Source organism: Ruminococcus albus 7 = DSM 20455 (genome assembly GCF_000179635.2).
Taxonomy (GTDB): Bacteria; Bacillota; Clostridia; order Oscillospirales; family Ruminococcaceae; genus Hominimerdicola; species Hominimerdicola alba.
The window spans coordinates 766,029-823,699 of record NC_014833.1; the positions used below are offsets into that span (position 1 = coordinate 766,029).

Consider the following 57,671-nt stretch of genomic DNA (forward strand, 5'->3'; position numbering starts at 1 on the left):
CGTTTGTGGCGGATATATCTGCTTTACAGAACTTGCATCGCAGCAGATGGCGTGACCTTATCCTGCGGTACTCAGAGCCACCGCAAAACGGGCAGGCAAAACCCTTTTCAAAGCGGATATCAAGCAGAAAATCCTTGCAAAAGCTTTCATCTGCGAACTTTGAGTATATCCCATCAAGTGTGATCTCAGGTTTCGGAAATCTTTTTGACATAGCGACAGCTCCCTTCGGTTTCTGTCACTATTATACTATATTTTCTGAGTTTTGAGGTCTGTTTATTTGGACAGCATTGTAAATTATCTGTGGTGTGTTAAAGGGATAACCATGATATAAAAAAGTATAGGACGATTGCAGGACTAACACAAGTTCAGTTGTGTGAGAAAACTGGAATCAGTTTAAGCTATCTTACGAAACTGGAATCTGCTAAGTGTGATAAGAGTGTTTCTCTTTCTTTTCTTAACTTGTTAGCTAATACGCTGAATGTTGATATTACTGTATTTTTCAAGGAGAGTGATTAACTATGCCAAGAACCCCGAATACACACGGCGGTGGAGCATTAACAAATGCAAATGGGTTGCATTTTGAACAGACTACTGACTTAGATGATGCTTTAATTAGAAAAGGATATAGCATTTCAAAAATAGGTGAAGTGTATGGTAATGGTATACATATAGGATTCAGCAAAAGAAAAAAAGATTTTAGACGATTTTTACAAGCAAACGGAGTGAATTTAAGTGTTAATTCAGATGCTTTAGAACCAGATGATGCTTTCATAAACGTCAGAAATCAAACCGTATATATAATTGAAAAGAAATTCCAAAGTGTATCAGGTTCTGTCGATGAAAAACTTCAAACATGCTTATATAAAAAAACATGGTTATCCCTTTAACACACCACAGATAATTTACAATGCTGTCCAAATAAACAGACCTCAAAACTCAGAAAATATAGTATAATAGTGACAGAAACCGAAGGGAGCTGTCGCTATGTCAAAAAGATTTCCGAAACCTGAGATCACACTTGATGGGATATACTCAAAGTTCGCAGATGAAAGCTTTTGCAAGGATTTTCTGCTTGATATCCGCTTTGAAAAGGGTTTTGCCTGCCCGTTTTGCGGTGGCTCTGAGTACCGCAGGATAAGGTCACGCCATCTGCTGCGATGCAAGTTCTGTAAAGCAGATATATCCGCCACAAACGGAACTTTTATGCACAGAACACATATTCCGCTCAGACTGTGGATAGTCACCGCATTCCTCATTATGAGCAACAAATGCAGCGTTTCTGCTGTTACGCTGATGAGGTCTTTGGGGGTGACCTACAAGACTGCATGGTACATCCTTCATCGCATCAGAAAAGCTATGAAATGCCGTGAAGAACGCTATTTGCTTGACGGGATCGTTGAACTTGATGACACGTATCTCGGTGCTCCGACTCACGGTAAAAAGCGTGGCAGAGGAACTGAAAAAGTCAAGATGATAGTAGCTTTGTCAAAGAACGCAGCAGGAAATCCCGAGTACGTTAAAATGAGCGATGTGCCGAATTTAAAGGGTATAACTGTTGGTAGATTTGCCAGGGATAATATCCGCGCAGGCTCGAAGATCGAGAGTGATAATGCTCGAAGTTACAAGAAACCGTTGGCACAGAAATACTTCCATGTTTTTGAAACATATGATCCGACAAGCGGTCAGCTGAACTGGATGCATAAAGTTATATCAAACTTCAAAGCAATGATCATGGGAACTTACCACGGAAACGAAAAGATCCACACAGCGTTATATGCTGCCGAATACTGCTACAAATTCAACCGTCGTAAGCTGGGAAACAGTGCGTATTTAAGGCTTTTGGCTGCTTTGGTGCAGTGATCTTACTTGTGGTGTGTTAAAGGGATAACCATATAAAAAAATGCAGTATGAAAAACTTGTATCACAAATTGGATGTGATATTGTGTATACATATGTGTTAAGCGATTGGTTCAAGCAGGATAAGTATCGTGATGTATTAAACTATATACAGTATGTAGGTTGTTACTATTTTTTTAATGAACTACCATTAGATTTTTTAGGACTTTAAAAGGAGTATTATTATGGCAGAACATCAAATCAACTTCAATTTTGATGCAGTTGGGGATAGGAATAAAGTCAGAATGGAAGTTGTTAATGAACTTTCAAAAGAAGAACCTGGTCAAGGTAAGAAAGATTTAGCAAGCAGATATACCTATTACGTCGAAACTCTTAATGACGGAAATAGGATATACCTTAGAAGACCTGCTAATCTTCATAATGGATTTGATTTTGTAGTTGGAGTTGAAAACATTAATTTCAATCCAAACGGGAGAAGACGCAGTTATCCAAAACATGATGACATTATTATTGATCTAACAGAAAAGAAGAAGGAAAGTTCTAAGAAATATAGACAACTCTATTCGGTATTGGAGAAGGTATATAAATGTGAGTCAATAAGCGCAGATGAAATGTTTCTGACATTCAAAACCGGATTTACAACAGAATTGATCATTAAAACGTTAAAATGGTTGTTTATCGAGCAGGATATACGATATTGGAATTATTCCGGCAGAGATATGCTTTGGAACGCAATAAAAAACGTATAGGAATATTAACAACGGCTGCACCCGAAGGTACAGCCGTCTGCTCTCAAATATAAACCATACACTCAAACATCGCTTCTCTCGCCATGTAGACAAAGCAGTTCTCCAGACCGAGCATCTTCTCAGCATCACCACTGAGGACAGCTTTCTGATAGCAACTATCGGTCTGCTTCCAAAGCTCTACCTGACGGGAGATAGCTTCACCGACTTTCCGTTCCATATCATCAAGATACTGAATGATCCTGCCTTCATTGATGAGTTTGCGAAGCCTGTCGGGACAATGGCTGTCAGAGAAATGAAGATGATACCTGATGAAATCGGTGGTGTACGTCTTGCTCTCCTCGGTCTGTGTATCTGGATTGAAGTGGGTGACAGTCACGGTGTTGGTGTCCAGTTTCCACAGCGGAATTGATTTCTTTTTCAGAGTGCTGTACGCAGTCTGTTCGCTCTTATATCTGCTCATACCGTCCACCTCACTTAATGGGCTTTATCATTTCAATGACGAGTTGTGCGCCGACCTTAAAGCCTTTGCGGAACTCATTGCGGTTGGAGAGATTGTGCAGTTCAATGTCCGCTGTCTGATATTCGTCAAGAATTTCAGTGCTGTCGGGATAGGCTTTTTTCAGTTCGGCTTCTGCCTTGACGAGCCTGTCGAGGGCTTTCTTGTATGAACCGTCCATATCCTCAATTTCGGTCAGGTGGAACAGGTCATAATCGTAAAGTTCGTCGAGAATATTTCTACTCATTGTAAAACCTCCAGTTTGACTTTCATTTCATCTGAAATGAAAAAAATCCGATCAACAATAGATTTGAAAAGATACGCCGTGATGTGATTCTTGTTCTTTATTTGTTCTTTATCATCACAAAAAGTTGGCATAAAACAGAGTAAGTGAGCTTTTGCAACTTGCTCTGAAATGCCGTATTTTTCCGCATTTTTTCAAACTTACTGAAAATCAGATAAATGGGTGGGGGATTTTCAATTCCCGTACGGGTCACCAATCAATGTTCTCGGAAACAGCGTAATATCGCCGTTTCCGAGTTTTTCTTTTATACTGAAAAATGGGTTTGTCCGCTACTTGTCCGCTACTGCGATTTTGTAGCGGACAGCTTTGTTTTAACTTGTGCTATCCTGCGGAAGAAAGCTGAACGCTCCGTCCATTGCCTGAGCCACTCTCGCCTGTGCAGTCTGGAACATATGAGCATAGACGTTCAAAGTCGTTCCCGAATTGCAATGTCCTAACGCACCCGATACTGTTACCACATCAAGCCCCGATGAGATCAAGGCAGAAGCTGCGAAATGACGGAAGCTGTGAATACCGTAGAAAGGCATATCGTTCTTCTCGCAGAACTCTTTCAGCCAGCCGTAAGGTGTCTGGTTGTTCATGGGTTCGCCGTTCCACTTGACGAACAGCCTGTCGCTCTCTACCCACTTGTCACCAAGCCTGAGTGCTTCCTCGTCCTGCTCATCTTTCAGCTCTTTGAGGATATTCATAATGTACGGACTGATCTTCAGCACACGCTTTGAGCGTTTGGTCTTGGTGGTGTCGGTGTAGATGCCACGCTCTGCCGTGTAATTGCTCGTTCTCTTGATGCTGATAATATTGTTCTCGAAGTCGATGTCCTTCCATTCAAGACCGAGCATTTCGCTCCTGCGGAAACCGCTGTACGCTATCAGATAGAAGAAAGCTCTGTACTTCGTGTCCTCGCCGTTGATAGCCGTCAGAAGCTGTGCGATCTCTTCCTGAGAGTAGATAGGCTTCTCCTTGACCTCGCCTTTCGGGATAGTCACTTTCCTGCACGGATTATCAGATACCAAGTCCATACGAACAGCGTAGCTGAACACGTCCGATATAAAGCTCAGGTTGTGACGAATCGTCTTCGGTGCGAGGGGCTTGCCTGTCTTTTCGTTCGCTCCCTCTTTGGCGAGAGAGTTCACGAAGCCCTGCAAGTGCCTTGCGGTTATCTTGTCGATACGCAGATGACCGATAGCAGGATAGACACGGTGCGTGAGCTGGAGCATACGCTCGTATGTAGTGCTTCTGAGAGCATTCTTGGCGTAGTTCTCGAACCATTCCTCCGCAAGCTCCTGAAACTTCATAGCAGAAGTCTTGTAGCCGTGGTTGACAGCTTCCTCGAACATGACTGCCTGTCTGTTCAGTTCCTTTTCGATCTGCTTCTTGCTCATACCCTCTTCGGGTCGCCAAGTCATGGACTGCTCCATGTGTTTACCGTTTACATCATAGCCACAGCTTACTCTGATAAGGTAGCTGTCGCCACGTTTCTTTATGGTTGCCATAAATTACCTCCTAAAAATCTATGACATACCCTTGTACATCTATAATCTTAGCGCAATATTCCGCTGTTGTCAAGAGATTTGACGTATCTTTTCAGGGTATGTCATAATGTTATTCTTTTGTCCTGATCTGTTATTCTAATTCTGTACTTCTCGACCTGTTATATCGGTACTTTGCGAAGTCCTCCGTCAGTCCACAGGCAGATATGAAAGCCCTTGCCTTTTGCAGGTCACGGGATAGCTGATCTTCACGTTTGATACGCTTAGCTTCGGCGTTCTGCTTTTCACGGGAGAAGAAACGCTTGTCCTCCTCTTTCTTTTTGTAGGCAGAAAGCTCCGAGGAAACGGCTTCAAACTGCTGTTTCATAGCACCAAGTTCCTGCACGGCAGCATCACGTTCTTTTTTCAGCTTTTTGATGTTCTTTTCCATAGCGACATACTTCTTTGCGGTGTCGCTGAGTTTATCATAGTCCTCCTTAGTGAGAGTGACCTTTTTGCCGAACATAGACTCCTTAGCTTCGATGCTCTCTATCTCGGTGATATTCACTTTCTTCTTGGAGAGCTTCTCAAACTCTGCAACAGTCTCGTCACGCTCTGCGGTAAGCCTTTCGATCTCAGCGTTAAGGGCGTTTATCTTGTCCTGATGCTCGCCGTATTCCTCGACCGTGTAGCTGTAACCCCTGGACTTCTTAGGCTCGCTGATCTCGATACCGTGAGCATTACAGATATTCTTCAAAATATCCCACTCGGCAAGTCTCCAACGGTTGTTCGCCTTTGCGTCCTTTCCGAAGTTCATTTCTTCGAGAGCTTTGTTCTTGGCGTTGCGAACTTCAAGACCGTTTTTGAAATGTCCTATGGGGATATAGTCGATGTGCAGATGCGGTGTCGATTCATCAAGGTGCATAACAGCGTTGAACACATAGAAATTCGGGTTTCTCTCCTGAAAGCCCTCCATGTATTCACGCAGGCACTCTTTCGTTATCTCTGCATCGGGAGTACCTATGCCTGAATCCTTTTTCGTTCCGATGTAAACGAGATGTTCATAGAAGCATTTCTGCTTGTTGGCGTTGACAATAAAACTCTTGCTGGGCGGACGATTGAACAGGTGTTCAAAGTAGTCACCGATCTTGCGATCCTTTCTTTTCTGACGGGCGTTATACTTCTCGACTGCTTCATCAAAAAGCTGGTGATAGGCTTCTCCCAATTCCTGCTGAACGAACACGATGTTGTTCGGCGTTCTGGAGCTGTCGATATTCTTGGCAGTGAACTCTCTGTTGTTATGTGAAAGGCTGCCTTTACCCTCACACATAGAGATTGATTTTTCACTCATAAAAATGTCTCCTTTTTATATTTTTATTGAACCCTCTGACGAGGGAAAACAGGTACGCAAAAGGCTTGATGCCTTTGCTATGCGAGCGCCCTTGATGGGCTTTGATTGGCTTGCAACGATACAGTGGTGATCGGCAAACCAAACGGTGCGAAGCACCGGATTTACTTGCGGAGTGCCGCCAGTAACCCCAAAGCACTTTTGACAGCCGCATACACGACTATCAAAAATGCCGGGGCTCTGCGAGGCTCCTATCGGCTGACGGAGCAGCCGAAAATGTGGGTGCATTTATTCAAAAATCCGCATTACAAAATTTCAGAAATGCGATTCTGAAAATTGTAAAATCAGAACGGAAGCTCTACCTCAACTTCGTACTGTTCAAGGAGCTGATTAATCTCTTTTTCGTAGAGCCTGATCTCCTCATTCGACAGGTACTCATAGTAGCGAGCGAGAGCATCACGGAGATGCAGACCGCTTCTTTTCCAGAGGAAGAATTTCAGCGTTTCGAGTTTGTTCATGTCTCACACCTCCTTCCCGTTGAAATACTCCACAAGGTCAGCCTTGTTCACGAGTATTTTTCCGTTCCTGCCTGCACCTGTTCTTACGGACTTGACCTTGCCCTGTCTCACAAGCTGGCGTACTGTGTGTTCGGAAAGTCCGCTGATGAGTTCGGCGCTCTCCTTGATAGTCAGCATCTCGACCTTGTTGGAAGTCGGTGCTTTGACGGTCTGCGGAACGGAGTATTCTTCGTCCTCAGTGAGCTTAATCAGAAGCTCAAGAATGTTGTCTACGATTGCTTTCTTTTCTGTTGTATTCATAGTAATAAACCTCTCTCTTTCTACGGTTTTTATGTTGTGAACTTTAAACATTTTAAGCACAATAGCTCCTATAATGTCTAAAATGTTTATTGTGTATGGATACGGGGATTGATATAGACCATTATCCCCGAACGATTACAGCCGTTTGCTGCCGGTATGGTATCACGACGGAGATAGCCGTATTCTTCCAGCATCTCCATTGTCTCACCGAAGTCGGCGGCATTCTTGAACAGCGTACAACGGCAGAGTTTGTATAAATCATTCTGCCTGATGTTGTTTATGTGCTTGGAGCGTATCTTGTTGAGTACCCTCTCAGCTTTAATCGTGCCGAGATCAACGTCACCGAGACTGTAAGCGTAGATAGCCTGTTCACGGAAATACTCGCCTATCTCAATGGCATTGCAGAATGTATCTAACGTGACACGGTTCTCTACGGGGTTCCTGTCATTCAATGCACACTTGATGCAGTGAATGATACCGCACAGTCTGAGCAGTTCACCGTGATACTTGCCGCCCCAGTCTTTGCAGAAAGCCATATCAGTAACGAGATGCGGTTCGATGAAGTTGTTGTAGTAGTCAACGAACTCGCTGTATGCCTTTGCATCGAAATGCAGATACAGCTCCTTTTCATCGTGGTATGTGAACTTCGCACCGAGGAGCTTGTACACAAGGTTCTTGTAGTTTTCTGCGACCTGCTCAGGCACAGCCTGCGTATCATACTTGCGTGAACCGATATTGCTCACAGGAAAACAATACATGAACCTCGCTATCAGTCCGCTGCCCCTGAAAACGGGATTGTTTATCATACCGTCGAACACATAAGGCTGACAGGCAAGGCAGATGCTCATGTACGGCTTTTTCAGCACGATGCTTGCCCTGGTCGCTCTGTCGCTGATGTAGGTCTCGCCATTCCACGATTTCAGCAGAAGGTCGAGATTCGGCACGTTGTTGCTGTAACGTCCGCTGAAATTACCAAGCATTCCGGCTTCGTCCGAGATCATAAGCAGAGTACCGTTTTCTTCGAGTAGGTTCACAAGGGATTCGGGAGTAACATCATCCACGGCTATCCTGCGGAAGTTGCTGGGCGGGATATTGCTCAGTTCTGTTTGCAGTTTTGCTATCTCCTCAGCGGTAACGTCTTTCTTCTTTTCAAGTGCTTCGAGCTTGCCTTGTAGGAGCTTGCGTTCCGCCTGAGATGTGAATATGTCCTGCTTGTTGTTCTCGTTCCAGTCATGGGCGAACTGAATGTACGGACGCTTTATCAGCGACATAACAGGTGACTTCTTGAAGCTCGGCTCGGCTATGGTCAGGGTGTCAAGCACAAGCGGCTCCGTATGGTCACGCTTGGCGGACATTCGGTATACTCCCGAAAAGCAGTAGCTCACTGCTGAGAGTATAGATGTGCCTGCCATTGCAACGTCCGTTGATGTGGTTGTTGCTATTGCGTCAGCCATATCACCTATAATAGGTGGGAGCGCGTTCACAGGGAACGGCAGGAGATTCGTCCCGTCGGGACGTAGTGGTATGGGCTTTGCCCACTGTGTTACATTGTCCAATGAATTATCATCGTCCTTTCTGATTTGATCTATAAAAGCACTTTTATATGTATAGCGGTCAACATCGTCATGTTGCTCCGCTGTCAGAAGTCTTTCGCAACTGACATGAACATTGTAACATTTCTTTCGGAGGGCTTGTGCGTGTATTGCGTATTTACGCAAAATAATACGCAAGATATTTTTAAATACGAATATAATCACGCAATAATACGCATTATAATTGACAGTTTGCGTGTTATATGCTATAATGGAAAAAGATACTGAAAGCGAGGAGAGCGTATGGGAACTACGACAATTTACCGTATAAACGAAACAGACCGCACGATAAATATCGCACAGTCTGTTAATGATACCGATGAAAGTGTTCATGGCGCTGTTCTGAATACAAGAACGTTCGACTTTGATGAGCTGATGAATCAGCATAAAGTGTTCTGCGAGCATACCGAGCCTTACGATGCGTTCAGGGACAGGCTCAACAGCGCCTTGCGTATTGACAGGAGCATTGATGTCAGCACCGATGATATGATTGCAAGGTTCGTTGCCGAGTATGGGGAAAACATATTCTTCCGTGGCTATGTCTGCTCAGTTATTGAGTTCTATGACAAGGAGAGATATGTCCTGCTGAAACCGAATGACGTAGTTATCGCCAAGCTCAACAGAAGAAAGATACAGGACGAAGTGTCAAAAAAGCTCATGGACTACATGGATACGCAATTTACGCTTATGAGAAGTGATGCGTATTTCAGCCATAAGGCAAATATGGAGCATTTTATGATACAGCCTGGGCGGACGATCATTGCTGCCGACGAATACACTTATAATGTATTCCGTGAAAGCGATAACTGCCTGCTGACTATCCTTGCGGAGATCGGGCAGCTCGTTCATCAAAACAAGTGGACAGTCTGCGAGTGTGGTTTCTGCCATAAGCTGTTCCTCGGAACGGAAGGCGAGGTCTGCTGTCGCTCTGCTGAGTGCATCGAAGCACAGAAACAGCAGAAAGAGGCTATTTACAAGGAGAATACCAAGGAATACTCTGCCGTCAAGCGTGATTATGATGCCTACGTCCGCAGATATAAGAAGATACTTGTAGAAGCAGGCATTGAGAAATATCATCCTGCCGAGTTTGACGAGTTTATGCAGGCAAAACAGGAGCGTATGGACGATATGGACAAGCTCAAAAAACGCCTGATACGGAACGGTTTACCGACCAAGGAGCTTTTTGAGCTTGGGGCTAAGTATAAGGCTGAGATAAAGGCGTTGGCTGATGAGCTGGTTGAGAGGTTCGGAAAGAAAGTCTGAACTTTGAATCCAGTGGGTTCAAAGTTATATGGTATCGAATTTTAGGCAATTTACGGGTTTTCAGGTTGCTTTTTCAGCAAATTTGTGTTATAATGTAATTTGGATATTTGTTTTTAACATATAAAGCATCATAAGGAGAATAGTTATGGGCATTTCAAGCAAAGAAACAGCAAAATCGAAGCTCTCTGAGCTGATTGAACGATATAATAATACGCTCAAAGGTAAAGACCATAAAGACATCAGTGAAGAAACTATCCGTACCTGGCTTAATGAATTGCTTGCTATTTTCGGTTGGGATGTTCAAAATACTGCTCAGGTACTTCAGGAACGTGTGCTGAACAATCAGCAGGTGAAAAAGCTCAAAGAAATCAGTTCAACCCATAAAAAGCCTGATTACACATTGATGAACGGCACTAATATCAAATCATTCTTAGATGCTAAATCTCTTGATGTAAATATATTCACCAGTAAAGAAACTGCCTTCCAAATTCGTTCATACGGTTGGTCTGCACAGTCCCCATGTGCATTTGTATCAAACTTTGAGCAGTTCGTAATCTATGATACCCGATTTGTCCCATCGCCTGATCAGAGTGCTGCTATGGGAACAAAGCAGTATTCAATAGATGAGTATATTGAATATTTTGATACCCTGTACGAGCATTTATGGCATGATAATATCTGTTCCAACCATCTTGAACAGCTTTATAAGACAAAAGCCATTGAAGGCAATAACCAGCTCGACAGCAACTTTATGCTCATGCTGTCTGATTTCAGAATTAAGCTTGCAAGAAGATTGGTAGAGCTTAATCCCAATGTAATAAACAACGATTCGCTGCTCAATTACTATGTTCAGGTGATTCTTGACCGTATCATCTTCATCAGAGTATGCGAATCGAAAGAAATAGAAAAACACGAAAAGTTAAAGCATTTTCTTTCTGACGAAAACGGATTCTGGAATTCATTCAAGAACAGCTGCTATATGGAGTTCTATGACCATTATGACGGAGCTATGTTCAAGCGTGACGAACTATTCCAGAGCCTTAATATCGACAACGATGTTTTTGCAGAGTTTGTTAACGGCTTGTATTACCCATTTCCATACCGTTTTGACGTAATTCCTGTTAAGGTTATTGCTAACATCTATGAAGAATTCCTTGGTAAACAGCTTGTTATTAACAATGGCAGGATAGAGGAAGTCACAAAATCCGAATATGTTAAAACAAACGGAGCTGTCTGCACTCCAGAGCATATTGTGGATATGATTTGTAAGCAGACTGTTGACCTTTCAGCTGTAAAAACAATAGATGACATCTTCAATATCAAAGTGCTTGATCCTTGTTGCGGTTCAGGTGTTTTTGCTGTGTCCGTTTATGAACTGCTTACAAAGAAAATGATTGCAATCCTCAGCTCCGATGAAAATGAACGTAGCAAATACAGCGATTATTTCTATGTTCAAGACGATATCTTTATGCTCACGATAGCAGGCAGACGAGCTATTGTAACAAACTGCATTCATGGGATAGACTGCGATGAAGCTGCCATAGAAGTAACGAAGATGTCATTAGCCATGAAAATCGTTGACGGCAACAATACATTGGCTTGGAATGGTATAGGTGCATTTGGTGAGAAGATACTCCGTGATATAGACGGCAATATAAAGCTCGGAAACACGTTGGTAAGCACAGATAATCATATTCCGGCAAAGTATATTGCAGAAATCAAGCCTTTTGACATTAAGATCGCTTTTGCTGATGTTTTCAGTAAAAACAAAGGCTTTTCCTATGTAATAGGCAATCCTCCTTATGTTGAAACAAAGCATTTCAAGGCAGCACAGCCATTGATGCACGATTATTTAAGCACAAAGTATAGCTCATTTGAGGGTAAAGCTGACCTTTCGGTATTATTTATCGAGAAATGTATCAGCATACTTGCACCGAACGGAAAACTCGGATTTATAATTCAGAGACGTTGGTTCAAAACTGATTACGGACGTTCGATCCGTACTCTGATCAATGAAGGAAAGTACCTTGAAAAGCTGATCGACTTTAAGTCAACAGATATTTTCAAAGGCAGAATCACCTATGTTTCGATCATGGTTCTCTCCAAAAAGAAAAATGATAGCGTTCAATACTTCTTTATGCCTTCGGAAGCCGAGGACATTAAGACTATATTTGAAAACAGCGAAGATAACGGCGATTTTGCAAGTTGCGACTTCGCTTCATTACCAATAAAAACAGGCACAGAGAGCTGGTCTTATGACAACTATCAGATTGAAGAAATCAAAAAGAGACTCGCCGAAACCTGCGGTGTCCTGGGAGATTATCCGAAGTTGGATGTAAAGGACGGTATTCAGGCTCTTTGGAAGAAGATGTATCATCTTACTAATTGTCATATAGATGGAAAATATATCATCGGTAAGAACGGATTTAAGGAAACTGTAAAAGTCGAAAAGGATGCTGTAAAGGCAGTAATCTATAACCGAGAATTCTATCCCTTTAAGGCAACACCGCACAACTTGCGCAGCAGCCCAAAAAATGATATAATAAAAGTATGAAAAGCAATCTTCAAACCTCACTCTTCGGCGATGCCTTCCAGAGTGCAAAGACCAACAAAAAACAGTTCCTTGAGAAAATGGATTCTCTGATCCCTTGGCAAGACTGGGTTTCTATAATATCTCCGATTTATTATGAAGGGAAAGTCGGACAGAAGCCATACCCAATCGAGCTGATGCTCAGGATCCATATTCTCCAGAATTTCTATGACCTCGCAGATATGGCCGTTATGTATGAGATACTCGACAGCCGCTCTTTCTCTGATTTCTGCGGCGTATCATCTCCCGATGATGTTCCCAACGGCGATACTATCGGCCGATTCAGACAGCTGCTTATCGACAACAATATCCAAGAGCAGATATTCGCGCAGGTCATCAGCATCCTGGATAAGAATCATCTCATCCTGAAGAAAGGTACTATCGTCGATTCGACACTTATTGCCGCGCCCTCCTCCACAAAAAATGCTGACAGGCAGCGCGACCCCGATGCGCATTCTGTCAAGAAAGGCAATCAATGGTATTTCGGATACAAGGCGCATATCGGTGTCGATAAGGACACCGGCCTTGTTCACCACGTCAAGGCGACCGCTGCAAATGTACACGATACGGAAGCCGTCGATGACGTGATCGATGGCGATGAAGATGAAATATACGGAGATTCGGGATATCTGAATGTTGAGGAGCATATATCGGAGGAAAAGCAAAAAGAGGGGCGGGAGTATCACATCAACCGCCGGCGCGGTGCAAAGAAGAAACTGGAGCCTAATGATCAGTTGGTTTTTGAGATAGAAGAGTTTGCGAAGTCCACAGTACGTTCAAAGGTCGAGCACGTTTTCGGAGTTGTGAAGCGACTGTTCCGATTCCGACGAACGCGGTACCGTGGCTTGCGAAAACAACAAGCCAAATTTAATATGATATTCGCGCTGGCGAATCTTTATCTGGCTGACAAGAAAAACTTGCTGGCTTGATAAAGTGCGCCCTGCGAACAGGATCTTGGGCAGGCATATCTGTTTGGGGTATGTCTTGCTTTAGAGGTCATTTGTGCGGTGTTGCCTTAAAAAAGTTGAGCCCGATGCTTACTGCGTATTCCCTTATGAAGGGGCAAACAATGACATTATTCCTTTTCCGGAGCTTAAAGAGAAATATCCTTTATTAGCTGAATACCTGTCAGCAAATAAACAGCGGATCACCGAGCAGGTTGAGTGCTATGAAGGTGATTTGTGGCATAGATTTACCCGTGAACACAACCACACACTATATAATGTGGATAAGATCATTATTCCGATGACTGCAAGAGATACGATCGCAACATTCATCAACGACAAAGGTCTGTATATGGATAATGCGAATGTGTGGTTCATCACTATTAAGGGAGCATCCGCCAATCTTATGAAAGCTATCACTTGCATCATCAATTCAACAATATTCACGGTTCTTGGCAAATCGGGAGCTAATCCTCAGAGTGGTGGATACTACAAGTTTAATAAGCAATTCCTGATGCCTATTCCTTTTCCTATTAATGCAATCAATGAGAAAGCTAAATGTGTAGCAACACTCGCCAACTATTATGATGTGATTTCTGAGTTACAGGAACAGTATTTATCAGCGACTTTCAATACCAAAGAAATCATTGCAGGACAACTCAGACAGCTATGGTTTGAACTTGATGATATTTGCTGTGAACTATACAAAGTAACTGCTCAGGATAGACAGCAGATTATTAATATGGGACGAACGGTAAGCCGTATCGACCTTCTGAATGGAGTTAAGTGATATGAACATAAAACAGCTTGTAAATAAGTTGCTGAAAATATCAGGTGATGTTACAAGCATCGAGAAGGCATTGGTTTACTCTTTTGCTGATAAAATCGCTGTTGATACTAATAAGAGTCAGTGGTTGAAGAACTACTTATCAGATATTGATTATTCTATTGTAGATAAGGTCAATCAGATCACAGAGAGTAAGCTGACATTAAATGAACTTATCGCTATTTTTGAGATGCTCGTTCCTCAAAGCGAAAAGAAGGAAAAAGGCGTAGTGTACACTCCTGAGATCATAACAAAATATATCGTCAGTCACACGCTTAACTGTAACAATATACCTACCGTACTTGATCCTTCATGTGGCTGTGGTGCTTTTCTTGTTACAGCTGCCGAATATATACACGAAAGATATAGTATTTCGTATTCTGATATAATCTCATCTTATCTTTATGGTGTTGATATAGACAGCAATGCAATAGACAGGATCAAGTCTTTGCTATCATTAATTGTTCTCATGAATGGCGAAGAAGAAAAATGCAGCTTTAATTTTATATGTTCAGATACGCTTGATAAGAAAACGTATGATAAACTTCAGAAAATGCATAAGAACGGCTTCGATTGCGTAGTGGGCAATCCTCCGTATGTTCGTAATAAAAACATGAGTGAAGACACAAAACGTCATTTGACTAATTGGGTATCATCATCAATTGGTAATGTTGATCTGTACATTCCTTTCTTTGAGATAGGTATTAACCTGCTCTCTGATAACGGCAGGCTTGGTTATATCTCACCAAACAGTTATCTGCAAGGCGTAAACGGAAGAAGTCTCAGGAAGTATTTTGCTGCTGAACAGCATCAGCTTGAAATTATTGATTTCAGGGATAGTCAGGTTTTTGAAAATGTTACAAGCTATACTTGCATAACTCTTATAGACAAGTCTGTTAAAACAGATGCTATCAAGTATTTCAGGTTAAATGAATCCAATACATTGGAAAAGCATACTTTCTCTGAGTATCATTTTACTGACTTCCCTGATGGCAAACCGTGGAGAATGAGAGAGAGCAGTATTGATGAGGTGATCCATAAGCTTGAATCATCAGGCACTCCGTTATCAAACTGGAAAATCCGTAATGGTCTTGCCACCTTGAAGAATGATATTTACTTCTTTGCCCCGATAAAAGAAGACAATACATATTATTATAGAGAATATGACGGTAAGACATATAAAATAGAAAAGAAGCTCTGTATTAAAGTTGCTAAACCGAACATCATCAAAAATGAAGCAGAGCTGGAAAAGAAAATGGAAATCGCTATTTTTCCATACACGCATACGGATAATGCTTATCAGCTTATTGATGAGGAATTGTTTAAATCTTCTTTTCCCGAAGCATATAATTTTCTTACCGAATACAAATCCATATTGCTTAACAGAGATAAGGGACACGGAAACTATCCTGCCTGGTATGCGTATGGAAGAACTCAGGGCATGAATAACTTTGGCAAGAAACTTCTAATTCCATATATAAGCGGAAGTCCTGTCGCTGTTATGTCCTTAGATCCCGATGTGTTATTCTACTGCGGATATGCTTTGCTCTCCGAGGATATTGAGGAACTGAAAATACTTAAAGTTTTTCTTGAATCAGAAGCGTTCTGGTATTATATCTTCCACACAAGCAAGCCATACTCTAAGGGATATATGGCTTTTGCGAAGAATTACATAGTGAATTTTACAATACCTGAGCTTTCTGAAGAAGAAAAGACATATTTGTTGGAATCACACACTAGTGAAGAACTGAATGAATTTGTATGGGGAAAATACCATTGTAAACAGATGATTGTCTAAATTGGTGAGAATTATGATTAAGAAAATAAAAATGCGTAATTGTGCCACATACGATGAAAGTGGCATAGAATTATCTGAGTGTTCAAAGGTTAATTTTGTTTACGGACCTAACGGAAGCGGAAAATCAACCATTAGCAACTATTTTCAAGATATAACAGAACCCAAATATGCAGATTGTAATGTGGAATGGGAATTCAATCAACCGTTAGAGGTGTTGGTTTATAACAGACATTTCAAGGAGACAAATTTCTCTGGTGATATAGACGGTATTTTCACACTTGGCAAAGATGTAATTGATGATATGACAGCTATAGATGCTTTGAAAGCGAGAAAAAAGGGATTATCAGATGAAGTAATAAAGAAAAAGACTATATTACAACAAAAGAAGGAAGAATTAGAGAAACATACACAGGATTTTCAAGATACGATCTGGAATGTCATATTAAAACAAAACGAAGCAGATTTTCAGGAAGCATTTGCAGGTTATAGAGGAAGTAAGAAAACCTTTTTCAATCAGGTGATTAAGCGTTACAAAGACGGACATTCTTCTCCACATTCACGAGAGGAGCTTCTGAAAAAAGCGTCAACCCTATTTGCTGAAAAGCCAGAAAAGCACGATCTGTTAAAATTAGAATATAAAGATATTCTCGAAGAATTACATTCTGTGGAAACATCTGATCTTTGGGCTAAGCATATTGTTGGAAATCAAGATGTTCCGATAGCAGCATTGATTTCTCATTTGGGCAACTCAGACTGGGTGCAAAATGGTATGAAATATTTAGGCGATGATTGTAAATGTCCTTTCTGTCAGCAAGACACAATAACTGATGCATTAAAATCACAATTAGAACAATTCTTCAACAGAGAATATGAAACATATTTGCAAACATTATCTATTTTTCAAACCAGTTATGAAGAGTGCAGTCAGAGAATTTTCAAACTACTGACAGATATACTCACAAACGATTCATTCTTTTCAGTATCACAGGTTGATATTGGAAGAATAAAGACACTTATTGATGCTTTGCAAGCAAATATCAACGCTAATAAGAGTGAAATAGAGAAAAAAATTAAAGAACCCAGCCGTAGTGTGACGCTAAATCGTACCGATATTGAGTCCATTCTAAAACTGATTAGTGCAGGAAACGAAACAATTCAGAATCATAACACTATGGTTGATAACTTTGCGACTGAAAAGAATAACCTTATAGCAGAAATATGGACTTTTCTCCTTGATGAGCAAGAAGCACTAATTTCAGGATACTTAAAAGACTATAAAAACTATGATAAAGCAATAACAGGGATTAGTAGTTCCATCGACAGTTATGAGAAAGAAATCGATGAAAAAGAAAAACAAATAATAGAAAAAAACAAAAACATATCAAGTGTCCAACCCACAGTTGATGAGATAAACAGATTGCTTAATGCGTATGGCTTTAATAATTTCAAGATTGTTCCTTCGCCTACAAAAGATAATTGTTATCAGATTCAACGTCCTGACGGATCATTGGCAAGTAACACACTGAGTGAAGGCGAAGAAACATTCATATCCTTTTTGTATTTTTTACAACTTACTAAAGGTGCTACAGACATATCAAGAGTTTCTACTGAAAAAATATTGATAATAGACGATCCTATTTGTAGCTTGGATAGTACAATTCTATATATTGTCAGTTGCTTGGTGAAATCATTAGTATGTGATGTCAAAAAAGGCGACTCAAATATAAAACAGATATTCATTTTTACGCATAATGTGTTCTTTCATAAAGAAGCTTCTTTTGTTGACGGTAAAATTGATAACTCAAACGATGTAAGTTATTGGATATTGCATAAAGACGAGTCCGTTTCAAGAATAATTACGTATAAGCATAACAATCCCATTCACACTTCGTATGAACTTCTTTGGCGTGAATTAAGAGATACTAACACTTCATCTTTTATTACAATTCAAAATACAATGCGGCGTATTATTGAAAACTATTTTGGTATGCTTGGAAATCGGAAATACGACCATATAAAAAAGAAGTTTCAGACTATTGAAGAACAGCAGATCTGTGAATCATTGTTCTATTGGATAAACGATGGTTCACATTCAATTCCTGATGATTTGTACATTGATAGTTATTCAGATTCAATTGAAAAATACAAAACAGTTTTCAAAGAAGTGTTTGATATTTCAGGGCATATTGCCCAATATAATATGATGATGGGTATTGATGATAAAGCATAATCAAAAAGGTGAGGTGTTTAACCATGTCAGAAGAAAAACGAGTATGGGGAATCCATACCCTTGATGATAATCTGTTCTTGAAAGAAAACGTTGTAGCTATCGGTTGGAATGAAATTGGTGACCTTAGCAAGATCGCTCCGGACCGTGACGCATTCAAGAAAAAATACACTGAGACATATCCTGATGCTAAGAAAATGGGAATTGCAACCAGTGCAGGTATGCTATACCGATTTGCCCATGAAGTTCAGATTGGTGACTACATTGTATTCCCGTCAAAGATCAACAGAGAGATCAATATCGGAACTGTTGAGAGCAACTACATATACGAACCTGATACGGAAAGTTACGTTCAGCAGCGTAAAGTAAAATGGTTGAAGCACTTACCGAGGACTGCTTTTTCACAAGGAGCGTTGTATGAGATTGGTTCGGCATTATCTTTCTTTTCAGTCAAGAATTATGCTGACGAATTCCTTGCAGCTTTAGACAAGAACTTCAAGGGTACTGTTTCAGCAGATACCGCCGATGATGAAACTGTTGCTGCAACGGCAGACGAGATCATCGAAAACACAAGAGACTACATTCTTAAAGAACTGAGCCGAAATCTTAAAGGCTATGACCTTGAAGAATTTGTGGCTGATCTTTTGAGTGCTATGGGATATAGGACAACCATTTCCCCACACGGCGGTGACAGCGGTATTGATATTACAGCCTATAAAGACGAGCTTCCGCCGAGGATACTTGTTCAGGTCAAGAGCCAGGACGGTGATATTAAGGAGACAACTATACAGTCACTGAAAGGTGCTATGCGTGAGGGTGATTATGGTCTGTTTGTGACGCTCTCAAACTACACTAAAAAGGCACAGAAATACCTCGACAATACACCGATTATCCGTGGTATTAACGGTAAAGAGTTGGTCGATCTGATATTGAAATATTATGACAGCCTTAGCGAGAAATACAGGAAGATGATACCGTTGAAGATGGTTTATATACCGGTAATAAATGCAATCGAATAACTATGGAGGAAATATGTTTCCAGAATATGAAGTATTAAAATTCAAGAATTACAAGTCATTTGAAGATTACTCATATATCTCCAGTCTCAAAAACATAAATGTATTCATTGGAAAAAACAATTGTGGAAAATCAAGTTGCATCGACGTGTTGCAATCTTTAGTTGATAATAAAATCAGTATTGGTAATGCCAAAGTTCAAATAGATTATCGAATGAAAGACAAAGATTACGATTTGATGATGAGCAAATCCAATTATAGTAAAACCTCAATGATACGTCCAGACAAGGGTCAATTTATAGGTAAGATAATTAGTCTTAATATGAAGTCAGGATTCGCTGATAATTCTAAAAATAGAGAGTTTTATTATGATGGAAATAAAACTATTTTCTTTCAGAATGAATTAAGCGTTGATACAATTGTTGATGATTTTAATAGAAAAGTATGTGAAATAAAGCATTATAGATTAAATGCAGAAAGAAACATCTTACCAGAACAAGAAGATAAAAAAATATTTCTGTTAGAAAACGGTTCAGGTGCCACAAATGTGATTCTCCATGTTTTAAACTATGCAAATTGTGATGAAAGACTTGTCCGTGTAGACGTTTTGAATGCCCTTAATCAGATTATGTATCCTGATTCAAAATATGATAATATTTCAATTCAAAAAGAAAAGAATGAAGAATGGGAAGTTTTTCTTTATGAAAATGACAACAGATTTCCATTATCCCAAATGGGAAGTGGATTAAAAACCATTATACTCGTTTTATTGAATATTTTAGTTATGCCTTGCATAATAGGCAGTACAGCTAATTCTCAGAACATAAACTATAAAAACATCGTTTTTTCTTTTGAGGAACTTGAAAACAATCTTCACCCAGCTTTGCAACGAAGGTTATTTGAATACCTATATCATTTCAGTATTGAAAATGATACTACCATATTATTAACGACACATTCCCATGTTGCAATTAATATGTTTTCTGATAAGAAAGAAGCTCAGTTATATCATGTTATTAAAGAAAAAGGTAAGTCTTCAATTAACAAAGTTGAAGATTATATCACAAAGTGCGAAATACTGCAAGACCTTGATGTGAGGGCAAGTGATCTATTCCAGGCTAACGGTATAATATGGGTCGAAGGACCATCTGATAAAGTTTATATTAAGCATTGGCTTGAATTATGGGGTGATAGTGAACTTGTTGAAGGTATAGATTATCAATTTCTATACTATGGCGGTCGCATCTTATCACATTTCACTGCAAATCCGGATAGCCAAGATGATAATCTTATCAATATTCTTTCTACGAACAGAAATTCTGCCATTGTGATTGACAGTGATGTATGTGGTAAAAGAAAAGGTATCAATGTGACTAAGCAAAGAATTAAAGATGAATTCAAGTCAGTTGGTATGTTTTGTTGGATAACACAAGGAAAAGAAATAGAGAATTATATTCCCTATCAGGCAATAAACGCTGCTTATAATAGTAACCTCTCAAAACAATGTGGCAGAAATGAGTTGTTCCCGGACTACATAAAAAAAGTTATCGGTAAATCAAAGTTTGATAAAGTTAATTTTGCTCACAAAGTAATAGGTTCAATAACTGCAGATGATACAAATAATATTCTTGATTTAAAAAGTAAGATTATTGAATTGAGCAATATGATCAAACATTGGAATTCAAAAGAATAATCGTATATTTTCAAAATAAAAACAACGGCTGCACCCGAAGGCACAGCCGATAATTCTCAGGTATAAAGCATACACTCAAACACCGCCTCTCTCGCCATACTGATGAAGCAGTTTTCGAGACCAAGCATCTTCTCGGCATCACCGCTGAGGGCAGCTTTCTGATAACAACTGTCAGTCTGCTTCCAAAGCTCCACCTGGCGGGAGATAGCTTCACTGACTTTCAGTTCCATATCATCAAGGTACTGTATGATTTTCCCCTCATTAACGAGCCTGCTAAGCCTGTCAGGGCATTTGCTGTCGGAATAGTGAAGATGATACCTGATGAAGTCGGTGTTGTAGGTCTTGCTCTCCTCGGACTGCGTATCGGCATTGAAGTGTGTGACGGTCACGGTATTGGTGTCCAGTCTCCACAGTGGAACGTATTTCTTTTTCAGTGGGTTGTATGCGGTCTGCTCACTTGTGTATCGTAAGCGTATAACCCCCAGCACCTACCCCACCGAAGTCTAATAAAGTATAATAAACTCCAAGGAACACCATGAAGTAAATTGAATAATCCAAATTGATCCATGGAGTTCATTGGAGACGATTAGACAAGGAGGTAACAGGTATGGACAAAACAACATCCATCACAACAATCAAAAAAGAAATGCAGCTTCAGGAATGGTCTGCGCAGATCAAAGCACAGCAGGCAAGCGGTCTGACGATCCGGGAATGGTGCAAAGAAAAAGGGATCAAGCCAAACACGTATTACAACCGCCTAAGAAAAGTTCGTGAAAAGTATATCGAAAATTCTCCGACCATCGTTCCTGTATCAGTTCCTTGCTCAAACGAAAATATCCGCATTGAGAAAAACGGACTTCAAATATCTCTTCCGGCAGATATATCTGCGGACACTCTGACCGCTTTGGTGCATGAGCTATGCTGAATGATCTGGCAGCGGACGCACAGGTCTATCTTGTTACGGGATACACCGACCTTCGACGCGGGATAGACGGACTTGCGACTATCGTTCAGGCTCAGCTTCGACTTGACCCGTTCTCGAAAGCATTGTTTTTGTTCTGCGGCAGACGTTGTGACCGCATCAAAGGTCTGCTGTGGGAGGGCGATGGTTTTCTGCTGTTGTACAAGCGCCTTGACAACGGAAGATTCCAGTGGCCGCGCAGTGAGACCGAAGCAGTAATGCTCACATCTCAGCAAATTCGCTGGCTTCTGGAAGGCTTGAAAATAGAGCAGCCGAAGGCTATCCGTGAGGGAAAGCCGGGGGCGCTGTATTAAGGCAATACTTACCGAATATTCAGAATATGTGCTTGAAAAGCCCCTCTTTTCGTGGTATCATTAAAGTATCATCACGAACGGAGGGGTGCTTTATGTCCGAACCAAATATGACATCGGAAATTGTATCGCTCCGTAATGAAAACGCTGTTCTCAAGGAAGAACTAGCACTTGCCAATCAGCAGTTAGCGTGGTTCAGAAAGCAGATATTCGGAAGAAAAACAGAGCAGACATCTGTTGTTATGGAAAAGGAGTTCGGTGTTCAGCTTTCCATGTTCGGAAACAATGAAGAAAAATCCGCAGCTAAAATCTGCCGAAACAATTACTGTTCCCGAACACAAGCGCAAGAAAAAACGCACTCACGATGAATGGATGAACAATCTGCCTGTAAAAGAAGAACATCACAAAATTGACAACCCGGTATGCGAAATATGCGGCGCCGAAATGGAAGAACTGACTCCCGAAAAAGGCTTACGATGAACTTATATTTACGCCGCCAAAATATCATATCCGCAGGCATATAGTACATAAGTACAAGTGTCCCGAGTGCGGAGAAAAGCCCGAAGAAAGGGACGAACCTTGTCATATCATCCGTGCGCCATATCCTCACGCTATGATCCCGGGAAGCTATTGCTCTCCCGAACTTCTGGCTCATATCATCTACGAAAAATATGCAAAGTCAGTACCTCTGCACCGTCAGGAAAAGGACTTTAATTCCAAAAACATACCTCTGCTCAAAGCGACTATGTCTAATTGGGTAGGCACTGCTGCCGAAAAATGGTGTTTGCCGATTGTGGAGAAAATGCATGAGATGCTTATCGCAGGGCAGATGATCCATGCCGATGAAACGACCGTTCAGGTGCTTCGCGAGGAAGGCCGAAAGCCTACCACGACATCAAGAATGTGGGTCTACTGCAACGGCAAAATGAATGACAGGAGCATCATCATTTTCGATTATCAGCCGACACGAAAGGGTGAGCACGCCTCGAATTTCCTGAAAGGATTTATCGGCTATCTTATCTGTGACGGATACGATGCCTACAATGCAGTCGAGGGTGCTAAGCGATGCGGCTGTATGACTCATGCAAGGCGTGGTTTTATTCAGGCTCTTCCGAACGACCAAAAGCTGCACAGCACTTCTGTTGCGGCAAAGGCAGTAGAATATTTCAACAAGATATATCACGAAGAAAATCTGCTTGCCGACAGCTCCACAGAATACAGATATAAACAGCGCCTTGTGAAGGTAAAGCCTTTGCTTGACGAGTTTTTTGCGTGGCTTGAAAATGTTCAGGTCAGTGGTAAGGGCAAGCTGACAGATGCAGTAAGATATGCGTTGAATGAACGGAAATATCTTTACACGTTTCTTGAAAACGGAGACGTGCCTATCGACAACAACAGAGCCGAAAACGCAATAAGACCGTTTGCGTTAGGCCGAAAAAATTGGCTGTTTTCAAATACAGCAAACGGAGCCAGATCAAGTGCAACGCTGTATTCGATCATTTCAACTGCACAGGCGAACGGTGTTGATGCTGAGAAATACCTGACCGAGCTGTTTTCACAGCCTGCGGGGACGATATTATTACCATGGAGGGAAGAAAATGAAACTTAGTAATGAAGATGCAAAGCTGTTTTATGAACTGTTTTTTCCACTGCTTGACTATGTGAACAGAGAATATCATATACTTCCTGAGGAAGATTATTTCGGGCAAGGAATGATCGACCCACAGGACGCTGCGGAGGTTGCCCACTTTTTATGGGAACGGACATGGATCATTGATGATTATCTTGAGCGATCGGATCTGCCCGAAGAACACATGGAGATACTTAAAAGCTGGAAAGGGTGCATCACCGGCAGATTTATCATTGAGCGACATTGGAAAAAGGGATCGGTATTTATATCGATCGATGACAATTCTGTTTTTCTTGTAAACGGCATTGTCAGCAGTTGGGAGGAAATGCTGAGAAATGCACCGATGCCAACTTTGCTTGATGCAGCGCTTCTGCCATTTAAAAATGCGATCATTTCCGATGGCCTGGTATCTGTTATGCCGATCATATTCGGTCCGAACAGCAAAGCTGATTTCAAAGAAATATACATGGACGCAAAGAGAAATGGAGAAATCAAAGCCAGAATATGATGTTACGGCCGGGTGTTATCTGCCCGGCTGTTTGCTTTTATGATGCGGGGGGTTATACGCTTACTGTGTATCTGCTCATAAAAAATCCTCCTACTTATCGTTCAGATGTATCAGCGAGCGGTCATAAAAATATGCTCATTTTGTCCGCTGATATGATCTGCACATCGGTTAAAAACGAATAAGTACAAGGGTATGTCGAATGGTTTTTGTCCGCTATTTGTCCGCTAAGGGTGCAAAAACTTAGCGAAAAACAGGATAAACGGACTTTTGTGATTTGTTCTAAAATGCCGTATTTTCGGGATTTTCTGCATATCTCGACAAGTCACGAAAAGTGCGCCGAGACTTTCAATTCCCGTACGGGTCATACTTTTGAGTGCTCGGAAACAGCGTAAATACGCGGTTTCCGAGCTTTGCTTTTTATGTGAAATTGCCATTTGTTCTTTGTTTGTTCTTTATAGAGAAAAATACAATTTTTGAGCCTTGGGGTCAGGCACCTCTCGGCTCTTTTTTACTGCATGAAAAATCAAGCGCTGCACTGACTGCTTCGGAGACTTTTGCCCTTGCTTCGTCGAGCATATGACAGTAAATATTACTCGTTGTTGAGACCGTCGAGTGTCCTAACGCTCCCGAGACTGTCACGATGTCAACGCCCTGGTTGACGAGAAGCGATGCGAACAAGTGCCTGAAGCTGTGCAATCCATAGAACGGAAGGTCGTGTTTCTCACAGAACTCTCCCAGCCAGAAGTAAGGTGTGCCGTTCTGCATGGGCAGTCCGTTCCACTTGGTGTATAGCCTGTCGGTCTCAACCCACTTGTCACCGCATTTGAGAGCCTGCATATCCTGTTCGTCCTTGTACTCACGGAGCATATCCATTATCTCCTGCGGAAATTTCAGCGTCCTCTGGGATTTCTTTGTCTTGGTGGTATCGGTGTACGTTCCCTTTCTGCCTGTGTAGTTGCTTGTTCTGCGGATGCTGATGATATTATGCTCGAAGTCCACATCTTTCCATTCAAGACCCAGCATCTCACCACGGCGGAAACCGCTGAATATCATCAGGTTGAAGAATGTGCGGTACTTCAGAGGCTCATCGTTCAGCAGTGTGAGGAATCTCTGCACCTGTTCGGGCGTGTAGATCTTCTTTTCTGCCTGATTGTTCTTCGGCAGTGTGACCTTTGAGCATGGATTGTCGTTCACCACGCCCATTTTTACGGCGTAGCTGAATACATCGGATACGAAGCTCAGGTTGTGCCTTATGGTCTTGGGTGCGAGAGGTTTTCCCGTGCGCTCATTGGCTCCCTCTCTTGAAAGAGAATTTACGAATGCCTGTATCTGCCTCGGGGTTATCTTGTCCATTCTCATGTGACCAAGTGCAGGGTATATCCTTCCCCTGAGCTGGAGCATACGCTCGTATGTGGTGTTTCTGAGGTTCGGCTTTGCGTATTCCTCAAACCACTGCTCGGCGAAAACCTCGAACTTTATCGCCTTGCTCTGATAGCCCTTGTTGCAGGCTTCCTCGAACATGACAGCCTGCCTGTTTACCTCCTTCTCGATCTGCTTCCTGGTCATGCCCGTTTCGGGCTTCCAGGTCATAGACTGTATCATCTGTTTGCCTTTGCTGTTATAGCCGCAGCTCACCCTTATGGAGTAGCTGTCGCCGCGTTTTTTTATAGTAGCCATAAAATTTCCTCCCTGGAAATATCACAGCGTACCTTTCCGATATCAATTGTAGCGCAATATACCGGCTTTGTCAAGGCACGCTGTCCGAACTTGTTAAGACCGGCGGCTATCCTCCCTTCTTTTCCATAAATCTTTCTATATCCTTCACGACCCCTTTCATTGAGAACCTGCCTGCTTTATTGTAATCTATGAACTCACGGCACAGGTATTCCGCCCATTCCAGGTGATGCAGGCTGTATACGAAACGCTCATCGGGCTTTTCGGCAGGGGAGCGCGGTGCATATTCCTGCCAGTCACGCATAAGCCACAGGTAATCATTGAGTGTTCGCCACGCCTGTTTCTCCCACTGTTCGTAAGCCCTGCGTTCTTCTGCTCGCTTCACGTATTCGCTCGCTTCTTTCGCAGTCGGGGCTTGTCCGATGCTTATGTTAAGACCGAAGTCGCTGTTCAGCTTCTTCACCGCATCTATGGGCTTTGCCAGCCCGAACATCTTCTGCGTGAAGCTTATCACATCGGCGGACTCGCCGCAGCCGAAGCAGTGGAGCCTTTGGGGGTAGACCTTAGCCGAGGGCGTTTTCTCCGCATGGAACGGACACAGGCACATACCCGACCTGTTAATGTGCAGTCCGTACCCGAGGGCAACTGTCTTCATATCCACGGCCTGCCTGGCTTCTTCAAAAACAGTTATTTTCGGAAATATGCCATAAGATCAGCTTTGTTTACCAGTATCTTTCCCCGCTTGCCTGCACCGGTGCGGACTGACTTTACTTTTTCCTGCGCCACCAGCTGTCTCACAGTATGCTCTGAGAGTCCCTGTATGACCTCGGTGCATTCCCTGATGGTGAGCATCTCCACAGGCTGTGAGGCGGTCTCACGGCTTTCAGGCTGCGTCTCGGCACCATCGTTTACGAGCCGTATCAGCAGCTCGTAGATATTGTCAACTATGATCTTCTTTTCAATACTGCTCATCATATATGCTACCTCCATCATTACTGTTCTGCTTTTGGCAGCGACCAGTACCACTGACCGCTGCGTTTGACCGACTTCACACCAAGGACTTTCTTTGCTTCGTCCAGTGTTCGCTTCGAGATATTTGAGAATTTCGCTTTGGCGGTTATTATCTGCTGTGAGATCTCGCCGTTTTTCAGCTCCTCCTGCAGAAGCTCCATAGCCTGTCTGCCCTTGGACTTTGTACCTACGCCCATAAGTATCTCATCGATATTGCACTCATACTCGCCCCTGAAATAAAAACCCCTGTCAGGGTCAAGCTCAAAGGCTACTGTTTTTCCCTCGGGGGCGAGACTGCTTTTCGTGTGGGCGATCATTCTGAAATTCGGGTTTTCCTTGTCCCTTGCCACTATCAGTACGCTTCGTGCGGCGGCTGTTATATCGATGGAGCCAAGCCCGCGGTATGTTGACTTCATTCCCATTGCCTTGTTCATGTGACCGATAAGCACTATGGCACAGCCGTACTTCTCTGCGATCGCTCCCAGGTGACTCATAACGGGGCGTATCTCATTGGCTCTGTGCATATCAACTTCCGCCCCGATATATGCCTGCAAAGGGTCGAGGATAACGAGCTTCGCTCCGGTATGTGCGATGGCTGCTTCAAGACGTTTGTCCGACATGGTGACGTTCCTTTCGCTCTCGTTTATCACGATGATATGAGAGCAGTCTGCACCTGCACTGAGAAGTCTCGGTTTGACTGTGTCGGAAAGTTCGTCCTCAGCCGTCTGGTAGATTACGTTCATGGGCTCGCATTTCTCCTGCGACTGCGGAAACATACCCTGTGTAAGCAGGGCGGCGACATTCAGTATCAGTGTCGTCTTGCCCTCACCCGGGTCACCCTGTATGACCGTTATCTTCCCGAAGGGTATGTAGGGATACCACAGCCACTTGGTTTCCGTAGCCTGTACTCTGTCCATGTAGATGAGTTCGTTGGATATCATTTCATTGTGCAATATAAAACTCCCTTTCCTGTTGTATTTCTGACCGCTTGAAAACCTCCCTCCGTATACAATCTTTTTACCCCCGAAAGTTGCACGAAAACGTACAACAAATAATAAAATATGTCCAAGGTAAATATAAAAACATATGTTTGCATAAACCGCAGCGTGTTTTTTTGTGCGGTATGCACTGCAGGATATCAGAACCTGACCACTTCCTTTTCCGCAGAATTAAAAAGCGCTTTTATTATTGCAGCCGATTAAAAATCTTCAGCGCTGTATTACCTATTATAGCGAACCCGAAGCCGCTTGTCTACTCGTTTTATCCCTAAAGATTCCGGGCATTTTTTCTCTTGGTAGACAGAAATCTGGTACCCTGTTTCACGCCAAATCACTTCAAATAACTTCACTTAACTTTGAGTCACGATTTTTTCTTAAAAATCAAGTTTCAGAGCTTTCGTCATAATGACATGGCGGTAGACATTTTTTTCAAAAAAATTTTTTCTGTTTGCTCGTGAAAGATCTTAACGGCTGCATCGACCATTTTATATCAACCGAAAAGAAAAATCAATTCGTATTCTGAATAAACTTTTTCGGGCAAAAACCGAAAGTCCCTTGTGTCATGTGGTAATATAAAGTATTCTGAAAACTTCTGCGGCAGTCTGTTCCCGAAAAGGCTGATTTTGCTGTCGGCATAATGACGAAAGAGCTGAAAATGTTAGATATAATTTTTTTGCTAAAGGAAGGTTGCAAGGTTGCAGGTTTTTATAATGTTTGCAACCTTGCAATGTTGAACTGAAATTTTTTTATGATATTCTGTAAATATTTTCGGAAATCAACAACAAATCTGCGAATTTTCTACCTATATATATGAGGGGGAAAATAATCAGCATTCTTAGACGGCGTCCGTGACTGATGCCGGGATGAATTATTTTTCAAAAAAATAAGAGCCGAAAGGCTCATTACGAATATGCTCCCGAAGGGTGCAGATCACACCTAGCAAGCACGGTATGGTGTGGGTACAAATTTGAAAAACACACCATACAAAGCTTGTGAGAGGGACACCCCTCAGACCCCGATGATCAACATAAGAAAGAGAGGTATTTTTAATGAGAAGAAGGACGAATAAAATGCAGAAAAGCAAGCGTGATATTTTCCTGAAGATCAGAGTTACTGAAGAAGAACTTGAAGCGTTCAGACGCAAGTTCAATAACAGCGGAATGAAGACATTTTCCGGCTTCCTGAGAGCGATGATACTGGAGGGATATATCGTTCGTTTCAACGAAGATGAGCTTCGTGAAATTTATCGCCTGGCGACGAACATTAACGGCAATATAAATCAGATATTGCGTCACGTTGACCGTGATGATAATTCTTTTGACAGCGACATCGCAGAGATCAAAGAAAAGATGTATCAGATCTGGCAGGCGATGATCTATTTTCAGGGGAAGAATTTACAGTTGAAACACTGAGAAAAACAATGCGCATTGCACTGGTATTATTTCTCTTTTTGCTGCGCCTTTCACAAGAATTATTACAATCATTCTGATATTCTGGACTCCGGTAGTTTTATCGGATATAATGGATTCACAATAAAACTTATGGAGGCGATTTTTATGTATACTATCCCCGAGTTGGCAATGCCGAAATCACGCAGGGTAACTACTGTCTGCAACGGAAGAAAAGAGGTCTGGGAAGACCGTGAAGAAGCACAGGACTTCTTTCTCAGACAGATGATGACTATCGAAGGCGAGGAACGTGAACGGGCGGAGTGTGTTTACATCCAGCTTATACATGGGTTGGAGGAGTGCAGTGATGAGGACTGAAAGGAGATTAATATGCTGAACAAAGTTATGATGTCAGGCAGACTTCTGACCGAGCTTGCGGTTACTATAAAAGATGACCTCAAATATTGTATATTCAGTATTGCTGTTGAGCAGACTAAGCGAAAAGGTGTTGATGCCGTCAAGACAGATACATTTACCTGCATCGCTTTTGATGACAATGCAAGTGCAGTGAGCTTTCTTTATTTCAAAGGCGGTACTATTACATTTGTTGGTTCGCTCAGGAATGCTTACGATAACACCGCTGTTCTCATAGTTGAGGAGCTGCACTTCAAAAATAAGTTTGATGTTAAGGTGGATGTTAATTCGGATCAGATTTTCTGACAGTGCAGTTAATATGCTCTCAGGCGAACGGAAAAGGTCTGTAATGGCTTTCGGATATGGTTTCCGTTCTGTTATCCATTAATATGAAACGAGGCTCTCAGAGTTTATTCTGGGAGCCTTGTTGTATATGAAATAGTTATTGCAATAACATAGATTTTGCTTTTCACTGTAAATCATAATTGTGTGTCTAATGAGTTGATGTAAATGCTTTGTTCAGAATGGATAAATGATTTGTCTGTTTTAACCAAAAAGGCAGCGCGATATTGATTTCTATGTAGTTATGTGTTATAATATTAAAAAATCATTAAGGTGGGATAATATGGCTCGAATGGATATTGAACACATTAGTTTTTTAAATAAAGAACGTAATACAGTTCACGAAAAAGTATCGACAACATATACTTCTTTTACTCATAATGGCAGAAAATATGTTCAATTTGATACTTATGGTCGTTCTGATCGAGAAAATCCTGGTAAGATAAGTCAATCCTTTCAAATTGATAAAGAAACAGCAGAATACTTATTAAAAATATTAAAAAAGGAATTTGATTTGTAATTATGGAGGGTTATTATGAAATATGAAAATATGCCCCCTTATGCTCCAGTTTTAATGGAATCAACTAGAGCCATTGGTTATAATCTTGAAGCGGCTGTTGCAGATATTGTTGATAATAGCATAGCAGCTATGGCATCTGAAGTAAATATTTTTTTCTCACCATATGACGCTGTTCCTTATGTTACATTTTTAGATGACGGTGTTGGAATGAATGAGACGGAGATAAATAATGCAATGCGTTATGGAAGCAAGAGTTCTCTTGATGAACGTGATAGAACTGATCTGGGCAGATTTGGTTTGGGATTAAAAACAGCTTCACTTTCACAGTGCCGGTCGTTAACGGTTATTTCAAAGCAGAATACAAGAGTTGAAGGCAGAAAATGGGATCTTGACAGCGTTTATACCAGCGGTGAATGGTCACTTATTGTTTTAGATGAATCTGATATTAAATCTATTCCACAGTATAAACAACTGGAATCTTTTTCGCATGGTACTCTTATAATATGGGAAAAACTAGATAGAATGCTTGAAGGGGCTGCATCTCCCGAAAAGCTGATGAATAAAAAAATAGATGATGTCAGAGAGCATCTTGCCCTTGTTTTTCATCGATATATATCCGGAGAATCTGGTATTCAGAAGTTAAAAATTTCGATTAATAATTTTGAGATCAAAGCTAAAGATCCGTTTCTAATAGGCAGAAGTACTGTGTTTCAGCATGATGAAAAGCTTTCAATTGAAGGTGAACAGGTGCTGGTGTCGGCATATATGCTGCCGCATATCAGCAAAATGACCCGAGCGGAAAAAGAAGCTTTAGGTGGCAGTGAAGGGTTGACTAAGAACCAGGGTTTCTATGTTTATCGAAATAAACGCTTATTGGTATGGGGAACATGGTTTAGAATGCACAGAAAAGATGAGCTTTCTAAACTAGCGAGAATAAGAGTTGATATCCCTAATTCTCTTGATCACCTCTGGACCTTGGATATCAGGAAATCAACTGCAGTTCCACCCGATGTAATAAAACGTAATCTGGAAAGAATAGTGGAGAGAATTTCCAATGGAAGCAAACGTGCATGGACTTTTAGAGGCAAACGGGAAATAAGTGATCAGGGGTGTCATCTTTGGAATAAGGAACAAGCCCGAGAAGGTGTACAATATGTTCTCAACAGAGATCATGTTTTTTTGAAAATGCTTTCTGAGTCTTTGGATTCCGATCAGAAACACATTTTATTCAGTTACTTAAAGCTGGTTGAGGGAAACCTTCCTTTGAATCAGCTATATGTTGATCTCAACAATGAAGAAAGAGTCAATGTTCGCAAAGAAAAAGATGCAGAAGCTGAGGCAATGGATTTTGCAAAAATAATTCTTGAAAACATAAAAGACAGTTCGTCAAGAAAAGAGCAGATCCAACTTATGCTTCAAACTGATCCGTTCTGCAATTATAAAAGTATAGTCGAGATGCTTACTATGGAGTATGAATTATGAATGATTTTGAAATGTTTGAAAAAATGGTCAGAGTAAAAATACAGGATTTAGCGCCTAACCGTACACCTATGGAAGAGGAGCTGAAAGAAGCCTGTGAATTCGTAAAGCCTATGTTCCCAAAAATTTCAGAACAGGAAATTGATAATCTGATTAAAAAGCTGCAGTCAGTTCTTGATGTTGATATGGATATTGGAGTGTACATTGAAAGCGAGTATGAACCGTGGCTTAAGGATCTGAAAAGAAAACAAAGCTCAAATCCAGATTATTGGTTTTATTGGAATAGATATGTTAAGTATCTGGAAGAAGATATGCAGCGCCCGTCAACTATTATTGCGTCAATTGATGATGTTTCAGACCGAATAGTTGACTTGGCAGGTAATCCGAAGGCGGAAGGAGCACTTCATAGGCGCGGTCTCATAATAGGAGATGTTCAGTCAGGAAAGACTGCAAACTATATCGCAATAATGAATAAGGCTGCGGATGTTGGTTATAAGGTTATTGTCTTGCTTACCGGTACTATTGAAAGCCTGCGCCGACAGACACAAGAACGTGTTGATGAGGGTTTCATTGGACGAAGCAGTAAAGCTTTTTTGAATAAAAGCCGTCAAACTGTAAAAAAAGGAGTAGGTTTAAAGGATGCAAGGCATTTTGCTACAGGATTTACTACTGAGTCAAGTGACTTCAGGAAGGCAACTCTGCAAAGCATGAATGTAAGCCTGAAGAATATGACAAATGAACCGGTAGTGTTGGTTTTAAAGAAAAATGCCAGAACACTGACAAATCTTATTGATTGGCTTGGAGATAACAAATCTGCCAGCGGTAAGATTGATCTTCCTTTACTGCTGATTGATGATGAGGCAGATAATGCTTCAATCAACACTAAAGATGATAATAGCCCAACGGCAATCAACAAAAATATTAGAACGTTACTTAATATGTTTACATCAAGTTCCTACATTGCAGTAACAGCTACACCGTTTGCTAATATTTTTATTCTGCCGGAAAAAACCGAGGAGATGGAAAACGATGATCTGTTTCCTTCAAACTATATCTATGCTCTTGATGCACCGACAAATTATATAGGCTGCAATGAGATATTTGGAGATAATGCACCATTTGAAAAATCGCTGATAACCATTGATGATGCAGATGCGTGTTTCCCATATAAGCATAAACAGCATATTCCTGTTGAGACACTTCCGGAAAGTTTATATGAAGCTTTGAGATATTTCATTTTAGCAAATGTAGTTCGCGACATCAGAGATGATTCTAGTGCACATAGATCTATGCTTGTAAATGTCAGCAGGTTCACTGCTGTTCAGGATAAAGTAAGCGACAGAATTAAGGAATGGCTGTTTGAAATCAAACGTGATATTCAAAGCTATTGTCAAATGGATGAGGATGCAGCTTGTCAGAATCCTAATATAAGCAAATTGCGTGATATGTGGTATAAATCTGATTATCCATTCTTTAATAATACATCTATTCCTTGGAACAGGGTTCAGAAGGAATTTCTTATGGCTGCTGCACAAATAGAGGTTCGTACTATAAATCAAAGAAGCAGCAGCAAGATACTTGATTATGCAGAATATGATGACAGCGGATTGAGAGTTATTGCTGTCGGAGGACTCAGTTTATCAAGAGGATTGACTTTAGAAGGACTTATGGTAAGCTATTTCCACCGTAACAGCCAAATGTATGATACTCTCATGCAAATGGGGCGTTGGTTTGGTTATAGAGAAGGGTATAAAGACTTGTTCCGTATATGGATGCCTGATGATGCGATTGGTTGGTATTCGCACATCACAAGTGCATCAAATGAACTGCGTGAAGAGATACTCCGTATGAACAGAATAGGTGCGGAACCAAAGGATTTCGGATTAAAGGTTCGTGCTCATCCGACTACCCTTATCATTACCGCTAAGAATAAAATGAAGCATTCTGAAAAAGTGGAAAGATGGATTACACTTGACGGAGAATTCTTTGAGACTCCAAGATTCCAGCCAAGCATCGAAGTGATCAGGAACAATAGAAAAGTAACAGATGAAATTGTCCAAAAGATAATTACAAAATGTGGAGAACCTGTTGATTCTGGAAATCAGCCGCTGTTTTGGAATAATGTTCCGTCTGAAATCATCTGTGAGTTTTTAAGAAGATATAATTCTCATCCGATGAACATGGAGGCAAATGGCAACACATTAATAAAGTATATTAATGCAAACTCTCAATTCAGCACATGGGATGTTCTTGTTACTACTAATAAAAATACAAAAGAATCACATAAAATATGTACTTGTTCTATTCATCCGACAAAGCGTCCGTTTGCAGACAAGCCTGTTAAGTACAGTGCATACGGCACTAAATTGAGAATAGGAACAATGGGCTTGACGAAGCATGGTTTAAGTGAAAGTGAACTTAAAAAAGCAGAAGTGGAATTCAGAGAACTGAAACGTTCTGAATACGAGAAAAAATATGGCAAAGATGCAAAAGACAAGCTTAGCTCTATGAATTTCCCAGACAGAGCATATCTGATTAAAGGCAGACATCCTATTTTGGTAATACATTATCTTGTACCTGATTTGGAGAAAAGCACTAAGATATTAGGTTTCGATATGGATAAAGATCTGCTTGTTGGATATGGAATGGGTTTTCCGAGATCTGCTGGGTCCGAGCCAACTTCTGCTGTTTATTACCTGAACCTTGTAGAGCAGCGTAAATACATGGATGTGGATGATGAAACGGAGGAGGATCAGTTTGATGACGACGACGGAGATTTCTGATCTTTGGAAAGTAATTAGTGTTAATACTGGAGTTACTACCGCAAGGCGAATTGATGCTGAGCATCCTTTGGATTTTTTTGCATCATATGACGAAGAAAACAGAATGCAGCTTCTGCTGATATCGGATATCCTTCCGGTCCTGCCTAATTCCAGCAAACAAATCTTAGTGCGTGCAAACCCGAGAAATGATGGCAAATTTGCAATTTGCTTTTCACTTACTGATTCTGCTTTGAAGGAGCTGTTTTTTTCACTAACTTGGGATATAATGAATTGTACTTATGATATCTCTGATCGTCATGTCGGAATTAATAAAGCTGTAAGCAGATTCAAAAAATGGCAAAAGATGTTTGCTGCTTCAAAGGATAAGATGTCAAGTACTCAAGTCAAGGGATTGATTGGAGAACTCATTTTACTTAGGGATATATGTATTGATAAATATGGCGTAAAGAAAGCTATTGAGGGCTGGGTTGGTCCGCTTGGAACTGATCAGGATTTTCAGTTCGATGATACGTGGTATGAAGCGAAAGCAGTGTCTGCCAGCATGGATAAAGTTAACATTTCATCTTTTGAACAGTTTGAAAGTGACAAGGACGGTTTTTTGATTGTTAACAGAATTGAAAATACATCACCTTTAGATCCGGATAGTTTTACACTTAAAACGTTAACTCAAAGAATATATGATATAATTAGTAACGATGCCGATCTTAAGTCATTATTCCATATGCGTCTTATATTGTATGGATATAATGAAACAGATGATCACTATGATGAAAGTTATAAACTCATAGCTACAGAAAAGTATTTGGTTGACGAAGCTTTTCCCAAAATAATAAGAAGCAAATTGGATGCATCAATCTGCGATGGAAGCTATGAGATAAGTATTCCAGCAATACAAGGCTGGAGAATCGTATGATATATTAATCAGCAGGGAGTGATAATATGCAGAGCTTTGAAGAATACCGTAAGGAGTTTCTTGAAGATGCCAGATCTACAGAAGAGAGTGAAGCCATAGGTACAGTTGCCAGCTTTGTTAAGATATGTGCGCTGAAACTCTTTGAAGGTGATGTAATTCCGGAATATAATCCCTGCTATTATAGTGGCTATGGATATAGAAATGCCATAGTTAATGTTGATGGTTATTCATATGATGAACATGACGGATCTTTTTATCTTCTCACGGCTTTGTTCTCGGGCAGTGAGCAGTCAGAAACTCTTTTGGGAAGTGATGCTAAAACCGCTCTTGACCGATGCAGAGCTTTTGCTTCAAACTCAATTGAACATGAGCTTGCAGATAAAATTGAAATAAGTACAGATGCTTATGATCTTGCTTCATACATACAGGAACAGGCAAAATATGTATCAAGATTTGTCATTGTTTTGCTGACAGATAAATCTTTGAGTGCTAGGGCAGTATTGACAGATAATTCTGATGGTAAAAAGAAAAAAAGCAAACGCAAAGGTGTATTGGATGCAGAGCCTATATGTGATATTGATGTTGAATACCGCATTTGGGATATGGAAAGATTTTATCGTCTTTTTTCTGCAAGCGAAGGCCGTGAAGAAATAGAAATTGATTTTAATGACTACCTTGAGGGTGGTATTCCCTGTCTGTCAGCTAATGCCGGAGACAGTGAAGACTGCAAGAGCTATTTATGTACTGTACCGGGCGATGTAATTGCTGATCTGTACGATCAGTATGGAAGCAGGCTTCTTGAAGGAAATGTCAGATCGTTTTTAGGTAAAAGAGGTGTAAATAAAAACATAAGAAATACTGTATTAAATGAACCAGAAAGGTTTTTTGTATATAACAATGGGCTTGCAGCGACTGCTGTTGAGGCTGATGTAGAAAATGGGAAACTGTTAAGAGCAAAAGATCTTCAGATAGTAAATGGAGGGCAAACAACAGCTACACTGTTTTCAGCAAGGAAAACCAGCGGAGCGGATCTGTCTAAGGTTTCTGTATTAATGAAATTAACACAGGTTAATCCTGAATCGGCTGCAGAAATTGTCCCGCTAATTTCAAGAAGTGCCAATAGTCAGAATAAGGTTAATCCGGCTGATTTCTTTTCCACTCATGAATACCATATTAGACTCGAACAAATTTCCAGAAGAAAATTTGCTCCTGCAAAAGATGGGGCACAGCATGAGACGCATTGGTTTTATGAACGTGCACGAGGTCAGTATATACAAGCAACAATGAATATGACAAAAGCTGAAGAACGAAAATTTGCAGCTCAGAATCCGAAGGATCAGATAATTACTAAAACAGACCTCGCTAAAGTACTGAATTCATGGAAAGGATTTCCACATATCGTCAGCAAGGGTGCCGAATCCAATTTTTCAGAATTTGCAAAACAAACTGAAGCCATGTGGGAAACACGCAAGGATGATTTTAATGAGAACTATTTTCAAAATGCTGTGTCAATAACCATAATGTATAGGTCTTTGGATAAACAGATACCGAAGCAATCTTGGTACGGCGGCGGATATAAAGCAAATATTGTCACATATTCGATTGCTTTGCTTCAATACTTGATAAAAAAATGGTATTCAAAGCAAACGATTAATTTACAAAAAATATGGCAAAAACAAAAATGCCCGGATATACTGATGAATCAGCTTTTGGTTATTGCAAAAGCGGTATATTATTCGATTACTTCAGATGATCGTCCAGTTCAAAACGTAACCCAATGGTGTAAACAAGAAAAATGCTGGGAAAAGATCAAGACTTTGGAAATAACTCCTGTTGAAGGCTTTAAAACCCTTCTTCATGGATACGAGGAAACAGAAACGATAAAAAGAGAAGCAAGAGAGATTAGAAAAATAGAAGATACGATCGATGATCAGAAAGCTGTGCTTGATTTAGGGGAACAGTATTGGATCAGGTTAGACAATTGGCTACGCAAGCATCCTCTTGCCAACAGTTATGAAACAGCTGCACTTCATAAAGCGATGAAGATTTCACAAGGTCAGTTTCCAAATGAGAGGCAGTGTAAACTTTTGATGGAATTAAGAAAAAAGGCTGTTGGTGAAGGCTTTTCGCCAAAATAAAAATATATAGTATAAAGGTGTAATAATCAATGGAAAAATATAAGGTTGTAGATCTGTTTGCAGGTGCCGGCGGTCTAAGTTTGGGATTTGTTCAAACAAAAAAATATGAAATAAAGGTTGCATTTGAAAACAATCCTAATATGCAGAAGACCTATAGAAGGAATCATCCTAAAGTTGATGTCAGGGGGGATGTTTGTGCGGCAGATTACAGCGAAATAAAAAGAAAATACGGAACGATTGATGTTGTTATTGGCGGACCACCGTGTCAAGGTTTCTCAAATGCAAACAGACAGAAGAACACAGCTGTTAGCCTTAACAATAAACTGGTCAAGCAGTATGTTCGAGCTGTAATTGAGCTCAGCCCTAATGCATTTATCATGGAAAATGTTAGTATGCTTAAATCTGAGGTACATCGTTTTTATTTAGAAAAAGGCGATGAAGAATTAATCAAAGAATATAATATTAAGGTTAAAATGACTCCTCTCAAATTAGTGGATAGTCAATACTGTTTTGATGGAATTCTGGATGTCATAAATGATCAAAGCAGTATTGAGAAGTTTATTTGGCCGGAACGCTTATATCAAGAAATAAATGTTATATATAAAATAACATCAAACCTTTCTAAATTGAAAACAACATTAGATAAACATAAAAATACTTTGCTGAAGCTTATTAATGAATATGAAAAAGCAAACAGCTTGACTGGATATATTGCGGAATGTTCAAATAAGGCTTTTGAAACCATACGCAGCTATTATGAAAACAGGATTGATTGTTCTAATATAAAACAAGGAATAGAAAGCGCCATAATGCTTCAGAGGATGTTGTTTAAATCATTAGAAATAATAAACAATAAGATTCTCGTTGATGAATATGATACTGAAAATGGCATATCAGCCAATATACGATCAATGGCTGTACTGGATTACATAAAAGCAATACTTGAATCTCCCAAATATGGATATAAATTAAATAGTAATGTGTTATGTGCTGCTGATTACGGTGCTCCTCAGAAACGGATGCGATTTGTGATCATGGGAATCAAGTCAAGTATTTCGAGTATACCTACATTTCCAATGCCAAAGTTCGAAGAAGATGAATATAGAACAGTTAGAGATGCGATTTCGGATATTGAGGATGTTGAGCCTGTAGTAAACATTACTGATGATGTCGGAATAGTATTAGAGAATAAAGATCTTGAAGGATTAGCTAAAAAACTGAGAGATTCTAAGAAACTATACAATCATATCATAACAGCTACGACAGAAACGGCAATGAAAAGATTCAAAGTTATTGGTCAAGGACAGAATTTTCATTCATTGTCAGATGATCTTAAATCAAATACCTATACTAATCCCAACAGGACACAGAATACTATATATACAAGGCTTAAATATGACGAACCGTCAGGAACAGTAGTGAATGTGAGAAAGTCTATGTGGATTCATCCAACAAAAGATAGGGCATTGAGCATACGAGAGGCTGCAAGACTGCAGACATTTCCTGACAGTTTTGTCTTTTGCGGATCTAAAGACCAGCAGTATCAGCAAGTCGGCAATGCAGTTCCTCCTATAATGGCAAAAGCGATTGCAATGAAATTAAACAGGATATTGGAAAAGTCATATGGCAGACAATCACACAAAAGAAATAAGAAGTTATAATATGTCAAGGATCAGATCGGTTAATTCAAAACCCGAGCTCCTTGTAAGAAAGTATCTATTTTCAAAAGGATTTAGATACGTACTCAATGATAAACGTTATCCTGGAAAGCCGGATATCGTATTGCCAAAATATAAAACAGTTATTTTTGTGAATGGGTGTTTTTGGCATAAACATGACTGTGGAAGATTTGTTTGGCCAAAATCCAATATAGAATATTGGAGAACAAAAATAACTCGAAATGTTGAGCGCGATAATGCTAATTATATAAAACTTTCAGAAATGGGATGGAATGTAATTGTACTGTGGGAGTGCCAGCTTAAGAAAGATACTATGACTAAAACGTTGGATGAATTATCATTTCAATTAAAAAAGTCTATTTAAGCACCCCACAAATACATAAGATAAATTGTGCGAAAGAGGTTACTTGATTTCGAAACATGGTGGAGAGGATACGTGGTGGAAATGAAAATCGGAGCAATAAATGATGCAAACGTTAACTAAAGAACAGTTTATTTCAAAAATATCTGATATCGAAAGAGTATGCCTGGTTTCGATACATGATGGAAAAGTATATCTTCGGGCAGATATTGAAAAAGGCGGAGACAATGGTCTGCGTATCGAGATGATGGATTTTGAGATGAATACATCGTATGGATTTTATGAAGCAAATAGCTTGTGCAGAAGCAATTATTCCGGTGGGATAAGCTTTATTGAATACAGTTCATATGTTGAAGCTGAACATCGTGCTATAAACGATTTTCTTGATTTAAATCCTCATTCTGCCTTACTGTATTGTGATGATAATGAGTTGTATGAGCTTACTGATAAGTATCCTGCAGATACTGATTTATATGTTGCTGTAAACTGATATCATCTGAATTAGCCAACTCTCGCAAATAATGCGACAGTTCATAACTATACCCACAGTTTACTTGACTTTACAAAACAGCTGTGCTATAATACAGGTAAAGTCAGAACAGGAACGGCCGAATGACGGCCGCTGTAACAAAAATAATTACGAAAGGAGATACCCGAAATGAACGCATTTGCTATGTCTTATCTGTATAGCGGAATATTACTGAGCCTCAGCCTCGAACAGGAAGAGACTCTTATTGTGCTGCATACAGAACATAGTGCAAATGATACGGTCATTTAGGGACTTCGATTCAGTATAGATCCTTGAATAGACATATTGCACCGTCTGTATACAGCAGACGGTGTTTTTTCATGCCCGCATGATGGAATTTTGGCATACATCCCTGTCTTAGAAACAGGTTTTTGCGAGTTCGAATCTCGCTGCGGGTACTATATGCTCTCGTAGCCCAACGGCAGAGGCAGCGGACTTAAAATCCGTTTATTATGAGTTCGAATCTCATCGGGAGCACTGACTTTGTCAAGGATCATATACTGAAAGGAGATGTTTACGATGCCGGTGATCGACGTGAAGGCAACAGGCAATAATATCAAGAATATCATCAGGTCTAAGGGCTTTAAAATATCCGATGTACAGGCTCGATGCGGTTTCAATACACCGCAGGCTATCTTCAAGTGGATGCGCGGAGACGCTGTTCCCACTATCGACAACCTGATAATACTGGCGGATATGTTTGATACACCGATAGATAAAATAATAATCGTCACCCGAATATGAGTGACGATATATGGGTAAGTGCGCCGAATTGGTGAAGGCAGCGGACTGTAAATCCGTGACATGGAAACGCTGTAGGTTCGAGTCCTACCTTACCCACCATATGGCGGATTCGTCTAACAGGTCATGGACACAGCACTTGCAGGCAAGCGCTTGGGCTTTCAATCTCTAAATAGTGGGTTCGATCCCCCTATCCGTCACCAATGGTCGCATAAGCCTAACTGGTAAGGCAGCAGTTTGCTAAACTGTGAGTAATCGGAACATTCCGATGTCTGAGTTCAAGTCTCAGTGCGGCCGCTAAAAGCTATAAACCAATATCAAAAGCGAATAGTTAAAGAAAAATGGTTGTTTTGGCAACTGAAATCAGAGTGGGTTTGACAGAAAATACATTTCCAGCTAATCACATTTGCAAACATAGTTGGAAATACATTTCCAACTATTGACTTTTTAAAGCAAACATGGTATAATAATTCCAGAAATCCATATAATACATGGCAGAAGGAGTTGATCACTATGATAGACCGCCCTGAATATCTCAGATTTCTGAACGATTGGAAGGATAAGCAAATAATAAAAGTTATTACCGGTATCAGAAGATGCGGAAAATCCACGTTGTTTGAGCTTTTCCGGGAACAGCTCGGAAAACAAGGCGTTGGTGATGACCAGATAATATCTATAAATTTTGAAGAAGCCGAAAATGAAGAACTCCACGACTGGCATAAAATGTACAGCTATATAACATCCCGTATGCTTCCTGATAAAACGAATTATATCTTTCTGGATGAGATACAGTGTGTTGCTGATTATCAAAAAGCTGTAGACAGCCTGTTCGTAAAAAAGAACACAGATGTTTATATAACAGGTTCAAACGCCTATTTTATGTCAGGCGAGCTTGCAACGCTGTTATCAGGCAGGTATGTTGAACTTAAAATGCTCCCTCTGTCATTTAAGGAGTACTCAAGTGCGTTTGATGGATTAAGCAAAGAGGAACTTTACAGAAATTACGTGTATAACAGCTCCTTTCCCTATACAACGGAACTCCATGACAGGCGGAACATAAGAACATATCTTGACGGTTTATATAATACCATTGTTCTGAACGATATTGTCACCAGAAAGAAAATACAGGATCCGCTGATGCTGAAAAGCGTTATAAAATACCTGTTCGATAATATCGGAAGCCCATGTTCTTCAAAGAAGATAGCCGATTCGATGACAAGTGCAGGAAGAAAAATATCCAATCATACTGTAGAAAACTATCTTGAAGGTCTTACCGATAGTCTCCTTATGTACCGTGTCGGAAGATATGACATCAAGGGGAAGGAATACCTGAAACTGCTGGATAAATACTATGCTGCTGATGTCGGTCTAAGATATTATCTTCTCGGCACCAATAATGCAGATAACGGGCATATCCTGGAAAATGTGGTATATCTGGAGCTTATTCGCAGAGGTTATGAAGTATATATAGGTAAAAACGGTAATACGGAAGTTGATTTCGTGGCTGTTGACTATGATGGAAACACCGAATATTATCAGGTATCATGGACTGTTCGTGATGAAAAGACTCTTGAAAGAGAACTCACACCGCTGCAAAACATTAATGACCATAATACAAAGATACTTCTGACTATGGATAACGATCCGCCTGTATCATATAATGGGATCAGACAGAAGTATGTTCTTGACTGGCTGCTTGATAAATGATCTGCAAATGAGTTATCTGCTGAAATTTTCAGCTATTCGGAAATCACGAATAACTGCTTAGTTTTCGGCAATTCTTTAAGCATAGGTGAGCTATCATGGAAAAGAAAAAAGAAATGTCTATAAATAATTTCGCTCTTCTTCTTGCGCTTATATTTTTTTTAGTAGGTGCATATCCGGGCTTTCGCAGTTTGAACCTGAAGAAAAAATGCACGGTTGAAATAAAAGGCATCATTGTTGCCGAGAGATCAGGTCCGAAGTATCCCGATAGATCTCATCCGAAAAACAAATATTTATGGGGCAGAGGTATAACGGATATCTATGTCGAAACGGATGGCATTTTCAAATATGATAAACTTTCAGCGGGCGCAGGCGTTGGGGAAATAGGCGATGAAGTTATTATCCGCTACGATCCGGATGATCCCGATGAATACTATTTCGTAGGCTATTACGGTTTGGACAGAACAAATGCTGCATTTGCCTGGGGACTGAGCGGAATTATGATCATATGGTCATTGGTTGACTTCATTTACTATAACATACCGCTGGTGTTTCCTAAACTGCTGCAAAAAAAGCAATAATTACAACAACTGATAACAGCTTCCATCCACACGGATAGGAGCTGTTATTTTTAATGAAATTCTGCAATTATTAAAATTTGTAGAAAAATATTGAAATCGAATCTCTCTGGGGTATAATAAGGAAAACCTTAGAATAAACAATCTTCATTATTTTTTATACTTCTATTGACTTATAAGGTCAAATGTAGTATAATATATTCAGAACAACAAAGGAGGTGCTGAATATGTTGTTTGATTATCTTCTTGAAACATTTGGTCAAAACGAACCTATATTTCTTTCAGATATTTCTTATGAGGATTATTCTGATATCTGGCTCAAAAAAGAACTTGCGAAGCTATGCGAATGCGGACAGATCATTAGATATGAACGAGGTATCTACTATATCCCCGTCAAAACACCATTCGGCAACAGTATTCTGAATCCCAATAGGATAATTGAAAGAAAATATTTATCCGAAAAAGGAAATCGAATCGGATTTTACACCGGGATAACAGCGTTGCAGCAGGCAGGGCTTTCTACACAGATGTCAAATATTCCCGAGATACAAACAAATAACGAGAATTCAAAACTCCGCAGAGTAAAAGTCGGGAATCAGGATATTATCCTGCGTAAGGCAAGAGTTAAAATAGACAATGACAATATATTTGTTTTGCAGTTTCTTGAAATGATGAACAGCACCTCAGCAGGATATTTTGACGATGAGAGAAAAGCTGTCATCAGAAACTGGATCAGGAAATGTAATATTTCTCAGGAGCTTGTGACAAAATATGCTCCGTTTTTCCCGGACAAGACAATGCGTAATCTCATAGAAAGCGGCGTGATCTATTATGTTGCATAACGAAAAAGATATTTTTGAGCAGCTTATCCTGCGAACATCTGAATATCTCGGTGTTAAAGCTGAGATCGTTGAAAAGGATTATTTTGTAACGCTTTTTCTGAAAAAGATCGCAGATGTTATGCCGGATATTGTTTTTAAGGGCGGAACATCACTGTCAAAGTGTTACCATATCATCAAGCGTTTTTCTGAAGATATTGATCTGAATTTACAGTCTGAAATAAAACCGCCTGTAGGCAAGAGAAAGCAGCTCAAAGCAAGTATTATCAGTATAATCAGTGATCTGGAATTTGAGCTTACTAATGCTGATGCGATCAAGAGCCGTCGTGACTATAACCGTTATATCATTGACTATCCTTCTTCACTCTCTGCTGTTTATCTGAAAGAACAGCTTATTGTAGAAACTGCAATATATCAAAGAGCTTATCCTACGAAAGTAATGAAGGCAGACAGTCTGATATATCAATACCTCCACGAAAATGGCTATGATAATTATGCAGAACAATATGGTTTACAGCCGTTTGAACTGAACGTACAGACCGCAGAGAGAACGCTGATAGACAAGTTGTATGCATTGGCAGATTATTATCTGCTGAATACTACTACCGAGCATTCAAGGCATATATACGATATTTATAAGCTGTCTGAGATAGTAACGATAAATGATACTCTGAGATCACTTGCACAGTCTGTTGCTGATGAGCGCAGACCTCATAAAATGTGTCTTTCGGTTCAGAACGGAACAGATGTGAATGCTGTTTTACGGGAGATCATTGATAAGAAAGTCTATAAAGATGATTATGATACAATAACCGTTCCGCTGCTGTTTGAAAGTGTTTCTTATGATATGGCAGTTTCAGCTTTGGAGAACATTCTTCAAAGCGGTATATTTGACTAAGCTTGCGACAATGCGCAGGTTTGTACATTCCTCTGTATAGAAGTCACGGACAGTCTTATCGACTATCTTCATAAGTATTCGATAATGCGACCAGCTCAATTCGGCACACAGTGTGTGCCGATTCGGGAAACAGCTATAAAACTGACGCATTGCCCGTAGATTTCGTTCTGTAAAGCCCTTGCCGAACTCGGCAGTAAGTCTGTCAGAAAGATACTTATGCAAGCTTACCGAACAGGCTTTTCACGCCATCCATGATATCGTCATATTGTATCTTTTTCGCATAAGGATACTTCTTCTGATATGCACCCCATAGCTTATGCAGGGTATTGTCTTCGTTGATATTTGCTATTATTGCCGGAGCGTTTTGTATCAGGTTCACTGTGCCGCGCTTCTGACAGGCCGCATCAAAGGCTTCTCTGAACACCGTACCGTCTATCTTGTTCTCATACAAAGAAAGAAGGATATAGATGTCATAGAAATCTCTCATACGGGTATTAAGCACGCTTCTTGCAAGGATAGTCCGGAGCTTTTCTGCAAGTATCGTTTCGAGATCATATGACCACAGCTTTATCGAACGGTCATCAAACATGAGCTTATAATCATACTTTATTGCCCTAGGAGTTACTGCATCACCTGTTGAGATATCTATCTTCATGGGAGTGATGAGCCTGTCAATTACCGCATTCAATATGACCCTGATACCCGGATATTCTATTTCATCCAAAATGTCGGAAATATCCTTGATCTCAAACCTAACGCCGTCTACGAGGTCAACTGCAGTTATGTTCTCTATGATATCCCTTGGATCAGCAGCTGAAAGGTTCTGATTTCTGATACTTGTATCAATGTCGATTGTAGAACGGAGTGCCACACCGGTCATAGCACTTACCAGCATTCCGCCCTTTATTACGAAGTTGTCATTGTATTCCGAGTTTGCGGCACGCTCAAGGAAACGCTCCATCATATAAATTCGCATCAGAACTCTTGCGTCGGTGTTTTTCACTTTCGCAAGTTTTTTTATTCTGCATTTTACTTGTTCAGGTGTTAATTGCATATTATAGCAACACCTCCATATATTTGCGAACAACGGTCTGTATCCTGAATAACTTTGAATATTCCCAGAGCTTGTTCAGGTCATTGTCGTTTCTTCTGGCATACGCTTTCAATGCAGGAATGAATTCCTGAATATCTATCGTACTTCTGCTTCGTATCACATCACATATCGTTCTGTCTATGTCATACATCGGTATCTCATTACCGCAGTTATCCTTAACGAAAACTTTACCGACATCGAGCAATTCTTTCTTTATGGTGTAGACTTTGCATCTGCCGTCGGCAGTCAGCCTGTGCGAATTATAACCGCTGTACATTGTGAGCGTGTGGACTAATGGCTCTCTGTCTGTCAGACCGTAGAAATACAACGCTTCATTATGTGAAAAAACTGCATTGGGACATCTTTTATGAAGCACATACAGCTCATCGACCCACTCGTCCCTGAAAATATAGATACCGTGCTCGACCTGTTCCATGTTGTTCTCACGCACATATTTATAGAACTTGTATTTTGAAATGCCATTATCTGCTGCAATTTCAGGTGTTATACAACCATACTCTTTTATCAGCTCAGTCATATCCTTCATGACCATCACCAACTTTCGTGCTTATATGATAACTGAAATAAGCACAAAAGTCAGTGCCCTTCAGTTTTATGCAAATTGATATTACTGCCATACCTACAAAAAGACAAAAATGGCGATCACAATTTGTAAATCGCCATGTTGTTCTTTATTTGTTCTTTATCAAATATGGCGAACATCGATTCTGCACCGCAGGAAAGGCACGCTGAGACAAAATCTTGTTCTTTATTTGTTCTTTATTGGTGCAAAAAAGTAGTAAAAAACAGAAAAATTCAGTTTTTCTGAATTGCTCTAAAATGCCGTAATTTCGGCGTTTTCTCAATGTTACGACAAGCTGCAAAAAACGGCTGGGGACTTTCAATTCCCGTACGGGTCATATCAACAGAAAGCTTCAAAACAGCGCAAATACGTTGTTTTGAAGCTTTTCTTTTTTTGTCATTAAGTCAAAAACCTCTTATTTACCTCTTATTGCTAAAAACGATTTTGAAAGGACGTTTTGGTCTTTAATCACAGAGTTAAACAGCGTAGGCGATTTGGATACAGATAAGTAGGATATGTTAAAATAAAGCTCTTGATGTATTCTTCAAGAAGAACCTTTTGCTTGGAAAAAGTTGTTACATGAATTGGCAAACATTATTTCTTATGAATTTGAATATCTATTGCATTATCCTCGCTTCTGATTTCATAAATATATTCGGGCAGTCCATATACATTAACACTTCTTCAAGGTTAAGGCTGGATATCTTAGCGATCTTTTCAAGTGAAAGAGTATCATCTTAGAATATTGCGGCAGTGATTTTCTGTTTATTCCAATAAACAGCTTTATTATTCGGATCTTCCATTATCTTACAACGATTGTTTGACTTTATTATTTCCTTTATTGACTAAACACTCCAAACGTGTTATAATAATACCAATAAGACATCGCAGCAAGGAGGCGAAATCAGTGCCGAAAAAATTCAATATCACAGGCAACTGCATACCAGACAGGCATTATATGGTAGACCTGACGAGCAGGCTTGAACAGATAAAAGCGCAGGTCGATGACGGGCAGTATCTTGTCATCAACCGTGGCAGGCAGTATGGTAAGACCACAATGCTTCGTGCTCTGGCGAAGTTCCTTTCCGATGAATACTATGTGTTATCGCTGGATTTTCAGATGCAGATGAGCAGTCAGAAATTTGAGAGCGAAAACATTTTTTCTGTCACACTTGCTAAGATCATCATCAGGGCTTTCAGACAGCTCGGTATTGACAGGCAGTTTGAAAAAGAAATAAACGGCATTGGTTCCGATATTGCTGATATGAAAGAGAATTATGGACTGGTCGATCTTTTTATTTCGCTGAATGATATATGCGCTGCCTCCGACAAGCCTATCGTGCTTATGATCGACGAGGTGGATCAGGCATCGAATAATCAGGTCTTTCTCGATTTTCTGGCGCAGCTGAGGGGCTATTATATAAACCGTGATGTTTCTCCGACGTTCCGTTCGGTCATACTTGCGGGCGTTCATGACATACGCAATCTCAAACAGAAGATACGTCCTGATGAAGCTCACAAGCACAACAGTCCGTGGAACATAGCATCGAGTTTTGATGTGGATATGGATTTTTCGCCTGCGGACATTTCAACAATGCTGAGCGAGTATGAGAATGACCATCATACCGGAATGGATATCGACAGAATGGCGCAGCTGATCTACGATAACACCTCGGGTTATCCGGTGCTTGTATCGACTATCTGTAAGCACATTGACGAACAGATACATGAATGGGATGAGCATGGTGTTACGGAGGCAGTAAAGCTGCTTATCAACAGTTCTTCGCCGCTTTTTGATTCTTTGATAAATAAGCTGGAGGATAACAAACAGCTCAGAAACATGGTCTATGATATCCTGATAAACGGCAGGACTTTCATTTACGGACCTGACAGCGAAGTTACACGTGAGGCGGAAATGTATGGCTTTGTCACCCGCTGTGATACTCATGTTGCGATAGCAAACAGGATCTTTGAAACTAGATTGTACAACTGGTTTATTTATGACACAGTGGCTGACAATGACAAGAAGGATTGGTCTGCGGACAAGAACCGTTTCATCACAAACGGCAGACTGAACATGAAGCTTGTGCTTGAGAAGTTTGTCACACATTTTGATGAACTTTACGGTGACTCCTCCGAGAAGTTTCTTGAAGAGGACGGCAGACGTTTCTTCCTGCTGTACCTGCGCCCGATCATAAACGGAACAGGCAACTATTATGTTGAAGCACTGACACGAAATGATCGTCGCACAGATGTAATAGTTGACTACAAGGGCGAACAGTTCGTTATCGAAATGAAGATCTGGCGTGGTGAAGAGTACAATGCCAGAGGTGAACAGCAGTTAACGGAGTACCTTGATTATTATCATATCGACACGGGTTACTTGCTGAGTTTCTGTTTTAACAAGAGTAAAAATGTCGGCGTGAGTGAACTGAAGATCGGTAAAAAAACGATCATAGAAGCCCTCGTCTGATTTACGCCCAAATCCCAAAAAACATGATAATAAATACATGGTTTTATGCGTATTGTGGTGCCTCAAAACAACGTAATATCGGCTTTTATTAGGATATGACAGGGTGTGATCTTGGGAGCGTTTTTCTCCGGACGATGAAGAGTATGGACTAATAAACGGCGTAAATATGCGGATTTTATGACCCGACAATCAAGATTTACGACCAACTTACGACCGAATTGTTGAGGAAACGTTTGATATGAAAAATAAGATCCCGAAGCTGACTTGTGTGGTGGCTTCGGGAGTTTTGTTATTATGAAACATGGTTATCCTGTCATCCGAAATATTCACCAAGTCGAGAAGATCGAAAGCGACAATGCCCGGGGATATAAGAAGCCGTTGGCTCAGAAGTAATTTCATGTTTTTGAAACATACGATCCTGAAAGCGGTCAGCTGGTCTGGACGCACAAGGTCATTTCGAGCTTCAAAGCGATGATCGCAGGAACATACCACGGTAATGAAAAGATACATAATCTAACGCACTCGTGCGTTAAATGATGTGTTAATAATGAATGTGCATATTATAAGTTGGTTTGAAATGTGTAAAGCATTATCTGATAAGTGGATAAATAAATGAACATAATATCATTTATAACGTTTTGCATAGAACACTATGCGAAACATACAGGCAAAACCGGTGATGTGGTATATCAGCTTTTCAAACGTGAAAAATTGATCGAGATGCTGGAAAATGACTATGATGATCTGCATGGTATGGGAACGGAGTATCTGATGCAGTTTATAGATGAGTATTTAGATAATGAATTTTGCGAACAATATGATAAGAATAAGAGCTGTGATCATTCAAATATAAGATCAATTATTGTTCCTAATATAGTAAATATGATATCGGAAAAATACCATATCACCGAAATGGAAGCGATGGATAAATTCTACACCTCTGCAACCGGTGGCAGTTATGCTGATGATGAAACAGGCCTTTGCGGACAATCCGCACTTTTTGTTTTCGGACTGTTCTGCGAGGAACAGGAAGGTATTTAATATGTATACAAAACAAGATGCTCTTGTAATTCTTGATGAAGCTATGGAGCGAGTAAAAGGCGTTTTTGGTGAAGCGCTGATAATGCAAAAATACTATTGGTCGGACAGGATTGGGGTAACTATAATGATCCTGATTCAAAATCGCTGATGGAGTCGATTCGTTTATATAATGATGATCATAATAATCTTTACGATTATTTGAAAGGTAATGATAATCCAACTGACATGAATCTATGCAAGTTGTTTGAAAATATTGGTATAAAAATCGATAGACCCAATACAGATGAATTTTTTACAAACTTTGTTTTATGTTACCGTTCAGGCAATAATGGCATAAGCGGAGGTTTCAAACAGATATGGGCAAAAAACTGCTCTACTTATTTTGTCAGACTTGTCCGGATAATTGAGCCTCAGGTCATAATATGTCTAGGACGAGCAGTTTTCAGTAATGTTTTAAAAGCCGCTGGTATCAAAATGCCGCATATGAAATACAATGATATAATTGAATCTAAAGTTTATGATGCTGCTTTCGGCGATCATGCATGTAAAGTGTATCCTGTTGCACACTGTGGTGTATTGGGGACAAATAACAGGAACAGGGATAAAGAGTTCAGCCACATACTAGATGTTCAAAAGCAGGATTGGAAAAAGATGATGTCAGAGCTAAAATGAATGATCTGAATATGGGTAAAAAGGTGATCAACCATGTTTTCAAAACCAATAATCGAATTAAAATATTCAAACACCAATACTTATCTGATCAAGGGCAAGAAGGGGAGTCTGCTGTTTGATACCGGCTGGGCGGGAACTTTTCCTCAGCTTTGTCGGGCGCTGGGTGAGAACAAACTGAAATTTCAAAATATAAGTTATCTGCTGATCTCGCACTTTCACCCCGACCATATGGGCATTGCGCAGGAAATTGCAAACAGCGGTGTTACAATAGTTGCAGCTGATGTTCAGGCAGAATTTATCCATAGCAGTGACCATATTTTTGCAAAGGAAAAGGATTCTGACTTTGTTCCGATAGACGACAGTTCGATCAGGTTGGTAAAGGTTTCGGAGAGCAGAAGTTTTCTGGCGGAACTGGGTATCAGCGGTGAAATAATACATACGCCCGGGCACAGTGATGACAGTATCTCACTTTGGCTTGAAAAGGAGAGAGCGCTGTTTGTAGGTGATCTTAATCCGCTTTACGAGCTTGATATGCACAAGGACACTCAGATAGAGGACAGCTGGAGCGGGCTTCTGAAACTTGATCCGAAGACCGTGTATTACGGTCATGCGATGACTGCAAAACTTACGGGAAAAGGTGTGCAGCCGAAGCAACAGTCTGATAATGCGGACACTTATGCATTGGTGAAAAAGATAATGAAACTCATCGACAAGGGCTGTGATGATGTAACGATACAGCAGAAAACAGGTGCTGACAAGGTCTTTATTCAGGATGTTGCAAGAATGTACCTGACACATCAGAATGTCAGTGTGCAGGGGATACTTGACAGGATCGAGATCAAGGGAAAGTGAATAAAAATATATGATCATACGAATGACACAATTCTAAAAGATATAAGTTTATGAAAATTGCTCCCTATGTAGGCACTGCTCCCGAAGTTTTATCTCCGGGAGCAGTTTTACTATGATAAATTTTGATATTGCAGGGATATGCCGTTATTTTACGATCTATTCTATCACATAGGTGTGTTCGTCGGCTTCGCTGTCATAATTTATCCCAACAAGTATGATCTCGCCGAAATAGTCCTCAAGCACCGAATGATAATGCTTGTTTTTGATCTGTTCGATAGCTGCATTACTGCACGTCAGCAAGCAGAAACTAGCATCAATAATAAAATCGGGTGAGCTCAAAGTTATAGAGCTTGGTCCGAGATCAAGGAGAATACCGAAATCTAGTTTTGAAGAGTATATAAAGAATAAAACTACAAGATAGAATACGGAGCAAATAATTAATCATTTGATAAGTTTGTGCATTACAGTGCAAAAACTTGACAAAAATATTTTTTTATGCTATGATAATACTATTGAAAGACGATATGCAGTAAGGCTATGGAAGCGAACGGTATACTGTACCGTGCCGATTATGACCAACTTAGAAATAAGATCGAAAGACTGAGCAAAAAAAATATCAGCCCGCAAGGAGAACCTTGAGGACTGTAAGCAGAAACATGATGTATACTTAGATTTAGCGAATACTTTCTTTCTATGAAATATCTGATAAGTACTACTTGGAAAAGCTTGAACAGTAAGAAAGGGAGCGTAAAGAGAGAAAGGCTAAAAAGCGAAGGAAATCGCTGTAACGTCTTCCGCAGTGGTAGAAATCCGCAGCGGTTTGTGGTATAATGGTATTTATAAGATACATCCAATATTTTGAAAGTGAGCTGTTAACATGGAACGTCAATACACGCAAATAGACCAAGTCCGTGCTCTGATCGACACTATCATCAAAGCGATAGAGGACGAAGAAACAAAGCGCTGTGCGTATGTGCATCTGTATGGTGTCGGGCTTATGGCAGCTATGATTGCCCTGAAAAGAGGTCATTCGCGAAGGACAGCCGAGCTTGCGGAGATCGCCGGTATGCTGCACGATTTGCTGAAATATCACGACCCCACGATCGCCGATCATGCACACGAGGGCGCGGAATTTGCACGAAGGCAGGTGCTTGACAAGTTGGACTGTCTTACCGAAGAGGAAAAGCAGCTTGTGTACGACGGGATATATAATCACAGCGACAAGCATATCAAGAGTACTCCATTTGATGAGATCATCAAGGACGCCGATGTGCTGCAACACTCCCTGCGCAATCCTTGCGAGGACTATTATTATTTTGACAGCAGGATGCAACAGCTGCTTGATGAAATAATAGATTGATACCGAGACCTCTTAATCGGAAGGAGGACAGCGACATGATAGAAAACAAAGAACTCAGGAACAGACCGCAGTATATTGATAAGTTAATAGGCTTTCAGGATACCGAACCTGTAAAGGTAGTAACAGGAATACGCCGATGTGGAAAGTCCAGTCTATTAAAGCTGATGGTCAGGCACTTGCTTGATGAGGGCAAGTCTGAAGAGCAGATAATACAGATGAACTTTGAGTCCTACGACTTCAAGAACATGACAGCGGACGATATTTACAGCTACGTTAAAGAGCGTGTTGTTCAGGGCAAAAGGATGTATCTGTTCTTTGATGAGCTTCAAAGGGTGGATAAGTGGGAAGATGCGGTCAATGCTTTTCGTGTGGATATGGACTGCGATATCTACATCACTGGCTCAAATGCCTATCTGCTGTCCTCCGAGTATTCGACTTATCTTTCGGGAAGATGTGTCGAAATTAAGATGCTCCCGCTGTCGTTTGCGGAGTTTACGGATTTCTATGGTTTTGAAGTAAGAAAAGTCAAAAGTGCTTTGGGCGGCACACGAAAGCTCGCATACGATAAGAATGGTCAGCAGTATGATCTGCGTGAGATATTTGATGCGTATATGCGCTTTGGTGGAATGCCGGGCATCGCAGATACAGGGCTGGATCAGGACAAAGCACTTGCTTTGCTTGACGGCATATATTCTACGGTAATTATAAGGGATATCCTTGAACGTGAAAAGCGCAGAGGTCAGAAAAGTATAACTGATGCTGCACTGCTACGCAAGATAATAATGTTCCTTGCAGACAATATCGGCAGCAGTGTTTCGGTATCGTCTATCGGAAATACACTCGTGAATGAGGGTCTGCTGAATGATGAAAAAAGAAAAGGCAAGCCAAGCGCACATACAGTTTCGGCTTATGTGAACGCCTTGACAGAAAGCTATTTCTTCTATGAGATAAAGCGCTTTGATATCAAAGGCAAGGAGTATCTGCGTACTCTCGGCAAGTATTATATCGTAGATATCGGTCTGCGGAATTACCTGCTGGGCTTCCGTGACAGAGATACAGGTCATGCATTGGAAAACATTGTTTATTTTGAACTTATGCGAAGAGGCTATGATGTGGCTATCGGTAAGATAGACAATGCGGAGGTAGATTTTATAGCTACCAAAGCTGACGACAAGCTGTATGTTCAGGTCACTGAGTCAATGACAAGCGAAACGGTCAGAAACAGGGAACTTGCTCCTCTGATGAAGATAAGGGACAACTACGAGAAGATAATACTCTCGCTGGATACAGGACTTGAAAACTCATTTGAAGGCATAAAGTCATTGAATGTACTGGAATGGCTTCTGAAATGATAACGCTAAATGCGATAAATACGATACGACCAAAACAACGGTCGTATCGTATTTTTTGCTTATCATATTAAGAAGCTGCATACACTTCCCGGGGGTAAGGATATCCGGAACTTTCTCCGATGTGTGTAGATCGGGCTGTACCTCTCGGCGCTTGATCTGCTCACGATCGGAGTTATGAATGAAATGTTCACGAAAAAGGAAAATGACTAATACGATGGCTGGTCGGAGATCGCCGGACAAGCGGATTATGATGCGTTCTGATTGACTTTTTCTTCCTGCTGTGCTATAATCATGATGTTGGAGAGACAATGATTTTTCTTTGAAATCATCACGCAAAAATGGGAGCGCTGTTTTATGAGCAAATATAATACAAATGATCCAGAAGCTGTCGAAATCAGAAAAAAGATAGAAAAACTTATTTCTTTAAATCCCGACATAGAAATATATGATATTATTTCTATTGAAGAAGTAAAAAGATTTGAAGCTGAAAATGATATTAAACTACCGAATGATTACGTTTGGTTTATTACGAATGTCGGAAATGGCGGTAAATGGTATGGTGGAGAATATCAGTTTTATCCATTAGAAAAAACTTATTTTTCTTACGAAGGCTTGCCCGATTATAAAACAGGAAGAGAAAAGTATTCCATTGATATATTAAGTACAGGATGTAGCTATTCAAAAGGCATTATTTTAAGGGGCGAACATTACGGTGAAATTTCGTCTGACGGTGACGGACTTGCATTTTATCATCCAATTTCGCTTCATGGATTTAAGGAATTTTATCTCAAATGGTTAGAAGAAGCTTGTTTAGGGTATAACAATTTGTTTTTTGATAGTAGACTTTATGGAACAATAGAGGAACATCTTGAACAATATATAAGTAATCCCGATTTAGAATTATTGTGGAGCATATTTTATAAAGTGAATAAACAATGTGCCACAAAGCAGTTTATTTCAGATCTTTACACTGTTTTTGTTTCTGAAACTGATAATGACAATAAGGTAATGCTTGCAAGGATATTGATTAAATCAGGCTATGAAGATACTTTTTCTGTTTTAAGTACAATATTTTCTCCACAAAATTATGAAACCATTGTGTGGGAACTTCATAGTTCTATATGTTATTTCAAAAAATGGTTATATGCAGAGGGTGTAATGGAGGATGCACCCAAGTACTATGACATGCTTGTTGAAATCATGAAATACTATGAAACTGCTAAGGAACGTAAACACTTTGACCATTGCTTAAATATGACAATTATGAATCCCAAATTCAATGAAAATGATATCCTTGGTATTCTTACTTCTGACGACGAAGAAATAGTGAAACATCTGGCAAACTCTGTCTTTCAAAACAATATTTTGAATCGTGTTGGAAAGTACATTGACGCGGCAAAAATAAAGTATGAGAAGATGAACGAAAACAAGGGATAGTTATGTAACTATAATTTAGAAAATTAAGCTAATACTAACTTAGCACTTGCTACGGCAGGTGCTTTTTTCATGCCCTCACGGATGAGGTGAAACCGCTTGGCAAACAGAATCAAGGGCATCACGGTGGAAATCGGCGGCGATACAACCAAGATGTCGAAGGCGCTATAAGGTGTAAATAAAAACATCAAGAACACGCAGATGCAGTTCAAGGATGTAAATAAGCTGCTGAAACTCGATCCGATCAATACTATAACTAAATTCACAGTATTTGTAAGGAGGGATATCATGAGTAAAAGTACCCACTGCCTGTATCATAATCAGCTTTCAGCATTTTTGTCTGATACTGAACAATCGATACTCGGTATTCTTTGTGACGGCTATCACGGTGCTGTTGTCTTTAAATATTTATAGTAATATGTTCAGAGAAAATCAAGACAGGCTGCGGTGCGTGAAGGAAGCGCAAGTTCCAAATAAGTCACATCGGAATTATGTAGCAAAAAGAAAAACTCGGTGGCAACGTATCCACGCTGTTTCCGAGCTTATGTTCTGTCAGTCCATGACTAAAAAAGATGACACATTAGTCTATATAAAGAGAATAAATACACTTTTATTCAGAAAAGATCCAGCATACTGTCAAGATAAATCTCTTCACGGACAGTGAGCCGATATTCGGGCTTTGTGAGATAATAAAGCAGAAATTCCAGAATGACAGCACTTCCCAGCCCTCTGCCCTCTATTTTGAAATTGGAAAAACCGAGGGGCAGATATGTGTTTATGATGTCATCTGTGCTGATAAATGCGGGATTTTTCATTGCCTTTGAAAAACGGTATCCCTCTTCGGCACCGGGGGCTTTACAGATGTGATCTTCACAGCTTTCTCCGAGATTTTTACGGCTGACATTTTCGTAGCACGCTTTTCTGTCCTTACAGTAAAATGAGCAGCATTCATTGCACAGAAATTCGACCTTATCTTTCAGTACCTGCGGGAGCGCAGCAAGCTTATCATACTGCTTATTGAGCCTGAAATCGGGAACGACATATTTAAACTCACTCCGCTTCGTTTCACTTAAAAACTCATCGAAATCGGTCTGCACCTTTGTAGTCGATGAAACGAAATAAAGCTCAGGATAAATATTTTTGATATGTTCAAGCAAAAGCTCGGAGTGTATTATCACACCGTTCCGTACGCCTTTGCTTGCGGCGAAAAGCTCACACAGCGCATTGCATTTCCTGTCGGTCAGATGTTCGGGTCTTAAAAGCGAATTGCTGAAAGTGAGCCTGGAAGAAATGCCGTATTCTTTCATAAGTGCGAGTACATCTTCAGCTTTACATTCACCTGCCCCGACACGTCCGCCGCCCCAGATACAATCTGCGGGAGCACCATAGACAGATGCTATCTCAAATCGATCGTAGAAATAT

60 protein-coding genes and 4 tRNA genes (2 of these 64 cut by a window edge) are annotated in these 57,671 nt (G+C 40.4%); 46 read left to right on the forward strand and 18 right to left on the reverse strand.

Annotated features, from left to right (window positions below):
* Positions 1–211 carry the beginning of an IS1595 family transposase gene (locus RUMAL_RS03405; protein ID WP_013483548.1) on the reverse strand. Its footprint begins 665 nt before the window's first position, so 211 of the gene's 876 nt are visible here — the first part of the coding sequence; the start codon lies at positions 209–211; its stop codon lies beyond the left edge, outside the window.
* A 116-nt stretch (positions 212–327) separates the two neighbouring features.
* On the opposite strand from RUMAL_RS03405, the gene RUMAL_RS21165 reads away from it, so the two are divergent.
* The 4 genes from RUMAL_RS21165 (at position 328) to RUMAL_RS03420 (ending at position 2,606) form a co-directional block, all read left to right on the forward strand.
* Positions 328–516, forward strand: a complete 189-nt coding sequence (locus RUMAL_RS21165) for a helix-turn-helix domain-containing protein (protein WP_080557244.1) — start codon at positions 328–330, stop codon at positions 514–516.
* Between the two features lie 2 nt (positions 517–518).
* Positions 519–887 (forward strand): hypothetical protein, encoded by a 369-nt coding sequence (locus tag RUMAL_RS03410; RefSeq protein ID WP_050793254.1) that lies wholly within the window; start codon positions 519–521, stop codon positions 885–887.
* Between the two features lie 97 nt (positions 888–984).
* On the forward strand, positions 985–1,860 hold the full coding sequence (locus tag RUMAL_RS03415; protein ID WP_013483548.1) for an IS1595 family transposase: 876 nt from the start codon (positions 985–987) through the stop codon (positions 1,858–1,860).
* A 221-nt stretch (positions 1,861–2,081) separates the two neighbouring features.
* Positions 2,082–2,606: a hypothetical protein gene (locus tag RUMAL_RS03420; RefSeq protein WP_013497408.1), complete on the forward strand. Its 525-nt coding sequence runs from the start codon at positions 2,082–2,084 to the stop codon at positions 2,604–2,606.
* A gap of 43 nt (positions 2,607–2,649) precedes the next feature.
* On the opposite strand, the gene RUMAL_RS03425 is transcribed toward RUMAL_RS03420, so the two are convergent.
* The 7 genes from RUMAL_RS03425 to RUMAL_RS03455 form a co-directional block, all read right to left on the reverse strand.
* On the reverse strand, positions 2,650–3,066 hold the full coding sequence (locus tag RUMAL_RS03425; RefSeq protein WP_013497409.1) for a hypothetical protein: 417 nt from the start codon (positions 3,064–3,066) through the stop codon (positions 2,650–2,652).
* Positions 3,067–3,076: 10 nt separating this feature from the next.
* Complete coding sequence (locus RUMAL_RS03430; protein ID WP_013497410.1) at positions 3,077–3,349, reverse strand: DUF6809 family protein; 273 nt, start codon at positions 3,347–3,349, stop codon at positions 3,077–3,079.
* A gap of 368 nt (positions 3,350–3,717) precedes the next feature.
* Positions 3,718–4,899 (reverse strand): tyrosine-type recombinase/integrase, encoded by a 1,182-nt coding sequence (locus RUMAL_RS03435; RefSeq protein WP_013497411.1) that lies wholly within the window; start codon positions 4,897–4,899, stop codon positions 3,718–3,720.
* A 130-nt stretch (positions 4,900–5,029) separates the two neighbouring features.
* A complete protein-coding gene (locus RUMAL_RS03440) occupies positions 5,030–6,226 on the reverse strand; it encodes a plasmid recombination protein (RefSeq protein WP_013497412.1) in 1,197 nt (398 codons plus the stop codon).
* Between the two features lie 341 nt (positions 6,227–6,567).
* Complete coding sequence (locus RUMAL_RS21650; protein WP_013497413.1) at positions 6,568–6,741, reverse strand: hypothetical protein; 174 nt, start codon at positions 6,739–6,741, stop codon at positions 6,568–6,570.
* 3 nt (positions 6,742–6,744) lie between these two features.
* Complete coding sequence (locus RUMAL_RS03450) at positions 6,745–7,041, reverse strand: helix-turn-helix domain-containing protein (protein WP_028504436.1); 297 nt, start codon at positions 7,039–7,041, stop codon at positions 6,745–6,747.
* Positions 7,042–7,127: 86 nt separating this feature from the next.
* Complete coding sequence (locus tag RUMAL_RS03455) at positions 7,128–8,597, reverse strand: YfjI family protein (RefSeq protein ID WP_037304944.1); 1,470 nt, start codon at positions 8,595–8,597, stop codon at positions 7,128–7,130.
* A 279-nt stretch (positions 8,598–8,876) separates the two neighbouring features.
* Between RUMAL_RS03455 and RUMAL_RS03460 the strand changes: the two genes are divergently transcribed.
* From RUMAL_RS03460 to RUMAL_RS03495, 8 genes are all read left to right on the forward strand, one after another.
* On the forward strand, positions 8,877–9,896 hold the full coding sequence (locus RUMAL_RS03460) for a hypothetical protein (RefSeq protein ID WP_013497416.1): 1,020 nt from the start codon (positions 8,877–8,879) through the stop codon (positions 9,894–9,896).
* Between the two features lie 145 nt (positions 9,897–10,041).
* Positions 10,042–12,450 carry an Eco57I restriction-modification methylase domain-containing protein gene (locus tag RUMAL_RS03465; protein WP_050793255.1) on the forward strand — a complete coding sequence of 803 codons (2,409 nt, stop codon included), beginning with the start codon at positions 10,042–10,044 and terminating at the stop codon, positions 12,448–12,450.
* A complete protein-coding gene (locus RUMAL_RS03470; protein WP_013497417.1) occupies positions 12,447–13,415 on the forward strand; it encodes an IS5 family transposase in 969 nt (322 codons plus the stop codon). The genes RUMAL_RS03465 and RUMAL_RS03470 overlap by 4 nt, the downstream gene beginning before the upstream one ends.
* A 73-nt stretch (positions 13,416–13,488) precedes the next feature.
* Positions 13,489–14,220, forward strand: coding sequence for a hypothetical protein (locus RUMAL_RS03475; RefSeq protein ID WP_028504447.1), 732 nt, complete (start codon positions 13,489–13,491; stop codon positions 14,218–14,220).
* A gap of 1 nt (position 14,221) precedes the next feature.
* On the forward strand, positions 14,222–16,054 hold the full coding sequence (locus tag RUMAL_RS03480) for an HsdM family class I SAM-dependent methyltransferase (protein ID WP_013497418.1): 1,833 nt from the start codon (positions 14,222–14,224) through the stop codon (positions 16,052–16,054).
* A gap of 13 nt (positions 16,055–16,067) precedes the next feature.
* A complete protein-coding gene (locus RUMAL_RS03485; protein WP_013497419.1) occupies positions 16,068–18,284 on the forward strand; it encodes an AAA family ATPase in 2,217 nt (738 codons plus the stop codon).
* Between the two features lie 23 nt (positions 18,285–18,307).
* A complete protein-coding gene (locus RUMAL_RS03490) occupies positions 18,308–19,300 on the forward strand; it encodes a restriction endonuclease (RefSeq protein ID WP_013497420.1) in 993 nt (330 codons plus the stop codon).
* 13 nt (positions 19,301–19,313) lie between these two features.
* Entirely contained in the window at positions 19,314–20,990 is a 1,677-nt protein-coding gene (locus RUMAL_RS03495; protein WP_013497421.1) for an ATP-dependent nuclease, read from the forward strand.
* Positions 20,991–21,046: 56 nt separating this feature from the next.
* Here RUMAL_RS03495 and RUMAL_RS03500 read toward each other — a convergent pair whose 3' ends face one another.
* Entirely contained in the window at positions 21,047–21,478 is a 432-nt protein-coding gene (locus tag RUMAL_RS03500; RefSeq protein ID WP_013497422.1) for a hypothetical protein, read from the reverse strand.
* A 119-nt stretch (positions 21,479–21,597) separates the two neighbouring features.
* Here RUMAL_RS03500 and tnpA point away from each other — a divergent pair, with 119 nt between their 5' ends.
* The 5 genes from tnpA to RUMAL_RS03525 all read left to right on the forward strand — a co-directional run bounded on the left by tnpA (position 21,598) and on the right by RUMAL_RS03525 (position 24,400).
* On the forward strand, positions 21,598–21,915 hold the full coding sequence (gene tnpA / locus RUMAL_RS03505; RefSeq protein ID WP_013483496.1) for an IS66 family insertion sequence element accessory protein TnpA: 318 nt from the start codon (positions 21,598–21,600) through the stop codon (positions 21,913–21,915).
* Complete coding sequence (gene tnpB / locus RUMAL_RS03510) at positions 21,909–22,265, forward strand: IS66 family insertion sequence element accessory protein TnpB (RefSeq protein WP_013483393.1); 357 nt, start codon at positions 21,909–21,911, stop codon at positions 22,263–22,265. Before tnpA ends, tnpB begins: the two co-directional genes overlap by 7 nt.
* 92 nt (positions 22,266–22,357) lie before the next feature.
* Positions 22,358–22,630: a hypothetical protein gene (locus tag RUMAL_RS22335; RefSeq protein ID WP_043550619.1), complete on the forward strand. Its 273-nt coding sequence runs from the start codon at positions 22,358–22,360 to the stop codon at positions 22,628–22,630.
* A 152-nt stretch (positions 22,631–22,782) separates the two neighbouring features.
* Positions 22,783–23,871: an IS66 family transposase gene (gene tnpC, locus RUMAL_RS03520; RefSeq protein ID WP_242843407.1), complete on the forward strand. Its 1,089-nt coding sequence runs from the start codon at positions 22,783–22,785 to the stop codon at positions 23,869–23,871.
* Entirely contained in the window at positions 23,861–24,400 is a 540-nt protein-coding gene (locus tag RUMAL_RS03525) for a hypothetical protein (RefSeq protein WP_013483890.1), read from the forward strand. Before tnpC ends, RUMAL_RS03525 begins: the two co-directional genes overlap by 11 nt.
* A gap of 486 nt (positions 24,401–24,886) precedes the next feature.
* On the opposite strand, the gene RUMAL_RS03535 is transcribed toward RUMAL_RS03525, so the two are convergent.
* The 4 genes from RUMAL_RS03535 to RUMAL_RS03550 all read right to left on the reverse strand — a co-directional run bounded on the left by RUMAL_RS03535 (position 24,887) and on the right by RUMAL_RS03550 (position 28,038).
* Positions 24,887–26,077 (reverse strand): tyrosine-type recombinase/integrase, encoded by a 1,191-nt coding sequence (locus RUMAL_RS03535; RefSeq protein WP_013497424.1) that lies wholly within the window; start codon positions 26,075–26,077, stop codon positions 24,887–24,889.
* A 106-nt stretch (positions 26,078–26,183) separates the two neighbouring features.
* Positions 26,184–26,777, reverse strand: a complete 594-nt coding sequence (locus RUMAL_RS03540) for a CHC2 zinc finger domain-containing protein (RefSeq protein ID WP_013497425.1) — start codon at positions 26,775–26,777, stop codon at positions 26,184–26,186.
* Positions 26,762–27,049, reverse strand: a complete 288-nt coding sequence (locus tag RUMAL_RS03545) for a MerR family transcriptional regulator (RefSeq protein ID WP_013497426.1) — start codon at positions 27,047–27,049, stop codon at positions 26,762–26,764. The genes RUMAL_RS03540 and RUMAL_RS03545 overlap by 16 nt, the downstream gene beginning before the upstream one ends.
* Positions 27,050–27,066: 17 nt before the next feature.
* On the reverse strand, positions 27,067–28,038 hold the full coding sequence (locus RUMAL_RS03550; RefSeq protein WP_013497427.1) for an AAA family ATPase: 972 nt from the start codon (positions 28,036–28,038) through the stop codon (positions 27,067–27,069).
* 1,115 nt (positions 28,039–29,153) lie between these two features.
* Here RUMAL_RS03550 and RUMAL_RS03555 point away from each other — a divergent pair.
* The 20 genes from RUMAL_RS03555 to RUMAL_RS03650 all read left to right on the forward strand — a co-directional run bounded on the left by RUMAL_RS03555 (position 29,154) and on the right by RUMAL_RS03650 (position 45,389).
* Positions 29,154–29,495: a plasmid mobilization protein gene (locus RUMAL_RS03555; protein ID WP_013497428.1), complete on the forward strand. Its 342-nt coding sequence runs from the start codon at positions 29,154–29,156 to the stop codon at positions 29,493–29,495.
* Positions 29,496–29,639: 144 nt separating this feature from the next.
* Complete coding sequence (locus tag RUMAL_RS03560) at positions 29,640–29,849, forward strand: hypothetical protein (protein ID WP_013497429.1); 210 nt, start codon at positions 29,640–29,642, stop codon at positions 29,847–29,849.
* A 12-nt stretch (positions 29,850–29,861) separates the two neighbouring features.
* The gene (locus RUMAL_RS03565; RefSeq protein WP_013497430.1) at positions 29,862–30,191 is read left to right on the forward strand and encodes a single-stranded DNA-binding protein; all 330 of its coding nucleotides are present in this window, start codon (positions 29,862–29,864) and stop codon (positions 30,189–30,191) included.
* Between the two features lie 319 nt (positions 30,192–30,510).
* Positions 30,511–30,747, forward strand: coding sequence for a hypothetical protein (locus tag RUMAL_RS03570; protein ID WP_013497431.1), 237 nt, complete (start codon positions 30,511–30,513; stop codon positions 30,745–30,747).
* 15 nt (positions 30,748–30,762) lie between these two features.
* A complete protein-coding gene (locus RUMAL_RS03575) occupies positions 30,763–32,229 on the forward strand; it encodes an ATP-binding protein (protein ID WP_013497432.1) in 1,467 nt (488 codons plus the stop codon).
* Positions 32,226–35,009, forward strand: a complete 2,784-nt coding sequence (locus RUMAL_RS03580; protein WP_013497433.1) for a Z1 domain-containing protein — start codon at positions 32,226–32,228, stop codon at positions 35,007–35,009. Before RUMAL_RS03575 ends, RUMAL_RS03580 begins: the two co-directional genes overlap by 4 nt.
* A complete protein-coding gene (locus RUMAL_RS03585) occupies positions 34,987–35,922 on the forward strand; it encodes a PD-(D/E)XK motif protein (RefSeq protein ID WP_013497434.1) in 936 nt (311 codons plus the stop codon). Before RUMAL_RS03580 ends, RUMAL_RS03585 begins: the two co-directional genes overlap by 23 nt.
* A 26-nt stretch (positions 35,923–35,948) precedes the next feature.
* Positions 35,949–38,060, forward strand: coding sequence for an AIPR family protein (locus RUMAL_RS03590; protein ID WP_013497435.1), 2,112 nt, complete (start codon positions 35,949–35,951; stop codon positions 38,058–38,060).
* Positions 38,061–38,089: 29 nt separating this feature from the next.
* Positions 38,090–39,721, forward strand: a complete 1,632-nt coding sequence (locus RUMAL_RS03595) for a DNA cytosine methyltransferase (RefSeq protein ID WP_013497436.1) — start codon at positions 38,090–38,092, stop codon at positions 39,719–39,721.
* 1 nt (position 39,722) lies between these two features.
* Positions 39,723–40,103, forward strand: coding sequence for a very short patch repair endonuclease (locus tag RUMAL_RS03600; protein ID WP_242843399.1), 381 nt, complete (start codon positions 39,723–39,725; stop codon positions 40,101–40,103).
* A gap of 100 nt (positions 40,104–40,203) precedes the next feature.
* The gene (locus tag RUMAL_RS03605; RefSeq protein WP_013497438.1) at positions 40,204–40,590 is read left to right on the forward strand and encodes a hypothetical protein; all 387 of its coding nucleotides are present in this window, start codon (positions 40,204–40,206) and stop codon (positions 40,588–40,590) included.
* A 361-nt stretch (positions 40,591–40,951) separates the two neighbouring features.
* Positions 40,952–41,027 (forward strand) — tRNA-Leu (locus tag RUMAL_RS03610).
* A gap of 6 nt (positions 41,028–41,033) precedes the next feature.
* Positions 41,034–41,106 (forward strand) — tRNA-Leu (locus RUMAL_RS03615).
* Positions 41,107–41,148: 42 nt separating this feature from the next.
* Complete coding sequence (locus RUMAL_RS03620; RefSeq protein WP_013497440.1) at positions 41,149–41,373, forward strand: helix-turn-helix domain-containing protein; 225 nt, start codon at positions 41,149–41,151, stop codon at positions 41,371–41,373.
* 12 nt (positions 41,374–41,385) lie between these two features.
* Positions 41,386–41,472: transfer RNA gene (locus RUMAL_RS03625), tRNA-Tyr, on the forward strand.
* 103 nt (positions 41,473–41,575) lie between these two features.
* Positions 41,576–41,667: transfer RNA gene (locus tag RUMAL_RS03630), tRNA-Ser, on the forward strand.
* A gap of 216 nt (positions 41,668–41,883) precedes the next feature.
* Positions 41,884–43,077: an ATP-binding protein gene (locus tag RUMAL_RS03635; RefSeq protein WP_013497441.1), complete on the forward strand. Its 1,194-nt coding sequence runs from the start codon at positions 41,884–41,886 to the stop codon at positions 43,075–43,077.
* 95 nt (positions 43,078–43,172) lie between these two features.
* A complete protein-coding gene (locus tag RUMAL_RS03640; RefSeq protein ID WP_013497442.1) occupies positions 43,173–43,655 on the forward strand; it encodes a hypothetical protein in 483 nt (160 codons plus the stop codon).
* A 224-nt stretch (positions 43,656–43,879) separates the two neighbouring features.
* Positions 43,880–44,494, forward strand: a complete 615-nt coding sequence (locus RUMAL_RS03645) for a DUF6088 family protein (protein WP_013497443.1) — start codon at positions 43,880–43,882, stop codon at positions 44,492–44,494.
* Positions 44,484–45,389 carry a nucleotidyl transferase AbiEii/AbiGii toxin family protein gene (locus RUMAL_RS03650; RefSeq protein WP_013497444.1) on the forward strand — a complete coding sequence of 302 codons (906 nt, stop codon included), beginning with the start codon at positions 44,484–44,486 and terminating at the stop codon, positions 45,387–45,389. The genes RUMAL_RS03645 and RUMAL_RS03650 overlap by 11 nt, the downstream gene beginning before the upstream one ends.
* On the opposite strand, the gene RUMAL_RS21170 is transcribed toward RUMAL_RS03650, so the two are convergent.
* The 3 genes from RUMAL_RS21170 to RUMAL_RS03660 are packed head-to-tail and all read right to left on the reverse strand — an operon-like array spanning position 45,348 to position 47,029.
* Complete coding sequence (locus RUMAL_RS21170) at positions 45,348–45,611, reverse strand: DUF1016 N-terminal domain-containing protein (RefSeq protein ID WP_242837737.1); 264 nt, start codon at positions 45,609–45,611, stop codon at positions 45,348–45,350. The genes RUMAL_RS03650 and RUMAL_RS21170 overlap by 42 nt on opposite strands.
* A complete protein-coding gene (locus tag RUMAL_RS03655) occupies positions 45,604–46,443 on the reverse strand; it encodes a nucleotidyl transferase AbiEii/AbiGii toxin family protein (protein ID WP_013497445.1) in 840 nt (279 codons plus the stop codon). Before RUMAL_RS03655 ends, RUMAL_RS21170 begins: the two co-directional genes overlap by 8 nt.
* A 1-nt stretch (position 46,444) precedes the next feature.
* Complete coding sequence (locus RUMAL_RS03660; protein ID WP_202946545.1) at positions 46,445–47,029, reverse strand: type IV toxin-antitoxin system AbiEi family antitoxin domain-containing protein; 585 nt, start codon at positions 47,027–47,029, stop codon at positions 46,445–46,447.
* Between the two features lie 943 nt (positions 47,030–47,972).
* On the opposite strand from RUMAL_RS03660, the gene RUMAL_RS03665 reads away from it, so the two are divergent.
* The 4 genes from RUMAL_RS03665 to RUMAL_RS03685 all read left to right on the forward strand — a co-directional run bounded on the left by RUMAL_RS03665 (position 47,973) and on the right by RUMAL_RS03685 (position 52,103).
* Positions 47,973–49,538 (forward strand): AAA-like domain-containing protein, encoded by a 1,566-nt coding sequence (locus RUMAL_RS03665; protein WP_013497447.1) that lies wholly within the window; start codon positions 47,973–47,975, stop codon positions 49,536–49,538.
* A gap of 612 nt (positions 49,539–50,150) precedes the next feature.
* Positions 50,151–50,579: a DUF3791 domain-containing protein gene (locus RUMAL_RS22340; RefSeq protein WP_013497448.1), complete on the forward strand. Its 429-nt coding sequence runs from the start codon at positions 50,151–50,153 to the stop codon at positions 50,577–50,579.
* Positions 50,580–50,669: 90 nt separating this feature from the next.
* Complete coding sequence (locus RUMAL_RS03680) at positions 50,670–51,251, forward strand: uracil-DNA glycosylase family protein (RefSeq protein ID WP_336470111.1); 582 nt, start codon at positions 50,670–50,672, stop codon at positions 51,249–51,251.
* 33 nt (positions 51,252–51,284) lie between these two features.
* Positions 51,285–52,103, forward strand: a complete 819-nt coding sequence (locus RUMAL_RS03685; protein ID WP_013497450.1) for an MBL fold metallo-hydrolase — start codon at positions 51,285–51,287, stop codon at positions 52,101–52,103.
* 156 nt (positions 52,104–52,259) lie between these two features.
* On the opposite strand, the gene RUMAL_RS22345 is transcribed toward RUMAL_RS03685, so the two are convergent.
* Entirely contained in the window at positions 52,260–52,442 is a 183-nt protein-coding gene (locus RUMAL_RS22345; RefSeq protein ID WP_242843400.1) for a hypothetical protein, read from the reverse strand.
* On the opposite strand from RUMAL_RS22345, the gene RUMAL_RS22905 reads away from it, so the two are divergent.
* From RUMAL_RS22905 to RUMAL_RS22670, 5 genes are all read left to right on the forward strand, one after another.
* On the forward strand, positions 52,366–52,524 hold the full coding sequence (locus tag RUMAL_RS22905; protein ID WP_207640581.1) for a helix-turn-helix domain-containing protein: 159 nt from the start codon (positions 52,366–52,368) through the stop codon (positions 52,522–52,524). The two genes, RUMAL_RS22345 and RUMAL_RS22905, sit on opposite strands and share 77 nt — an antisense overlap.
* A 456-nt stretch (positions 52,525–52,980) precedes the next feature.
* Positions 52,981–53,463, forward strand: a complete 483-nt coding sequence (locus RUMAL_RS03690) for an HD domain-containing protein (protein WP_013497451.1) — start codon at positions 52,981–52,983, stop codon at positions 53,461–53,463.
* Positions 53,464–53,498: 35 nt separating this feature from the next.
* Positions 53,499–54,815: an ATP-binding protein gene (locus RUMAL_RS03695; protein WP_013497452.1), complete on the forward strand. Its 1,317-nt coding sequence runs from the start codon at positions 53,499–53,501 to the stop codon at positions 54,813–54,815.
* A 354-nt stretch (positions 54,816–55,169) separates the two neighbouring features.
* Positions 55,170–56,252: an SMI1/KNR4 family protein gene (locus RUMAL_RS03700; RefSeq protein ID WP_013497453.1), complete on the forward strand. Its 1,083-nt coding sequence runs from the start codon at positions 55,170–55,172 to the stop codon at positions 56,250–56,252.
* Positions 56,253–56,537: 285 nt separating this feature from the next.
* Positions 56,538–56,663, forward strand: a complete 126-nt coding sequence (locus RUMAL_RS22670; RefSeq protein WP_272868108.1) for a hypothetical protein — start codon at positions 56,538–56,540, stop codon at positions 56,661–56,663.
* Positions 56,664–56,863: 200 nt separating this feature from the next.
* Here RUMAL_RS22670 and RUMAL_RS03710 read toward each other — a convergent pair whose 3' ends face one another.
* On the reverse strand, positions 56,864–57,671 hold the 3' portion of the coding sequence (locus RUMAL_RS03710) for a hypothetical protein (RefSeq protein WP_013497454.1). Its footprint extends 104 nt past the window's final position; the window shows 808 of its 912 coding nt (coding positions 105–912); the start codon falls outside the window, past its right edge; the stop codon is at positions 56,864–56,866.

Coding starts and splice junctions, on each gene's coding strand:
- RUMAL_RS03485 (WP_013497419.1), top strand. CDS start 16,068: ATGATTAAGAAAATAAAAATGCGTAATTGTGCCACATACGATGAAAGT.
- RUMAL_RS03600 (WP_242843399.1), top strand. CDS start 39,723: ATGTCAAGGATCAGATCGGTTAATTCAAAACCCGAGCTCCTTGTAAGA.
- RUMAL_RS03645 (WP_013497443.1), top strand. CDS start 43,880: ATGTTGTTTGATTATCTTCTTGAAACATTTGGTCAAAACGAACCTATA.
- RUMAL_RS21650 (WP_013497413.1), bottom strand. CDS start 6,741: ATGAACAAACTCGAAACGCTGAAATTCTTCCTCTGGAAAAGAAGCGGT.
- RUMAL_RS03535 (WP_013497424.1), bottom strand. CDS start 26,077: ATGGCTACTATAAAAAAACGCGGCGACAGCTACTCCATAAGGGTGAGC.
- RUMAL_RS03465 (WP_050793255.1), top strand. CDS start 10,042: ATGGGCATTTCAAGCAAAGAAACAGCAAAATCGAAGCTCTCTGAGCTG.
- RUMAL_RS03575 (WP_013497432.1), top strand. CDS start 30,763: ATGAAATATGAAAATATGCCCCCTTATGCTCCAGTTTTAATGGAATCA.
- RUMAL_RS03650 (WP_013497444.1), top strand. CDS start 44,484: ATGTTGCATAACGAAAAAGATATTTTTGAGCAGCTTATCCTGCGAACA.
- RUMAL_RS03460 (WP_013497416.1), top strand. CDS start 8,877: ATGGGAACTACGACAATTTACCGTATAAACGAAACAGACCGCACGATA.
- RUMAL_RS03690 (WP_013497451.1), top strand. CDS start 52,981: ATGGAACGTCAATACACGCAAATAGACCAAGTCCGTGCTCTGATCGAC.
- RUMAL_RS03440 (WP_013497412.1), bottom strand. CDS start 6,226: ATGAGTGAAAAATCAATCTCTATGTGTGAGGGTAAAGGCAGCCTTTCA.
- RUMAL_RS03410 (WP_050793254.1), top strand. CDS start 519: ATGCCAAGAACCCCGAATACACACGGCGGTGGAGCATTAACAAATGCA.
- RUMAL_RS03700 (WP_013497453.1), top strand. CDS start 55,170: ATGAGCAAATATAATACAAATGATCCAGAAGCTGTCGAAATCAGAAAA.
- RUMAL_RS03580 (WP_013497433.1), top strand. CDS start 32,226: ATGAATGATTTTGAAATGTTTGAAAAAATGGTCAGAGTAAAAATACAG.
- RUMAL_RS03415 (WP_013483548.1), top strand. CDS start 985: ATGTCAAAAAGATTTCCGAAACCTGAGATCACACTTGATGGGATATAC.
- RUMAL_RS03450 (WP_028504436.1), bottom strand. CDS start 7,041: ATGAATACAACAGAAAAGAAAGCAATCGTAGACAACATTCTTGAGCTT.
- RUMAL_RS03565 (WP_013497430.1), top strand. CDS start 29,862: ATGCTGAACAAAGTTATGATGTCAGGCAGACTTCTGACCGAGCTTGCG.
- RUMAL_RS03695 (WP_013497452.1), top strand. CDS start 53,499: ATGATAGAAAACAAAGAACTCAGGAACAGACCGCAGTATATTGATAAG.
- RUMAL_RS03660 (WP_202946545.1), bottom strand. CDS start 47,029: ATGAAGGATATGACTGAGCTGATAAAAGAGTATGGTTGTATAACACCT.
- RUMAL_RS03495 (WP_013497421.1), top strand. CDS start 19,314: ATGTTTCCAGAATATGAAGTATTAAAATTCAAGAATTACAAGTCATTT.
- RUMAL_RS03635 (WP_013497441.1), top strand. CDS start 41,884: ATGATAGACCGCCCTGAATATCTCAGATTTCTGAACGATTGGAAGGAT.
- RUMAL_RS03420 (WP_013497408.1), top strand. CDS start 2,082: ATGGCAGAACATCAAATCAACTTCAATTTTGATGCAGTTGGGGATAGG.
- RUMAL_RS03685 (WP_013497450.1), top strand. CDS start 51,285: ATGTTTTCAAAACCAATAATCGAATTAAAATATTCAAACACCAATACT.
- RUMAL_RS03430 (WP_013497410.1), bottom strand. CDS start 3,349: ATGAGTAGAAATATTCTCGACGAACTTTACGATTATGACCTGTTCCAC.
- RUMAL_RS03570 (WP_013497431.1), top strand. CDS start 30,511: ATGGCTCGAATGGATATTGAACACATTAGTTTTTTAAATAAAGAACGT.
- RUMAL_RS03490 (WP_013497420.1), top strand. CDS start 18,308: ATGTCAGAAGAAAAACGAGTATGGGGAATCCATACCCTTGATGATAAT.
- RUMAL_RS03555 (WP_013497428.1), top strand. CDS start 29,154: ATGCAGAAAAGCAAGCGTGATATTTTCCTGAAGATCAGAGTTACTGAA.
- tnpB (WP_013483393.1), top strand. CDS start 21,909: ATGCTGAATGATCTGGCAGCGGACGCACAGGTCTATCTTGTTACGGGA.
- RUMAL_RS22340 (WP_013497448.1), top strand. CDS start 50,151: ATGAACATAATATCATTTATAACGTTTTGCATAGAACACTATGCGAAA.
- RUMAL_RS03595 (WP_013497436.1), top strand. CDS start 38,090: ATGGAAAAATATAAGGTTGTAGATCTGTTTGCAGGTGCCGGCGGTCTA.
- RUMAL_RS03585 (WP_013497434.1), top strand. CDS start 34,987: ATGACGACGACGGAGATTTCTGATCTTTGGAAAGTAATTAGTGTTAAT.
- RUMAL_RS03525 (WP_013483890.1), top strand. CDS start 23,861: ATGAAACTTAGTAATGAAGATGCAAAGCTGTTTTATGAACTGTTTTTT.
- RUMAL_RS03480 (WP_013497418.1), top strand. CDS start 14,222: ATGAACATAAAACAGCTTGTAAATAAGTTGCTGAAAATATCAGGTGAT.
- RUMAL_RS03560 (WP_013497429.1), top strand. CDS start 29,640: ATGTATACTATCCCCGAGTTGGCAATGCCGAAATCACGCAGGGTAACT.
- RUMAL_RS03655 (WP_013497445.1), bottom strand. CDS start 46,443: ATGCAATTAACACCTGAACAAGTAAAATGCAGAATAAAAAAACTTGCG.
- RUMAL_RS03470 (WP_013497417.1), top strand. CDS start 12,447: ATGAAAAGCAATCTTCAAACCTCACTCTTCGGCGATGCCTTCCAGAGT.
- RUMAL_RS22335 (WP_043550619.1), top strand. CDS start 22,358: ATGTCCGAACCAAATATGACATCGGAAATTGTATCGCTCCGTAATGAA.
- RUMAL_RS03590 (WP_013497435.1), top strand. CDS start 35,949: ATGCAGAGCTTTGAAGAATACCGTAAGGAGTTTCTTGAAGATGCCAGA.
- RUMAL_RS03605 (WP_013497438.1), top strand. CDS start 40,204: ATGATGCAAACGTTAACTAAAGAACAGTTTATTTCAAAAATATCTGAT.
- RUMAL_RS03435 (WP_013497411.1), bottom strand. CDS start 4,899: ATGGCAACCATAAAGAAACGTGGCGACAGCTACCTTATCAGAGTAAGC.
- RUMAL_RS03545 (WP_013497426.1), bottom strand. CDS start 27,049: ATGATGAGCAGTATTGAAAAGAAGATCATAGTTGACAATATCTACGAG.
- RUMAL_RS22670 (WP_272868108.1), top strand. CDS start 56,538: ATGAGTAAAAGTACCCACTGCCTGTATCATAATCAGCTTTCAGCATTT.
- RUMAL_RS03640 (WP_013497442.1), top strand. CDS start 43,173: ATGGAAAAGAAAAAAGAAATGTCTATAAATAATTTCGCTCTTCTTCTT.
- RUMAL_RS03425 (WP_013497409.1), bottom strand. CDS start 3,066: ATGAGCAGATATAAGAGCGAACAGACTGCGTACAGCACTCTGAAAAAG.
- tnpA (WP_013483496.1), top strand. CDS start 21,598: ATGGACAAAACAACATCCATCACAACAATCAAAAAAGAAATGCAGCTT.
- RUMAL_RS03620 (WP_013497440.1), top strand. CDS start 41,149: ATGCCGGTGATCGACGTGAAGGCAACAGGCAATAATATCAAGAATATC.